General features: G+C 72.0%; 50 protein-coding genes and 2 tRNA genes (1 of these 52 only partly in view). 30 read left to right on the top strand and 22 right to left on the bottom strand.

From position 1 onward, the window contains the following. Positions 1-242 carry the 3' portion of a DUF5994 family protein gene (locus tag ACWC91_RS21165; RefSeq protein WP_225074717.1) on the top strand. The gene continues 175 nt to the left of window position 1, outside the view, so 242 of the gene's 417 nt are visible here — the last part of the coding sequence; the start codon falls outside the window, past its left edge; it ends in the stop codon at positions 240-242. Positions 243-670: 428 nt separating this feature from the next. On the opposite strand, the gene ACWC91_RS21160 is transcribed toward ACWC91_RS21165, so the two are convergent. From ACWC91_RS21160 to ACWC91_RS21150, 3 genes are all read right to left on the bottom strand, one after another. Beyond that, positions 671-743 (bottom strand) — tRNA-Arg (locus ACWC91_RS21160). 55 nt (positions 744-798) lie between these two features. After that, positions 799-2,448: an IclR family transcriptional regulator domain-containing protein gene (locus ACWC91_RS21155; protein WP_450643706.1), complete on the bottom strand. Its 1,650-nt coding sequence runs from the start codon at positions 2,446-2,448 to the stop codon at positions 799-801. A 159-nt stretch (positions 2,449-2,607) separates the two neighbouring features. Beyond that, on the bottom strand, positions 2,608-3,897 hold the full coding sequence (locus tag ACWC91_RS21150) for a M6 family metalloprotease domain-containing protein (protein WP_376500283.1): 1,290 nt from the start codon (positions 3,895-3,897) through the stop codon (positions 2,608-2,610). A 382-nt stretch (positions 3,898-4,279) separates the two neighbouring features. Between ACWC91_RS21150 and ACWC91_RS21145 the strand changes: the two genes are divergently transcribed. Together ACWC91_RS21145 and ACWC91_RS21140 are read left to right on the top strand one after the other, a co-directional pair. Next, positions 4,280-4,933, top strand: coding sequence for a TetR/AcrR family transcriptional regulator (locus ACWC91_RS21145; protein ID WP_225074719.1), 654 nt, complete (start codon positions 4,280-4,282; stop codon positions 4,931-4,933). A 266-nt stretch (positions 4,934-5,199) separates the two neighbouring features. After that, positions 5,200-6,747: an MFS transporter gene (locus tag ACWC91_RS21140; protein ID WP_225074720.1), complete on the top strand. Its 1,548-nt coding sequence runs from the start codon at positions 5,200-5,202 to the stop codon at positions 6,745-6,747. Positions 6,748-6,886: 139 nt separating this feature from the next. Here ACWC91_RS21140 and ACWC91_RS21135 read toward each other — a convergent pair whose 3' ends face one another. After that, a complete protein-coding gene (locus ACWC91_RS21135) occupies positions 6,887-7,414 on the bottom strand; it encodes a MarR family winged helix-turn-helix transcriptional regulator (protein WP_225074721.1) in 528 nt (175 codons plus the stop codon). Between the two features lie 100 nt (positions 7,415-7,514). On the opposite strand from ACWC91_RS21135, the gene ACWC91_RS21130 reads away from it, so the two are divergent. Together ACWC91_RS21130 and ACWC91_RS21125 are read left to right on the top strand one after the other, a co-directional pair. Next, a complete protein-coding gene (locus ACWC91_RS21130) occupies positions 7,515-8,306 on the top strand; it encodes a dioxygenase family protein (protein WP_225074722.1) in 792 nt (263 codons plus the stop codon). A gap of 436 nt (positions 8,307-8,742) precedes the next feature. After that, positions 8,743-9,741: a sigma-70 family RNA polymerase sigma factor gene (locus ACWC91_RS21125; protein WP_225074723.1), complete on the top strand. Its 999-nt coding sequence runs from the start codon at positions 8,743-8,745 to the stop codon at positions 9,739-9,741. 396 nt (positions 9,742-10,137) lie between these two features. Here ACWC91_RS21125 and ACWC91_RS21120 read toward each other — a convergent pair whose 3' ends face one another. Then, complete coding sequence (locus tag ACWC91_RS21120; RefSeq protein ID WP_225074724.1) at positions 10,138-11,127, bottom strand: helix-turn-helix transcriptional regulator; 990 nt, start codon at positions 11,125-11,127, stop codon at positions 10,138-10,140. A 63-nt stretch (positions 11,128-11,190) separates the two neighbouring features. On the opposite strand from ACWC91_RS21120, the gene ACWC91_RS21115 reads away from it, so the two are divergent. From ACWC91_RS21115 to ACWC91_RS21095, 5 genes are all read left to right on the top strand, one after another. After that, positions 11,191-12,747, top strand: coding sequence for an MFS transporter (locus ACWC91_RS21115; protein ID WP_281156805.1), 1,557 nt, complete (start codon positions 11,191-11,193; stop codon positions 12,745-12,747). Positions 12,748-12,933: 186 nt separating this feature from the next. Then, complete coding sequence (locus tag ACWC91_RS21110; protein ID WP_225074726.1) at positions 12,934-13,695, top strand: DeoR/GlpR family DNA-binding transcription regulator; 762 nt, start codon at positions 12,934-12,936, stop codon at positions 13,693-13,695. Next, the gene (gene pfkB, locus ACWC91_RS21105; RefSeq protein ID WP_281156804.1) at positions 13,692-14,639 is read left to right on the top strand and encodes a 1-phosphofructokinase; all 948 of its coding nucleotides are present in this window, start codon (positions 13,692-13,694) and stop codon (positions 14,637-14,639) included. The genes ACWC91_RS21110 and pfkB overlap by 4 nt, the downstream gene beginning before the upstream one ends. A 148-nt stretch (positions 14,640-14,787) precedes the next feature. Continuing rightward, positions 14,788-16,977 (top strand): fructose-specific PTS transporter subunit EIIC, encoded by a 2,190-nt coding sequence (locus ACWC91_RS21100; protein ID WP_225074728.1) that lies wholly within the window; start codon positions 14,788-14,790, stop codon positions 16,975-16,977. A gap of 113 nt (positions 16,978-17,090) precedes the next feature. Next, positions 17,091-17,345: a hypothetical protein gene (locus ACWC91_RS21095; protein WP_225074729.1), complete on the top strand. Its 255-nt coding sequence runs from the start codon at positions 17,091-17,093 to the stop codon at positions 17,343-17,345. A gap of 67 nt (positions 17,346-17,412) precedes the next feature. On the opposite strand, the gene ACWC91_RS21090 is transcribed toward ACWC91_RS21095, so the two are convergent. Beyond that, positions 17,413-18,159: a DUF6227 family protein gene (locus ACWC91_RS21090; RefSeq protein ID WP_141360324.1), complete on the bottom strand. Its 747-nt coding sequence runs from the start codon at positions 18,157-18,159 to the stop codon at positions 17,413-17,415. Positions 18,160-18,365: 206 nt separating this feature from the next. Next, positions 18,366-19,394, bottom strand: a complete 1,029-nt coding sequence (locus ACWC91_RS21085; protein WP_281156803.1) for a P1 family peptidase — start codon at positions 19,392-19,394, stop codon at positions 18,366-18,368. Positions 19,395-19,489: 95 nt separating this feature from the next. On the opposite strand from ACWC91_RS21085, the gene ACWC91_RS21080 reads away from it, so the two are divergent. Then, positions 19,490-19,672 carry a hypothetical protein gene (locus ACWC91_RS21080; protein ID WP_281156802.1) on the top strand — a complete coding sequence of 61 codons (183 nt, stop codon included), beginning with the start codon at positions 19,490-19,492 and terminating at the stop codon, positions 19,670-19,672. A 29-nt stretch (positions 19,673-19,701) separates the two neighbouring features. Here the strand turns inward: ACWC91_RS21080 and mscL are convergent, their stop codons facing one another. From mscL to ACWC91_RS21050, 6 genes are all read right to left on the bottom strand, one after another. After that, positions 19,702-20,160, bottom strand: coding sequence for a large conductance mechanosensitive channel protein MscL (mscL, locus tag ACWC91_RS21075; RefSeq protein ID WP_225074732.1), 459 nt, complete (start codon positions 20,158-20,160; stop codon positions 19,702-19,704). 63 nt (positions 20,161-20,223) lie between these two features. Further along, positions 20,224-20,811, bottom strand: coding sequence for a hypothetical protein (locus ACWC91_RS21070; RefSeq protein WP_450643765.1), 588 nt, complete (start codon positions 20,809-20,811; stop codon positions 20,224-20,226). Between the two features lie 296 nt (positions 20,812-21,107). Further along, positions 21,108-21,941: an S-methyl-5'-thioadenosine phosphorylase gene (locus tag ACWC91_RS21065; RefSeq protein WP_141360328.1), complete on the bottom strand. Its 834-nt coding sequence runs from the start codon at positions 21,939-21,941 to the stop codon at positions 21,108-21,110. A gap of 75 nt (positions 21,942-22,016) precedes the next feature. Next, positions 22,017-22,355, bottom strand: a complete 339-nt coding sequence (locus ACWC91_RS21060; protein ID WP_281157324.1) for an FmdB family zinc ribbon protein — start codon at positions 22,353-22,355, stop codon at positions 22,017-22,019. A gap of 67 nt (positions 22,356-22,422) precedes the next feature. Continuing rightward, on the bottom strand, positions 22,423-23,718 hold the full coding sequence (locus tag ACWC91_RS21055; protein WP_450643764.1) for an MFS transporter: 1,296 nt from the start codon (positions 23,716-23,718) through the stop codon (positions 22,423-22,425). A gap of 203 nt (positions 23,719-23,921) precedes the next feature. Next, positions 23,922-25,433, bottom strand: coding sequence for a potassium/proton antiporter (locus ACWC91_RS21050; protein WP_141360331.1), 1,512 nt, complete (start codon positions 25,431-25,433; stop codon positions 23,922-23,924). 214 nt (positions 25,434-25,647) lie between these two features. Here ACWC91_RS21050 and ACWC91_RS21045 point away from each other — a divergent pair, with 214 nt between their 5' ends. Beyond that, positions 25,648-28,494, top strand: a complete 2,847-nt coding sequence (locus ACWC91_RS21045; RefSeq protein ID WP_281157325.1) for a penicillin acylase family protein — start codon at positions 25,648-25,650, stop codon at positions 28,492-28,494. Between the two features lie 154 nt (positions 28,495-28,648). Here ACWC91_RS21045 and ACWC91_RS21040 read toward each other — a convergent pair whose 3' ends face one another. Then, positions 28,649-29,263, bottom strand: a complete 615-nt coding sequence (locus tag ACWC91_RS21040) for a 5-formyltetrahydrofolate cyclo-ligase (RefSeq protein ID WP_225074736.1) — start codon at positions 29,261-29,263, stop codon at positions 28,649-28,651. 103 nt (positions 29,264-29,366) lie between these two features. Between ACWC91_RS21040 and galU the strand changes: the two genes are divergently transcribed. The 7 genes from galU (at position 29,367) to ACWC91_RS21005 (ending at position 34,956) form a co-directional block, all read left to right on the top strand. Next, on the top strand, positions 29,367-30,293 hold the full coding sequence (galU, locus tag ACWC91_RS21035; protein WP_450644826.1) for a UTP--glucose-1-phosphate uridylyltransferase GalU: 927 nt from the start codon (positions 29,367-29,369) through the stop codon (positions 30,291-30,293). A gap of 5 nt (positions 30,294-30,298) precedes the next feature. Then, positions 30,299-31,621, top strand: a complete 1,323-nt coding sequence (gene glp, locus ACWC91_RS21030; RefSeq protein WP_376500258.1) for a molybdotransferase-like divisome protein Glp — start codon at positions 30,299-30,301, stop codon at positions 31,619-31,621. 86 nt (positions 31,622-31,707) lie between these two features. Further along, entirely contained in the window at positions 31,708-32,220 is a 513-nt protein-coding gene (gene moaC, locus ACWC91_RS21025) for a cyclic pyranopterin monophosphate synthase MoaC (protein ID WP_141360336.1), read from the top strand. Continuing rightward, positions 32,217-32,759, top strand: coding sequence for a MogA/MoaB family molybdenum cofactor biosynthesis protein (locus ACWC91_RS21020; protein ID WP_225074739.1), 543 nt, complete (start codon positions 32,217-32,219; stop codon positions 32,757-32,759). Before moaC ends, ACWC91_RS21020 begins: the two co-directional genes overlap by 4 nt. 20 nt (positions 32,760-32,779) lie before the next feature. Then, the gene (locus ACWC91_RS21015; protein ID WP_281157328.1) at positions 32,780-33,406 is read left to right on the top strand and encodes a GNAT family N-acetyltransferase; all 627 of its coding nucleotides are present in this window, start codon (positions 32,780-32,782) and stop codon (positions 33,404-33,406) included. Between the two features lie 195 nt (positions 33,407-33,601). Next, positions 33,602-34,807: a divisome protein SepX/GlpR gene (gene sepX, locus ACWC91_RS21010; protein ID WP_225074741.1), complete on the top strand. Its 1,206-nt coding sequence runs from the start codon at positions 33,602-33,604 to the stop codon at positions 34,805-34,807. 75 nt (positions 34,808-34,882) lie between these two features. Beyond that, positions 34,883-34,956 (top strand) — tRNA-Ala (locus tag ACWC91_RS21005). 184 nt (positions 34,957-35,140) lie between these two features. On the opposite strand, the gene ACWC91_RS21000 is transcribed toward ACWC91_RS21005, so the two are convergent. Continuing rightward, positions 35,141-35,623: a GNAT family N-acetyltransferase gene (locus ACWC91_RS21000; RefSeq protein ID WP_225074742.1), complete on the bottom strand. Its 483-nt coding sequence runs from the start codon at positions 35,621-35,623 to the stop codon at positions 35,141-35,143. A 145-nt stretch (positions 35,624-35,768) separates the two neighbouring features. On the opposite strand from ACWC91_RS21000, the gene ACWC91_RS20995 reads away from it, so the two are divergent. Further along, complete coding sequence (locus tag ACWC91_RS20995) at positions 35,769-36,572, top strand: exodeoxyribonuclease III (RefSeq protein WP_450643451.1); 804 nt, start codon at positions 35,769-35,771, stop codon at positions 36,570-36,572. Between the two features lie 17 nt (positions 36,573-36,589). Here ACWC91_RS20995 and ACWC91_RS20990 read toward each other — a convergent pair whose 3' ends face one another. Beyond that, positions 36,590-37,210: a MerR family transcriptional regulator gene (locus tag ACWC91_RS20990; RefSeq protein WP_450643454.1), complete on the bottom strand. Its 621-nt coding sequence runs from the start codon at positions 37,208-37,210 to the stop codon at positions 36,590-36,592. Positions 37,211-37,414: 204 nt separating this feature from the next. Between ACWC91_RS20990 and ACWC91_RS20985 the strand changes: the two genes are divergently transcribed. The 4 genes from ACWC91_RS20985 to ACWC91_RS20970 all read left to right on the top strand — a co-directional run bounded on the left by ACWC91_RS20985 (position 37,415) and on the right by ACWC91_RS20970 (position 41,250). Then, complete coding sequence (locus ACWC91_RS20985; protein WP_450643450.1) at positions 37,415-38,968, top strand: flavin-containing monooxygenase; 1,554 nt, start codon at positions 37,415-37,417, stop codon at positions 38,966-38,968. Positions 38,969-38,991: 23 nt separating this feature from the next. Then, the gene (locus tag ACWC91_RS20980) at positions 38,992-40,044 is read left to right on the top strand and encodes an alpha/beta fold hydrolase (RefSeq protein ID WP_450643453.1); all 1,053 of its coding nucleotides are present in this window, start codon (positions 38,992-38,994) and stop codon (positions 40,042-40,044) included. Beyond that, positions 40,041-40,934, top strand: coding sequence for an SDR family oxidoreductase (locus tag ACWC91_RS20975; protein ID WP_225074745.1), 894 nt, complete (start codon positions 40,041-40,043; stop codon positions 40,932-40,934). Before ACWC91_RS20980 ends, ACWC91_RS20975 begins: the two co-directional genes overlap by 4 nt. 91 nt (positions 40,935-41,025) lie before the next feature. After that, on the top strand, positions 41,026-41,250 hold the full coding sequence (locus ACWC91_RS20970; RefSeq protein WP_225074746.1) for a hypothetical protein: 225 nt from the start codon (positions 41,026-41,028) through the stop codon (positions 41,248-41,250). A 202-nt stretch (positions 41,251-41,452) separates the two neighbouring features. Here the strand turns inward: ACWC91_RS20970 and ACWC91_RS20965 are convergent, their stop codons facing one another. After that, entirely contained in the window at positions 41,453-44,872 is a 3,420-nt protein-coding gene (locus ACWC91_RS20965) for a S41 family peptidase (protein ID WP_450643449.1), read from the bottom strand. A 155-nt stretch (positions 44,873-45,027) separates the two neighbouring features. Here ACWC91_RS20965 and ACWC91_RS20960 point away from each other — a divergent pair, with 155 nt between their 5' ends. The 5 genes from ACWC91_RS20960 (at position 45,028) to ACWC91_RS20940 (ending at position 49,781) form a co-directional block, all read left to right on the top strand. Then, the gene (locus ACWC91_RS20960) at positions 45,028-45,627 is read left to right on the top strand and encodes a TetR/AcrR family transcriptional regulator (protein ID WP_225074748.1); all 600 of its coding nucleotides are present in this window, start codon (positions 45,028-45,030) and stop codon (positions 45,625-45,627) included. Positions 45,628-45,731: 104 nt separating this feature from the next. Continuing rightward, positions 45,732-47,948, top strand: coding sequence for an MMPL family transporter (locus ACWC91_RS20955; protein WP_281157227.1), 2,217 nt, complete (start codon positions 45,732-45,734; stop codon positions 47,946-47,948). Between the two features lie 142 nt (positions 47,949-48,090). After that, positions 48,091-48,591 carry a YbaK/EbsC family protein gene (locus ACWC91_RS20950; RefSeq protein ID WP_225074750.1) on the top strand — a complete coding sequence of 167 codons (501 nt, stop codon included), beginning with the start codon at positions 48,091-48,093 and terminating at the stop codon, positions 48,589-48,591. Further along, a complete protein-coding gene (locus ACWC91_RS20945; protein ID WP_450643448.1) occupies positions 48,588-49,433 on the top strand; it encodes a DMT family transporter in 846 nt (281 codons plus the stop codon). The genes ACWC91_RS20950 and ACWC91_RS20945 overlap by 4 nt, the downstream gene beginning before the upstream one ends. A 72-nt stretch (positions 49,434-49,505) precedes the next feature. Beyond that, positions 49,506-49,781: a DUF1876 domain-containing protein gene (locus ACWC91_RS20940; RefSeq protein WP_225074761.1), complete on the top strand. Its 276-nt coding sequence runs from the start codon at positions 49,506-49,508 to the stop codon at positions 49,779-49,781. Between the two features lie 16 nt (positions 49,782-49,797). Here the strand turns inward: ACWC91_RS20940 and ACWC91_RS20935 are convergent, their stop codons facing one another. The 4 genes from ACWC91_RS20935 to ACWC91_RS20920 form a co-directional block, all read right to left on the bottom strand. Then, positions 49,798-50,967, bottom strand: coding sequence for a serine hydrolase domain-containing protein (locus tag ACWC91_RS20935; protein WP_281157504.1), 1,170 nt, complete (start codon positions 50,965-50,967; stop codon positions 49,798-49,800). A 133-nt stretch (positions 50,968-51,100) separates the two neighbouring features. Then, positions 51,101-51,859: an energy-coupling factor ABC transporter ATP-binding protein gene (locus ACWC91_RS20930; RefSeq protein WP_281157505.1), complete on the bottom strand. Its 759-nt coding sequence runs from the start codon at positions 51,857-51,859 to the stop codon at positions 51,101-51,103. After that, positions 51,847-52,608 (bottom strand): cobalt ECF transporter T component CbiQ, encoded by a 762-nt coding sequence (gene cbiQ, locus ACWC91_RS20925; protein ID WP_225074764.1) that lies wholly within the window; start codon positions 52,606-52,608, stop codon positions 51,847-51,849. Before cbiQ ends, ACWC91_RS20930 begins: the two co-directional genes overlap by 13 nt. A gap of 1 nt (position 52,609) precedes the next feature. Then, entirely contained in the window at positions 52,610-53,665 is a 1,056-nt protein-coding gene (locus ACWC91_RS20920; RefSeq protein WP_225074765.1) for an energy-coupling factor ABC transporter permease, read from the bottom strand. Between the two features lie 166 nt (positions 53,666-53,831). Between ACWC91_RS20920 and ACWC91_RS20915 the strand changes: the two genes are divergently transcribed. Beyond that, positions 53,832-54,191, top strand: a complete 360-nt coding sequence (locus ACWC91_RS20915) for an SsgA family sporulation/cell division regulator (protein WP_225074766.1) — start codon at positions 53,832-53,834, stop codon at positions 54,189-54,191. Between the two features lie 134 nt (positions 54,192-54,325). On the opposite strand, the gene ACWC91_RS20910 is transcribed toward ACWC91_RS20915, so the two are convergent. Beyond that, positions 54,326-55,996, bottom strand: coding sequence for a penicillin-binding transpeptidase domain-containing protein (locus ACWC91_RS20910; RefSeq protein ID WP_281157506.1), 1,671 nt, complete (start codon positions 55,994-55,996; stop codon positions 54,326-54,328). Positions 55,997-56,599 lie beyond the last annotated feature (603 nt).

The following is a 56,599-nucleotide window of genomic DNA, read 5'->3' as shown; positions in this document are numbered from 1 at the left end:
GCAGCGTTCTCGTGAACGGGACGATGTGGTCGCTGTCCGGGGACGGGATGCTCATCGAGGACCAGAAGGTGCACCTGCGCCGGACGGACTTGCCGCGAGCCGAACACACCATCTGCCTGCTCGCTCCCGGGTACGGCCGCTGGGACCTGCTCGTCGTGCCACCCGCCGCCACGGAGGAGGAGGCCGAGCGGCTCATGGAGACGGCCACGGCACCCGCCCCGCTTGCGGGGCGCACTGCCTGACCTGGACGGGCCGGCCTGTGCAGGTGCGCTGCCGTGCCTCACAGGCCACCGCAAGGGCCTGCAGTGTGCTCAGATTTCCCCGACGACAGGGCGTTTGAAGCATCAAGTCTTGAGGCAGCCGACTGTGACGCGTTGGCCCTTCAGCCGGGGCAGGTTGCGCACGCAGAAATGATGGACTTCGGCAGGCGCGACGCCTCCGGCGACCAACTTGGCGACATCGTCGTACGGTTATCAGCACATGACCAGCGACCGTGACCGGGCCATCGCGGACCGGCTTGAGGCCATGATCCGGGGCAGTGGGGGAGCGGCTACGGGCTCCACCGGAGAGGGCGCCGAGTGGACGTAGTGGCACGCGTGTGGCACGGCACCCGGAACGACGAAGGGCCAGCCTGACAGGAAAAACCTTCCTGAGCTGGCCCTTCTGTCTGTGCCCCCGGCAGGATTCGAACCTGCGACACCCGCTTTAGGAGAGCGGTGCTCTATCCCCTGAGCTACGAAGGCGGATCGTGGCGTGTGGGCCACAGGCGTCAGCGTACCGGATTGGGGCGGTGGGGAGTCAGGTCAGGGCGACACGGGTGAAGCGGGAGGCCATGTGGAGGTCTTCCTCCAGGTGGTGGGCGGTTCGGAGCAGGGCGGGGAGGAGGTCCTCGACGCACTCCTCGCGGGTGTGGCGGGCCGCGTGCAGGGCGATGTTCGTCGCGGCGACCGCTCTGCCCGCGCGGTCGCGGACGGGGACGGCGATCGAGCGCACGCCCTGTTCCAGTTCCTCGTCGACCAGGGCGTAGCCGTGGCCTGCCAGGAGGGCTTGGCCCAGGGACGTCGCGCGGGCCGGGAGGCGGGCGCCGACCGTGATGTCGACGCTCATGATGCGGCTCGTGGTGGCACGCGCCGTGTACTGGATCTCCTCGCCGGACGGCGTCAGCACGGCGAGTGACGTCGTCTCGTGCACGTGGGCCGCCAGGCCCTCCAGGTGGGGCTGGGCGATCCCGGACAGGGAGGCGCGGGAGAGGGGCGGGAAGCCCAGGGACAGGACCCGGGGGGTGAGCGTGAACGTCCGGGTGTCCCGGGACTGGCTCACCAGGCCCAGGTGCTCGTAGGTGATCAGTGCCCTGCGCGCCGTCGCCCTGGCCAGGCCCGTGGCCTTGGCCACCTCCGTCAGGGCCAGGGCGGTCCGGCCCTCGTCGAAGGCCGTCAGGACCGTCAGTCCGCGGGCCAGGGATTCGATGAAGTCGCGGCCCAGCTCCTGTTTCGAGGCGGCCGTCCAGGTGGCCAGGCCCGACGGCGGAGGGGCGGGCGCCGGGGGCGGGGCCTCGCGCAGGTCCCGTTCCATGGCAGCGACCGTCTCCCGCAGCTGCGGCAGCAGCGTCGTGCGCAGGTCATGTGCCGAGTGGCGGCTGGTGTGGCTCACCACGCTCGCCACGCAGGCGATCCGGCCGTCGGCGGGGTTCCGTACCGGCACGGAGACCGCGACCAGGCCCGGTTCGATCAGCTGGTCGTCCAACGACCAGTCCTCCCGGCCGGCTTGAGCGGATCGTTCCTCGAAGTCGTCCGGCCCCGGGGAACGTGGCGGTACCGCCGGGAAGTTCCGGTCCTCCGGGTCGGCCGAGCGGCGCTCGTGCCAGCGGCGCCAGTCCTCGTCCGTCCACTCCGTGGCGAACAGCGCGCCCGGCGCGGTGCGTTCGGCCGGGAGCAGGTCGCCGATGCGGAAGCTCAGGGACATCGCGCGGCGGCGGGTCGCCTGGTGGATGAAGCGGATGCCGTCGCGGTCGCCGACCGCCAGGGACACCGACTCGTCCAGTTCTTCGGCGAGCGCGTCGGCGCGCGCGCCGAGCAGGGCCGGCAGGCGCAGGGCGGCCAGGTAGGCGTTGCCCAGCTCCATCAGGCGAGGAGTGAGGACGACGTCCCGGCCGTCGAGGCGGACGTATCCCATCCGGGAGAGCGTCGCCGTGATGCGGTCCACCGTCGAGCGGGCGAGGCCCGTCGCGCGCTCCAGGGCGCTGGGGCTCAACGCGCCCCCGGCCAGCGTCAGCTGCCGCAGCACCGCTACGCCCCGCATCAGCGGGGTGACCGCCTCGGCGGGTGCCGCAGGTACGGCGGTGGGCACGGCGGGTGCGGCCGGGTGCGCGCTTGCCGTGGAGGCGGAGGGCCCGGTGCGGGCGTCGGCGGCCCCGTGGGCCTCCGGATCCGTCGTGGTGTTCGCGGGCATCGGTTCGGCTTTCCGGTACGGCGGCGGTCGCAGCAGGCCTACGGTAGTCCGTTCGCGAGTTCGTCCGCGTCACTCACCCCTCTCGTCCCCCATCTCACTTCGGCTCCTCCCATCTCGCCCACCGCCTCGGCGCCCGTGCGCTCCCGCAGGGTCCACGCGTCACTGCCGAGTGACCCGCACCCGGTAGTCCCCCGCGTGGTCGGCCGAGATCACGTCGACGCGGACGTGTGCCTTGGGGTCCTTGAAGGACTCGCCCGGTGCGAAGGGCGCGTCGGAGAGTTCCGCCTCGACGTTGGGGCTGCGGGTGCAGCCGCCGGAGTTGGGGTGGGAGTCGCGGACCTTGATCGGGCCCTGTCCGGTGTCGACTTCGGCGTCGACCTTGTAGACCAGGATGCCCGGCCGGCACACCTCCTCGTCGTTGCCCGCTCGGGTGCGCAGTTCGAGGGCGTAGCCGGTCCGTCCGTCGAGGGGGACGACGACCAGTTTGTGGCCGCCCGCCCGGCCCAGCGGGGTGAGGGTGTACTCGGCGGACCCCTTCTTGGACGCGCAGCTCACCTGGGAGGCGTCCAGCCAGCCCAGCTTCCACTTGTGCCAGCCGAGCAGGTCGTTGTTGGCGCCCCAGTCCTCGCTCATGATGTCCCAGTGGCCGACCGCCGCCCCGCCTTCCTGGGTGTAGAGGTCGGGCAGCCCGAAGACGTGGCCGTTCTCGTGGGGCAGGACGCGGAAGCCGGTGTTCTCGTACGAGCCGGAGCCGTCGTCCTGACGGGAGTAGATGAAGGAGACGTTGGCCATGGCGACGCCGTTGGCGACGGGCGCGTCCGAGTTGCCGGCGAAGGTCACCGAGAGGACCGTGTCCAGTGCGGAGGGGCCCGCGTTCGGGGTCATGAGGATGTTGATCAGGTCGTAGTCCCGGAAGTCCACCGTCGGCCCGGCGGCCTGGACTATGTCCTTGATCAGTTGGCGGTAGCCCGGGTCGAACGGGGCGCCGCGCTCCAGGCCGTAGTCCTTGAACGGTTTCGGCATGCGCAGCCACCGGGTGATCGGGGTCTCCGCGCGGTAGTCGAGGCGGCCGTAGGACGCGGTGCGGAACCACTGCTGGGTCTGCGGGAAGAACTCGTGGAAGCGGTTGAGCGCATCGTCCTCGCCGGGCGCGTCGGAGAAGTCGATCATCAGGGTCAGGGCGTGGACGGTGCCGAGGGAGCGGGCGTAGCCGCCGGTGGTGGGGACGCCCTCCGACATCTGGACGGAAGAGGCTCCGCTGATCATGCAGGGGACCAGGGCGGGGGAGAGCGCAGCCGTTCCGGTTCCGGTCGCCGTGCCGCCCTCCGTGAGGTGCCCGCTACCCGCAGAGGTGCCGACCGCGAGGATCAGCGCCGTGACGGAGCCCAGGGCGACCGCACGGCGCTTGGGTATCGGGCCTTCACGGCGGCGGGGCGGCTGCACCTGCATGCGTTCACCTTTCGCGCCGGGCAGCCACCGGTTCCCGGCTGCACCCTTGGGATCACCCTGTGTCGCTGGGGCGTTCGGCGCGCGCTGGAGCGGTCCGGTCGTGGGACGGGCCACCCCGTCGTGGGAATGCACGCCTCCGGGGGGATGTGACTCAGGTCACGAAAAATCTCGCGGCGGTCGGGAAATAACCGGGGACCTCTTCCCCGTTTGGTCATGTGTCCGAGCGAAACGGGGACTCGCTCCCCGGATCGCCCCGCCGCCCGACTCACCACCCGCCGGGCCGACCGTCCGACCGGCGAGCCGGCTGACCGATCGACCGCCCGACGGGCCGCCGACGGGCCAGCCCACCGCCCGACTGACCGACCGACTTGAGGAGTACGCCGTGAAGACCGCGACGACCGCGAACCCCGAGCTGCGCAAGGCGACCCGGCCTCGCGCCGACGCCCTGCGCAACCGGGAGCGGATCGTCACGGCCGCCCGCGAGATGTTCGTCGAGCACGGCCCCGAGGTGCCGCTCGACGAGATCGCCCGCCGGGCCGGCGTCGGCAACGCCACGCTGTACCGCAACTTCCCCGACCGCGACGCCCTCGTACGCGAGGTCGTCTGCTCCGTCATGGACCGTACGGCGCAGGCGGCCGAGCGGGCGCTCGCCGAGACGGGCGACGCCTTCGACGCCCTGGAGCACTTCGTGCACGCCTCCGCCGACGAGCGGATCAGCGCTCTGTGCCCGATGATCTCCAGCACCTTCGACCAGCACCACCCCGACATGGAGGCCGCCCGCACAAGGGTCGAGCACCTCATCGAGGAGGTCATGGACCGCGCCAAGGAGGCCGGACAGCTGCGCCCCGACGTGGGCGTCGGCGATGTGATGGTCGCCGTGGCCCAGCTCTCCCGGCCGCCGGCCGGCACCGGCTGCGGCAGCATCGACCGCTTCGTGCACCGTCATCTGCAACTGTTCCTGGACGGGCTGCGGGCCCCGGCCCGATCCGCCCTGCCAGGTGCGACCGCGACCCTGGAGGATCTCCGCCGGGCCTGACCAGCCGGGAGCGATCGGCCCGGAACCGTACGCCGGCCGTCGGCGCGTTGCGGCCGGCCGTCGCCCCGCCAACCGAACTCATCATCCGAAACCGAGCCCCGGGCCGGCCGTGACGGTCGGCTGCGATCTCCCGCCACCACCTTTTCCGTCTTTCCTCGCCTTCTTCCGTCCTTTCTCGCCTCTTCCCGTCTTTTCCTCGTCCTTCCTCGTCCCTCCTCGTCCTTCCTCATCCTTTTCCGTCACGAAGCTCCGAAGTGGGTACCCCCATGTCTGAAACAGCCGCAAAGGCTCCCGGCGCCCCGGACACGTCCGGCGACCCGGGCCGCTGGAAAGCGCTCGTCTTCATCGCGCTCGCCCAGCTGATGGTCGTGCTGGACGCGACCATCGTGAACATCGCCCTGCCCTCCGCCCAGCAGGACCTGGGCATCTCCGACGGCAACCGGCAGTGGGTCGTCACGGCCTACGCCCTCGCCTTCGGCGGACTGCTGCTCTTCGGCGGCCGGATCGCCGACCTGTGGGGCCGCAAGCGCGCCTTCGTGACCGGTCTGACCGGCTTCGCGGTGGCCTCCGCACTCGGCGGCGCGGCGACGACCGGCACGATGATGTTCGGCGCCCGCGCACTGCAGGGTGTCTTCGGCGCGCTGCTCGCGCCCGCCGCGCTCTCCCTGCTCGCGGTGACGTTCACCGACGCCAAGGAGCGCGCCAAGGCGTTCGGCATCTACGGGGCGATCGCCGGTGGCGGTGGCGCCGTCGGCCTGATCCTGGGCGGATTCCTCACCGAGTACCTGGACTGGCGCTGGACGTTCTTCGTGAACATCCCGTTCGCCGTCGTCGCCGCGGCCGGCGCCTACTTCGTCATCCGTGAGCCGGCCGGCGGGCGCAACCGCTCCCCGCTCGACGTCCCGGGCGTGGTGCTGTCCACCCTCGGCCTGGTCGCCCTGGTGTACGGCTTCACCCGCGCCGAGTCCCAGGGCTGGAGCGACACCCTGACCGTCTCGATGTTCGTCGCGTCCGCCGTTCTGCTGGTGACCTTCGTGCTGGTCGAGTCGCGGGTGAAGGCCCCGCTGCTGCCGCTGCGCGTGGTCACCGACCGCAACCGCGGCGGGATCTACCTGTCGCTGGGCCTCGCGGTCATCGGGATGTTCGGCCTGTTCCTCTTCCTCACGTACTACCTCCAGGTCGTGCGGGGGTACACGCCGGTGCGGACCGGCTTCGCCTTCCTCCCGATGGTCGCGGGCATGATCACCGGCTCCACCCAGATCGGCACCCGCCTGATGACCCGCGTGGCACCGCGGCTGCTGATGGGCCCCGGCTTCCTGGTCGCCGCCACCGGCATGCTGCTGCTGACCCAGCTGGAGATCGGCTCCTCCTACGCCGCCCTGCTGCTGCCCGCGATGCTGCTGCTCGGCCTCGGCATGGGTACGGCGTTCATGCCGGCGATGTCCCTGGCCACGCAGGGTGTCCAGCCGCGGGACGCGGGCGTCGCCTCCGCGATGGTCAACACCTCGCAGCAGGTGGGTGGCGCCATCGGTACGGCCCTGCTGAACACGATCGCGGCCTCGGCCACGACCTCGTACATCCAGGACCACATCGCGGGTGCCGCCACCAGGCCCCAGCAGCAGCTGGTGCAGCTGCAGGCCATGGTGAACGGCTACACCAGCGCCATCTGGTTCGCCGTCGGCATCCTGGTCGTGGCCGCCGTGATCGCCCTGACCCTCGTCGACGCGGGGCGTCCGGGCGCTACCAAGGTGACCGGCTCCGGTTCCGGCGCGGGCGCCGAGGACGAGGTGGCGGTGCCGGTCATCGCCCACTGACCGCCCACCGACCGCCCATTGAGGCGCCCGCTCGAACCCCGTTGGGACGTCCACCGGGCGGTACGTACTGCAGCCCACCGGGTGCTACGTAACTCAGCCCCCGGGCCGTACGTGCCTCAGCCCCCGGGCGGTGCATACCTCAGCGGAGCCAGGGCAGGTCCGCACCCGCTTCGTTCGGCTGGAGTCCCTCGGCGACGATCTGCATGATCTCGCCGAGGGACTTCTGCTGTTCCGGGCTGAGACGGTCGAACAGCGCCTGGCGCACGGCGGTCACATGGCCCGGCGCGGTGCGGCGCAGCACCTCAAGGCCCTGTTCGGTCAGGACGGCGAACTGGCCCCGCTTGTCGGAGGGGCAGTCCTCGCGGCGCACCCAGCCGTTCTTCTCCAGGCGGGCGATCGCGTGGGAGAGGCGGGAGCGGGTGATCTTGGCGTCCATGGCCAGCTCGGTCATCCGCAGCCGGCGCTGCGGGGCCTCGCCGAGCTTGACGAGGAGGCCGTAGTAGATGTGCGGCATGCCCGCGTCGCGCTGGAGCTGGCGGTCGAGGTGGTCCTCGAGCAGGGTGGTGGCGTGCAGGTAGGAACGCCAGACGCGCTGCTCCTCGGCGGTGAGCCAGCGGTGGGCATCGGCCTCGGCGGGCTCGGGGGCGGAAGCGGGTGCCGTATTCATACGTCCACTGTACGAGCTACTCCTTGAAGGTTAAACAAACCGGGCGTAATGTGGGGCAGAGCTTTAGCTTTCAAGCATCCAGCCGCAGGGAGTCGCCACCATGTCCGCCGCCGCCCGGGAGCGCATGCCCGCCCTCTACCTCAGCCACGGTGCCCCGCCGCTCGCGGACGACCCGGTCTGGCCCGGCCAGCTCGCCGCCTGGTCCGCCGAGCTGCCCCGCCCCAAGGCGATCCTCGTCGTCTCCGCGCACTGGGAGGAGGCCCCGCTCGCCCTCGGCGCCATCGAGACGGTCCCGTTGGTCTACGACTTCTGGGGCTTCCCCGAGCACTACTACCGGGTGCGGTACGACGCCCCCGGCGCGCCCGAACTCGCCGAGAACGTCCGGAAGTTGCTGCGCGCGCCCGGAACGCCCGTGCAGGACGTCCCGGACCGCGGCCTCGACCACGGCGCCTACGTCCCGCTCGTCGAGATGTTCCCCGACGCCGACATCCCCGTGCTCCAGGTCTCCATGCCGACCCTCGACCCGGTCAGGCTCATGGACATCGGCCGCAAGCTGGCGCCGCTGCGCGACGAGGGTGTGCTGATCGTCGGCTCCGGCTTCTTCACCCACAACCTGGCCGCCCTGCGGCACACCGGGGGAGGGGTGCCGAGCTGGTCCGCGGAGTTCGACGACTGGGGCAGGCGTGCCCTGGAGACCCGCGACTGGGACGCCCTGCTGGACTTCCTCGACAAGGCCCCGGCCGGCCGGTACGCCCACCCACGCACCGAGCACTTCGCCCCGCTGTTCGTGACCATGGGCGCGGCGGAGGCGGGCGGTGAGCTGGGCACGCAGAGGTCCGTGATCGACGGCTTCTGGATGGGCCTGGCCAAGCGGTCGGTGCAGTTCGGCTGAGACATGTGCGCCCCCGCTGCGTAAGACGAGGGTGTGGAGAGTCTTGGATTTTCCCGAGAGTCCGGGTTTGCGGCAACCTTCCGCCGGAGCGATTCGTCAATCAGGGTGGAAGGCGGTCGAAGGGGACGCTCTTCCCGAGGTGGCGCCATTGGTGTGAGCGGAGTCTCACGCGTGGGGTGACCGGCGGGGTCCGTGAAGGGCCCGGGAGGCCCTCGGTGCCGCTCTGACCTGCGGTTCCGTAACCGTCGGCGGCGACGTTCGGCGGCTGCGGCGAAACAGGGTACTGCATGATCAGAAAATTGGTGGGCGGGTTGGGAATTCTGTCCGGATTCCAGTCGTTGTTTCCATCGGATGCCGGGCACCCGAGGAGAGTTCCGAGGCAGGTGCCGAGCATCTGAAGGACCGCCCGCTGACCCACCATCGCAAGGGAGCACGCATGGCAACCCGTGCCGTCGCCCGTCGTAAGTCCGCCACCGGCGAGACGGCCGACGCGGCAAGCAGTGTTCGCGCCCATGGCGGCGAGATCGCCGATCGCGACCTGGTCGGCATGTATCTCGACGAGATCGCGCGTACGCCGCTGCTCGACGCCGCCAAGGAGGTCGAGCTGTCCCAGATCATCGAAGCGGGTGTGTTCGCGCGGCAGATCCTCGACCGGCACGAGGAGACGAAGACGGACGCCACCGAGGAGGAGCTCCAGGCCCTGGTCGCCCAGGGGGAGCGGGCGAAGGACGTCTTCATCCGCTCCAACCTGCGGCTGGTCGTGGCAGTGGCCCGGCGCTACCCGCGCAGTGGCCTGCCCCTGCTGGACCTGATCCAGGAGGGCAACGCCGGCCTGGTGCGCGCGGTGGAGAAGTTCGACTACCGCAAGGGCTTCAAGTTCTCGACGTACGCCACCTGGTGGATCCGCCAGGCGATCACGCGCTCGATAGCGGACCAGTCGCGCACCATCCGGCTGCCCGTCCACCTCGTGGAGGAACTGGGCCGCATCCGCCGCGTCCAGCGCGAGTTCAACCGGGAGCACGGCCGCGACCCGGAGCCCGCGGAGATCGCCGAGGAGCTCGGCTCGACGCCCGAGCGCGTCTCGGACGTGCTCGACTGGGCCCGTGACCCGGTCTCGCTGAACATGTCGGTGGACGACGAGGGCGAGACCCAGTTCGGTGACCTCCTGGAGGACACCTCCGCGGTGTCGCCCGAGCAGTCGGTCATGACGCTGCTGCGCAGCGAGGGGCTCGACGACCTCATCGGCCGCCTCGACCAGCGCACGGCCTCGATCATCAAGATGCGGTACGGCATAGAGGACGGCCGCGAGCGTACGCTCACCGAGGTCGGCAAGGAGCACGGCCTGACGCGTGAACGCATCCGCCAGATCGAGAAGCACGCGCTGCTGGAGCTGAAGAAGCTGGCCCGCGACACCGGGTTCGACGCGGCGGCGTGAGGCCGTTCCGAACGGGATCCGGCCAGGGGAACGTCCAGGGGCGAGCACGGATGCCCGCCCCGGAGGACGTTCGCCCCGGCCGGGGCGTGGCGAGACCGGGCAGACCGGGCGCGTGAGGCCGCCGGTGCGCCGGGCGACCGCGTACGCCCGGTGGCGAAAGGCCGCGCAAACATGGCCGTGTACCGCCGCTTCAAGCGGCGGGGGCACGGGAACAACCCTTCAGAGCCCAGGAGTTCGACCGCCGGACAGGTTCCGGACCGGACCGGCTCCAGGCCGCTTCGGCGGAACGCACTGAAGTCCAGAGCCAAGTCCCGACGCACTCCCCCCGGCGCCGGGACTTTCCCAGAGCCGGGCTCCGGCGCCTCTCCCCCCGGGGCGCCGGAGCCCGGCTCCACTTCAGTCGCCCGGGGCGCGAGCCGGAGAAAGACCGCCGGCCTGCGTCAGCCGTGCCCCCAACTGCCTTACGCACTGCATGAGTTCGTCGGGCTCCTCCACCGTGAACTCGCAACCCAGCATCGCCAGCCGCACCGCGAGCCACTCCACCCGGTCGCCGACTGTGGCCCGCAGCCGGCAGCCGCCCGTGTCGAGCGGCTCCGGTGCGCCGAGCCACGCGGGCAGCCGCGCCGCGACCACCTCGGCCGGGTCGGCGAAGGTCACCGTGAACGCGTAGGTCTCCTGCCTGCGGTACATCGACTGCCGGAGGTACTCGGCCGCGCTCCCGGTCGGCAGTTCCCGCGGAGCGAACCGCGCACCGGTGGCGAAGGGCTCGCTCACCCGGTCGACGCGGAACGTCCGCCAGTCCGCGCGGTCCAGGTCGTACGCCACGAGGTACCAGCGCCGACCGGTCGACACCAGCCGGTACGGCTCCGTCAGCCGCCGCGTCACGGCCCCGTCGCCGGCCCGGTAGGCGAACCGCAGCCGCTCGTACCCCGCCACCGCGGAGGCCATGACCGTGAGCGTCTCCGTCGCGACGCTCGCCCCGTCGCCGCTGGTCAGCGGAGTCGTCGCGGCCTGAAGCGTGGAGACGCGATGCCGCAGCCGGGTCGGCAGCACCTGTTCCAGCTTCGCCAGCGCCCGTACCGACGCCTCGTCGACGCCCTCGATCGCGTGCCCGGCCCCCGCGCGCAGCCCGACCGCGATCGCCACCGCCTCCTCGTCGTCGAGCACGAGGGGCGGCATGGCCTTCCCCGCGACCAGCCGGTAGCCGCCGTCCGCCCCCTTGGTCGCCTGGACCGGATAGCCCAGCTCACGCAGCCGGTCGATGTCCCGCCGGACCGTGCGCCGGGACACCCGGAGCCGGTCGGCGAGTTCACCGCCGGGCCACTCCCGGGGCGTCTGGAGGAGGGAGAGCAACTGGAGGAGCCGGGCCGGAGTGTCCGTCGTCATGAATCCGAGAATGCCGCAGAAGTAGGACACGATCTGACCTAATGCCTGCCTAAGTTTGACGTCATGTCCTCCACCGAAACCCTTGCCGACAGCCCGGCCCCGGTCCCGGCCCCGGTCTCGACCGCCGACCGCCGTCGCTGGTTCGCGCTGGCGATCGTGATGACCGCGGCCTTCATGGACCTCGTGGACGTCACGATCGTCAACATCGCGATTCCGTCCATCCAGCAGGACGCCGGCGCGTCCTTCAGCCAGATCCAGTGGATCACCGCCGGGTACGCCCTCGCCTTCGCGGCCGGTCTGATCACCGGCGGCCGGCTCGGCGACATCCACGGCCGCAAGCGGCTGTTCCTCCTCGGCATCGGCGGCTTCACCCTCGCCTCCGCGCTGTGCGGCTTCGCCGCGAATCCCGAGATGCTGGTCGCCGCCCGTCTCCTGCAAGGCGCCATGGCCGCGATGATGGTCCCGCAAGTGCTCTCGATCGTGCACGCCACCTTCCCGGCGCACGAACGCGGCAAGGTCTTCGGCCTGTTCGGCGCGATCGTCGGCCTGGGCGCGGTCTCCGGCCCGCTGCTCGGCGCGCTGCTCACCGAGTGGAACCTGTTCGGGCTGGAATGGCGGCCGATCTTCCTGATCAACCTGCCCGTCGGCGTCCTGGCCCTCGTTCTCGGCAACCGCTTCATCAGCGAGTCCAAGGCCCCTCGGGCCCTGAAGCTGGACCTCGTCGGGGTCGCCCTGGTCACCCTGGGCCTGCTGATGCTGCTCTACCCGCTGACCCGGGGCCGCGAGCTGGGCTGGCCGCTGTGGGGGTACGTCTCGATGGCGGGCGCGCTGGTGGTCTTCGCGGCGCTGGTGGCGTACGAGCGGAGCAAGGCGGCGCGGGACGGCTCGCCACTCATCGAACTGTCGCTGTTCCGGGTGAAGAGCTTCGCCGCGGGCATCGCGGTGCAGACCGTCTTCGGTGTCGCGCTGGGCGTGTTCTTCCTGGTCTGGACGCTGTACATGCAGGTCGGCCTGGGCTGGAGTCCGCTGCGGGCGGGCCTGACGGGCGTACCCTTCTCGATCGCCGTGTCCACTGCGGCCGGGATGTCGGTGCAGAAGCTGGTACCGCGCTTCGGCCGCAAGGTGCTCCAGGCCGGCGCGCTGGTGATGGCGGCCGGTGTCCTGCTCTACATCTGGGAGTCCGAGCGGTACGGCCTGCGCATCGCCCCCTGGCAGATGGCGCTCCCGCTGGTCGTGATGGGCCTGGGCATGGGTCTGATCGTGGCGCCGCTGACCGACGCGGTGCTCTCGGAGGTCCCGCGTGAGCACGCGGGTTCGGCGTCCGGGCTGATCAACACCGTGCAGCAGATGGGCAACGCGCTGGGACTCGGACTGGTGTCGGTGGTGTTCTTCGGGGTCATCGGCGACCGCCTGGCCCCGGCCGAGGTGGGCCCGGCCTTCGTCAACGCCTTCCAGCACGCGCTGGTGTGGGTGGCGGCGGTGCTGGGCGTCATCTTCGTCCTGATGTCGGCCCTGCCCAAGCGGCCGGGCCGGCAGGCGGAGGACGCCGAGGAGGCCGGAGCGGAGGGGGCCGGGGAGCCGGCCGTGGTGGCGCAGCGGTCGGGCGAGCTGGTGGGCTGACCTGCGTGAAAGAGGGCCGATGGGGCCCGGCACCCGAGCGGTGCCGGGCCCCATCGGCGTGCCCGGACACAACCGGAAGTCCGTTCATGCCCGGTCTGATGCCCGAACTTGTTTACTTCCTGGACATTCAGGCGTAGCCTCCGGGGAGAAACCACAAGTTCGGGCATCAGTCGGAGGCGAGCGGACATGTACGCACCGGAGCGGCAGCAGGAGATCCTCCGGCTCGCCCGGGACAGCGGCCGCGTGGACGTCGTGTCGCTCGCCGAGGAGTTCCAGGTGACGGCGGAGACGATCCGCCGCGACCTGAAGGCCCTCGACCGCGCGGGCCTGCTGCGCAGGGTGCACGGCGGCGCCATCCCGGCCGGCCGTCTCGACTTCGAGCCCGACCTCACCGAGCGTGAGTCCACCGCCGCCGACGAGAAGGACCGCATCGCCAAGGCGGCCCTGGCCGAACTGCCGGCCGAGGGCACGCTGATCCTCGACGCCGGTACGACGGTGGCCCGTGTGGCCGCCGCCCTGCCCCTGGAGGCCTCTCTCACCGTCGTCACGCACTCCCTGCCGATCGCCGCCCGCCTCGCGGACCACCCCGGTCTCCAGCTCCACCTCGTGGGAGGACGGGTGCGCAACCGCACCCGCGCCGCCGTGGACGCCTGGGCGCTGCGGGCCTACGGCGAGATCCGCGCCGACGTGCTGTTCGTCGCCGCCAACGGCTTCTCCGCCGAACACGGTCTGACCACCCCCGACCTCGCCGAGGCCGCGGTGAAGCGCGCGGCGATCGCCGCCGCCCGCCGTGTGGTGCTGCTCGCCGACTCCGCCAAGCACGGCCAGGAGCACTTCGCCCGCTTCGGCGGCCTGAACGACGTGGACCTGCTGATCACCGACAGCGGATTGAGTCCCGAGGACGCGGCCGCCATCGAGCGCGGCGGCACGGAAGTAGTACGCGCATGATCGTCACCGTCACCCCCAACCCCTCCCTGGACCGCACCTACGAGGTCCCCTCGCTCGAACGCGGCCAGGTCGTCCGGGCCACCGGCGAGCGCATGGACCCGGGTGGCAAGGGCGTGAACGTCTCGCGCGCCGTCGCGGCCGCCGGCCGGCGCTCGGTCGCCGTCCTGCCGCTGGGCGGCGCCCCGGGCGCCCTCGTCGCGGACCTGCTCGACGCGCAGGGCATCGACGTCGCGCCGGTGCCGGTCGCCGGGGCCACCCGCTCGAACATCGCGCTCGCGGAGGCCGACGGCGTCCTGACGAAGATCAACGCGCCGGGTCCGGAACTCTCCGCCGGGGAGCAGGAGTCGCTGCTGGAGACCGTGCGGCGGCAGTCGCGCGGCGCGGACTGGATCGCGTGCTGCGGCAGCCTGCCGCGTGGACTCGCGCCGTCCTGGTACGCTGACCTGGTCGCGCGGGCGCACGCGGCCGGTGTGCGTATCGCGCTGGACACCTCCGGGCCCGCGTTGCTGGCGGCGCTGCGCGAGGGCCCCGACGTGGTCAAGCCCAACGCCGCGGAGCTCGCCGAGGCCGTCGGGCGCTCCCTGACGACGGTCGGCGACGCCGTGAAGGCGGCCGAGGAACTGCGCGGGCTCGGCGCGCGCACCGTGCTCGCGAGCCTGGGCGCCGACGGGCAGCTGCTCGTGGACGGGGCGGGCGCCTGGTTCGGCAGCGCGCGCGTGGACGCCGTCCGCAGCAACGTCGGCGCCGGCGACTCCTCCCTCGCCGGGTTCCTGATCGCCGGCGGTACCGGCCCGGAGGCCCTGGCCCTCGCCGTCGCGCACGGCGCGGCCGCCGTCCAGCTGCCGGGCAGCCTGATGCCGACACCCGCCGACCTCGATCCGGCGGCGGTGACGGTCACGGCGGACGTGCCGGTGGACCGCGCGCTGAAGGAGCCGGTGGCATGACCCCCCGCACCCGGTGCCGTACGACGCCTCCGCCGGCCCGCACCGCTTCCGACCTTCCCCGCACCGCTTCCGACTCTCCCCGTACTGCCCCCGTCCCCGCCCCCGCCCACCCCACTGACCGGGCGATACGCGCGCTAAGGAGCCCGCGATGAGCGACATGATCACCGCGGACCTGGTCGACCTCGACCTGTCCGCCGACACCAAGCAAGCGGCGGCGCGCTCCCTCGCCGAACGGATGGTCTCCCTGGGCCGGGTGACCGATCTGGAGGGCTTCCTCGCCGATGTGGCCGCCCGCGAGGCGCAGATGCCGACCGGCCTCGACGGCGGAATCGGCATCCCGCACTGCCGCAGCGAGCACGCCGTCGAGCCGACGCTCGCCTTCGGGCGCAGCGCGGCCGGGATCGACTTCGGCGCGGCGGACGGCCCCGCCGACCTGATCTTCCTGATCGCGGCCCCGTCCGGCGCCGACGACGCCCACCTGAAGATTCTGTCGTCGCTGGCCCGGCAGCTGATGAACAACGAGTTCACCTCCGCGCTCCGTTCGGTGGACAACGCGGCGGCCGCTGCCGCGCTCATCCGCGGGGACGAGACTCCGGGCGAGGCCACGGCAGGAACCGAGGGCACCGCCGCGACCACCGAAGGCGCCTCCGCCGAGGCGCAGGACGCTCCCGAAGGCACCGCCGCGACGCCGGGGGCGGCCTCCTCCGGCGCCGTGGCGGGCAGCACGGCCCCGGCACCGGGCGCGAGCGCCACGGACGCGAGCGTCACCGACGTGAGCGCCACGGATGTGAGCGCCGAGGACGTGAGCGCCGCCGACGCGAGCGGCGAGGGCGAGCGTCCGTTCCGGATCGTCGCCGTCACCTCCTGCCCCACCGGTATCGCGCACACCTACATGGCGGCCGAGTCGCTGGAGAACGCCGGTCGTGAGGCGGGCGTCGAGGTCGTCGTCGAGACCCAGGGTTCGGCGGGCTTCACCCGGCTCGACCCGGCGGTGATCGCGGCGGCGGACGGCGTGATCTTCGCCCACGACGTCCCCGTACGCGACAAGGACCGCTTCGCCGGGAAGCCGGTCGTCGACGTCGGCGTGAAGGCGGGCATCAACCGGCCCGGCGAACTGATCACCGAGGTCCGCGGCAAGGCCGCGCGCGGTGAGGTGAGCGCGGCGCCCGCGCCGGGCGGCACGCCGGTCGAGCGGGCCGGCGAAGCGGGTGAGGGCTACGGCACGAAGCTGCGCAAGTGGCTCATGTCCGGCGTCAGTTACATGGTTCCCTTCGTCGCCGCGGGTGGTCTGCTGATCGCCCTCGGGTTCGCGATCGGCGGCTACAAGATCAACAAGGCGCCGTCGGTGATGGACCACTTCGTCTGGACCCAGGCCGACAGCTGGGCAGCCCTGCTGTTCCAGATCGGCGGTGTGGCCTTCGCCTTCCTCGTCCCGGTGCTGGCCGGCTACATCGCCTACGGCATGGCGGACCGCCCCGGACTCGTCCCCGGCTTCGTCGGCGGCTCGATCGCGCTCACCATCAACGCCGGATTCCTCGGCGGTCTGGCGGCCGGTCTGATCGCCGGTGGTGTGGTGATGGCGATCCAGAAGGTGCGCATTCCGGCGGCCCTGCGCGGCATCATGCCGGTGGTGGTGATTCCGCTGATCTCCTCGGCGGTCGTCGGGTTCCTGATGTTCGTGGTCATCGGCAAGCCCATCGCCACCGCGCAGAAGGGCATGACCGACTGGCTGAACGGACTGACCGGCACCAACGCCGTCCTGCTCGGCGCGCTGCTCGGCCTGATGATGTGCTTCGACCTCGGCGGTCCGGTCAACAAGGTCGCCTACACCTTCGCCACCGCCGGTATCGCGGTCTCCGACCCCAGCGACTCCGCGATGAAGATCATGGCCGCGGTGATGGCGGCCGGCATGGTCCCGCCGCTGGCGATGGCGCTGGCCACGACCGTGCGCGGCAAGCTGTTCACCCACACCGAGCGGGAGAACGGCAAGGCCGCCTGGGTCCTGGGCGCCTCCTTCATCTCCGAGGGCGCCATCCCGTTCGCGGCGGCCGACCCGCTGCGCGTCATCCCGTCGTCGATGGTCGGCGGCGCGCTCACCGGCGCCCTGTCGATGGTCTTCGGCGCCACGCTCCGTGCTCCGCACGGCGGCATCTTCGTGGTCCCGCTGATCGGCAACCCGTTCCTCTACCTGATCGCCATCGCGGCGGGCGTGTGCGTGACCACCGCCCTGGTGGTCGCCCTGAAGACCCTGCGCAAGCCGGTGGGCGCGACGGCCGCCGAGGCGGGCGAGGGCGCGCCGGCCGAGCCTGCCGACCGGAAGCAGCCGGTGGCGGCCTGAGCAGCTCCCTCCTGCGCCCTTGTCCCTTTGGCGCACTGTGAGTTGTTCACGGCACCTGCGAGATACATCACGGTCCGGGGCCAAAGTCCCGGACCGTGGTGTCTACTGAGCACATGCCTCAGCATGTCTCGACCCTGATGTGGATAGGTGTGGCCGTCCCCGCCGCGCTGACCGTCGCCTGCCTGATCGGCCTGGCCCGCATCCGGCGCGACATCCGCCTCGAGACCGCTCGACAGCAGTCCGCCCCGAGGCTGTCGGGCCTCCCGCTCCAGCGAGGGGCAGGACCCGGCCGGGAGTTCGTGGAACTGACCCCGGAGGAGAAGGACGCCTTCGCGGGCCTGGTGCGTCGGCTCGGCAACGGCCGTTGAGGCTCACCGCGGCGGAGCGGGCGGCGGTGGCTTCCACGCCGTACCCGTCGGCACCGGCCGACGAGGTCTAGGACATCTGCGCCGCGCGCCGTTCCATCGCGCCGCGGGCCGCGTCCTCCGTCACGTACACCTCGCACATGTGGCGACCGTCCGGGGTCGCCGTGTGCTCGACCTCCCAGAGCGAGATCTCCACGCCGTCGTCCAGCAGGAACGCATGCTCGTAGAGCGAGAAGCACAGCCCGGCGCGGCCCGCGCGGCAGGGGCGGCCGAAGGCCTGGGTGATCCGGTGACCGGACGCCGCCGCCAGCAGCGACGCGACATCCGCGCCCGGCCGGTCGGCGTTCTCCGCGCGCCGCAGCAGACGGCGTGCGTGGTCGGCGGAGTCGTCGGACGCGTACGCGTGCCGTGCCTGGGGCGGCGGCGAGAGCTGGACCAGTACCGGCAGCTCGAACTCCGGCGCGTCCGGCGGGAGCGGCAGCCGTGCCGTGGCGGTGCTCAACTCCTCCTCGTCGTCGTACACCTCGTGCTGCACCTCGCTGCCCGGTGCGGTGTTGTGCACCAGCTCCCAGAGGGTGAGCGCCGAGCCGTCGGCGAGCAGCCAGGTGTGCCGGTAGGTCTCCCGGTGCAGTCCGGCGCTGTGATGCGCCGAGTGCAGCGAACCGTCGTAGGCCAGGGCGCAGTCGAGCCGCCGTATGGTCTCGTCGGGTAACTCGAAGGAGTTCAGGGCGCGGCCCAGCAGTCGCGCGAGGTGCTCCTCCGGAGACCCGGGCGACTCGCGTGGCTCGTACGCAGTCGTCTCGTACGGAACGCTCAAGGTTTCTCCCGGCGTTGCTGCATGTCACCTTGTGGGTGCATACCGTAGCCCCTCGGTCGAGCATCATGTCCGCGAACCGAGAAAACGTCCACGGGGAAAACGGCCGGCCCGCGCGAGAAGTTCCCGTGTGAGCCGTTGTTCCGTCAAAATCCGCTGGTCAACAGGGCGTTGTGGGGCAGGGGTCGACCAGAGGACGGTGCCGGAGGTCAACGGGCGCCGTACAGCTCCTCGTAGGCCGGCCAGTCCCCGCCAGGTCCGGTCACCGCCTCGGCCGCCCGTACCGCGCGGACGATCGCGCGGGTCACCTGGTCCGCGCCCGCCGCGAGGATCTCGTTCAGGGCGAGCGGGGAGCCGGGGTCGAGCGGACGCGCCCCGGTGGCCAGCGCGAACACCGTGTCGCCGTCGTTGAGCAGGTGCACCGGACGTACGGCGCGCGCGATGCCGTCGTGCGCCGTGCCGGCCAGCTTCTGCGCCTGCGCCTTGGTCAGGTCCGCGTCGGTGGCGACCACCGCCAGGGTGGTGTTCAGCGGGGGTGGCGCGTTCCTCGCGGCGGCCTCGGCGAGGCGCCGCCGCGCGGCCTCGTGCACCCGCGCTTCGGGATAGTCCACCGGTCCCTGGAACAACTCCCCGTACAGCACCCCCGTTTCCGGATCGACCGGCGACCCCACCGCGTTGGCCACCGCCAGCGCGGCCACGGTGATGCCCGAGTCGAGCACCGTGCTCGCCGTGCCGACTCCTCCCTTGAGCGGTCCCACGACCGCTCCGGTCCCGGCGCCCACGCATCCCTCCGGCACGCGTCCACCGGCCTCGCTCGCCGCCGCGGCCTCGACCGCGGCGCGCCCGGTGGCCGCGTCCGGCCGGGCCCGGAAGTCACCGCCGCGGCCCAGGTCGAACACGCAGGCGGCGGGTACGACCGGTACGACGTGCGAAGGTTCCGGGCCGACCCTGACCCCGCGCCCCCGCTCCTCCAGCCAGGCCATCACCCCCGAGGCGGCGTCCAGCCCGTAGGCGCTGCCGCCGGTCAGGACGACCGCCTCCACCGTCCGCACCAGGTTGCGCGGATCGAGGGCGTCGGTCTCCTTGGTTCCGGGGCCGCCGCCGCGCACCTCCACGGCGGCGACGGCGCCGCCCTCCGGCGCGAGCACGACCGTCGTGCCGGTGAGCCAACCGCCACCCGAGCGCGTCGCATGTCCCACCCGCAGGCCTTCGACGTCCGTCAGAGCGTCCACTGTCATGGGAGCCAGTCTCCCGGGCGAGACGCGGTGACGGGCCTCTTCGGAGGAACGGCGTGCGACGTCACGCCGCCTGCCGCGGACCGTACCCTTGAGGCATGAGTACCGCCCCCGAGCCCGCCCCCGAACCGCGTGACCCGAAGACCGCGCTGATCTTCGACGACCCGCTGAACCAGCAGTCCACGGACGACACCGACCGCGGGTGGGGCGAGCGCACGGAAGGCGACTCCGCCGCCGACCTCAAGCGCTTCCTGGACGAGAAGCCTCCCCACCACCTCTGAGGCGTGCGGGCCCCGCCGGACCGCGGACGCTACCGCTCGCCGTATCCGGAGCGGCGCCGGGCGACCAGCTCGTCGCGTATCTCCTTGAGCACCTCCAGCTCGGTCACCTCCACGACCTCCTCCGTGCCCTCCCTGGCCTTCTTCCGCGCCTCCTGGCGGGCCAGGAACTTCGCCATGGGCAGGAGCATCAGGAAGTAGACCACCGCGGCGGTGATCAGGAACTGGAGAGCGGCCCCGAGGACCGCACCCCACATGATCTGGATGCCCTGATCGCCCTTGCAGGTGGCGCTCAGGCACGAGTCGTAATGGTCGAGGTTCTTGGTGCCGATCGCTCCGATGACCGGACTGATCACACCCTTCACCACCGCGTTGACGATGTTGGTGAAGGCGGCGCCGACGACCACCGCTACTGCCAGATCGACGACGTTCCCGCGCATCAGGAAGGCTTTGAAGCCCTGCCAGACACTCGGGTCCTTCTTGTCGCTCACCTGGGGCCCCTCCTTGGACATGCAACTTCGACGTGCGGAACGAACAGCTCCGCAACCTACGGCTCACCACAGGGTCACCGCCAGCCTGGCCGTCGCGCTCGCCCCGGCCAGCCCCGCCGCGGTGGAGCGCGGTACCGACAGCGCGACCAGCGCCCCGCCCCCGGCCCCGTCGTCCACGGGCTCCGGAACCTTGGCCACCCGGGCCCCGTGTGCGACCACCCGGGCCTGCCCGCCCGTCGCCGGATCCTCCGCGGCGATCACGTCGACCCGGTCGCCCGGGCGCAGCAGCCGGACCGTGGCCGCGTCCGCGATGCGCACGGGCGCGATCACCGTGCGCACCTCGTCCGCGCCGCGGCGACCGTCGGTCTGACCGGCTCCGTCGGCCGGAGCCGGGTGTCCACGCGCCGGTCCGCCGCGAGGCGGGTCCGGAGCATCCCGCGGGCCCGCCGCCACGAGCGCGGCCGCGGTCACGGCCAGCCCGGCCGCCACCGCGCGCCCCCGGTGCCGTACGAGCCGCCGCAGCCCGTACCGCCCGCCGCGCACGCGCACCGGCGCGAAGTGCGGTACCTCACACGTGGCCGGGACTTCCGTGCCGGTCGCGTACAGAGAGGACCGCGTGAGCGGCGCCGAGGAAGCAGAGGGGCCCGGCAAAGGGGAGGGCAGCGGGGAGGACGGCAGGGACGGGGAGGGCAAGGGAGAGGGCGGCACTGGTGAAGACGGCACCGGAGAAGACGACGCCTGCCAGGACGAAGACGGAGAGGGCGAAGACGCAGAGGACGGAGAGGACGGAGAGGACGGAGAGGGCAGGGACATGCGGACCACCACCAGCGACGGGGATTTCGGCTTGCCACGCCCACGATGAGGCATCGCGCCGCCGCCCGCCGGAGCCCGTGTGCTACCCGCAGGTTGTGGACAACTCCCACACCCGAAGGAGCAATTCCGCCCCGTTACGGCAGCGCGAACCCCGGGTCCATCCCACCCAGCGCGCCGGCGCACAGGCAGTCCCGCTGCTCGGTCGTGGGCAGCGCGGCCACCGCGTCGAAGAGAACGCCCCGCAGTCGTTCCACGTTGGCCGCGAACACCCGCAGCACCTCCTCGTGCGAGACGCCCTCGCCGGTCTCCGCGCCCGCGTCCAGGTCGGTGACCAGCGTCATCGAGGTGTAGCAGAGCTCCAGTTCACGGGCGAGCGCCGCCTCGGGATGGCCGGTCATGCCCACCACCGACCAGCCCTGCGCCTGGTGCCACAACGACTCGGCCCGGGTCGAGAAGCGGGGCCCCTCCACCACGACGAGAGTGCCGCCGTCCACCGCGTCCCAGTCCCGCCCGCGCGCCGCCTTCAGCGTGGCCGTCCGGCCCACCGGGCAGTACGGGTCGGCCACCGAGACGTGCACGACGTTCGGCACCGTGCCGTCGGGCCGCGGCAGCCCGTCGAAGTAGGTCTGCGCCCGGGACTTCGTACGGTCGACGAACTGGTCGGGCACGAGCAGCGTGCCCGGCCCGTACTCGGGGCGCAGCCCGCCCACCGCGCAGGGCCCGAGCACCTGGCGCACGCCCACGGAGCGCAGCGCCCACAGGTTGGCCCGGTAGTTGATGCGGTGCGGCGGGAGGTGGTGGCCCCGGCCGTGCCGGGGCAGGAAGGCGACCCGCCGGCCGGCGACCTCACCGAGGAAGAGGGAGTCGCTGGGTGCCCCGTACGGCGTGTCCACCCGGACCTCGGTCACGTCGTCGAGGAACGAGTAGAAGCCGGAACCGCCGATGACACCGATCTCTGCGTTCGCCATGACCAGCACACTAGCGTCCGCGCACAAGCCGAGGACCCCACCGTCCCACGACGGCGGGGTCCCGGAAGGAAGACGTCAGGCGGCGGAGCTGCCGGCCGAGCTCGTGGACGACGAGGACGACCCCGACGACGAGGACGAGGACGAGCCGGAGGACGACCCCGACGAGGAGGACGAGGAACCCGAGGAAGACGGGCTCGACGACTTCGACGACGACGCCGGGCTGCTGCTCGACGAGGAGCCGCGGCTGTCGTTGCGGTAGAAGCCGGATCCCTTGAAGACAATGCCGACGGCGGAGAACACCTTCTTCAGGCGGCCACCGCAACCGGGGCACTCGGTGAGCGCGTCGTCGGTGAACTTCTGCACCGCCTCGAGGCCCTCGCCGCACTCGGTGCACTGGTACTGATAGGTGGGCACTGTCTTCCTCCTGGCACTCTCACTCGATGAGTGCTAACGACGGTCCATAGTGACGTATTCCCGAGGATCAGTCCACTGTGACGTGAGCGCGGTGACCGATGCCACGTGCGACCGTGCGGCTCTGCGACCGGGCCGCGAGCCGCGACCTGAGGGCGACCAGGGCGAGAAGGGCGAGCACCGTGCCGGTCATCGGCACCAGGAATCCGGCGCCGCCCCACAGGCGGTCCTCCAGCTGCCCGGCGACGGTGACCGCCGCCGCCTGGCCGAGCGCGATCGCGCCCGTGAGCCAGGTGAACGCCTCGGTGCGGGCGCCGGCCGGGACCAGGCTCTCCACCAGGGTGTAGCCGGTGATCAGGGCGGGTGCGATGCACATGCCGACCAGGAGGCCGAGCGCCGCCAGGAGCGGCACCGAGTGCGCGGTCCACAGTGCGGACGCGGCCAGCGCCAGGGCGGTGTAGCCGACGAGGAGGCGGTGCTGCGGGGCGGCCTTCCAGGCGATCGCGCCGCAGACGACGCCGGAGATCATGTTGCCCGCGGCGAAGGTTCCGTACAGCACGCCGTTGAGGCCGGGCTCGCCGATCGACTCGGTGAACGCGGCCAGCGAGACCTGCATGCCGCCGAAGACCGAGCCGATGCCGAGGAAGGTCGCGATCAGCACCCGCACCCCGGGGAGGCGCAGGGCGGAGGTGTGCTCCACGCGCGCGTGCCCCCCGCCGGTGACGGGCGGCTGGGTGCGCTTCTGCGCGGCGAACAGCAGACCGCCGACCAGGGTCAGCGCGGCCTCCGTCACCAGTCCGGCGGCCGGGGTGACGGCCGTGCACAGGGCGGTCGCCAGGAGAGGGCCGACGACGAACGTCAGCTCGTCGGTGACGGACTCGAAGGCGGCCGCGGTGGTCATCAGCGGCGAGTCCTTGAGCGTGACGCCCCAGCGGGCGCGCACCATCGGGCCGACCTGCGGCACGGAGGCGCCGGTCGGCACGGCCGCCGCGAACAGCGCCCACAGGGGGGCGTGCGCCAGGGCGAGCGCGGTCAGCGTCAGCCCCGCGAGGGTGTGCGCCAGAACGCCGGGGACCAGTACCGCGCGCTGTCCGTAGCGGTCGGCGAGGCGTCCGCTGTAGGGCGCGAACAGCGCCATGGAGACGCCGGTGACGGCCGCGGTGGCGCCGGCCGCGCCGTAGGAGCCGGTGGTGTGCTGCACCAGCAGCACGATGGAGATGGTGAGCATCGCGAACGGCTGGCGCGCGGCGAAACCGGGGAGCAGGAACGTCCAGGCGCCGCGGGTGCGCAGCAGCTGCCCGTATCCAGGGCGGGAGGATGCCGTCGCGGCCGGCGCCGGTTCGGAGCTGGTGACCGTGGATCCCACGGCCCGTGCCTTTCTGCCGCCTGGTAGCACGGGCCCGGGCGTACGGGCGCGGCCGAGAGCTGTCCTCTTGCGCGGACTGCGGTAGATGCCGGCGCCCACTGAGGGGGATGCCCGGCCGCCATACGGTCGCGCCAGCTCTGCGTCAGGCAGAGTTGGTTCGATCAGGGTGCCCCCTCATCGTACAGGGGCGCGGGGACCCCCCTTCAGCCTCGACTGCCCGCCCCCGCTCCGTCGGCGCCCAGCCATCCGGCCAGCTTGCCGCCCCGGCCGACCGCGCGCAGGCGTTGTTCGGCCGCCTCCCGGACCGGGTCGGTGGCGACGACGAGGAGTTCGTCGCCGCGCCGCAGGGTGGTGGTCGGCAGCGGTACGAACGACTTGCCCTCGCGGACCACCAGGGTGACCGCGGACCCGGACGGCAGCCGCAGCTCGTTGATCTCGACGCCGTGCATCCGGGACCCGGCGGGGATGGCGACGGACAGCAGGTGGCCGCGCAGCCGTTCCAGGGGCGCCGACTCGATTCCGAGGTCGGCGGCCTCCTCTCCGGACCCCAGCCGCAGCTTGCGGGCGAGCCAGGGCAGGGTCGGCCCCTGCACGAGGGTGTAGACGACGACCAGGACGAAGACGATGTTGAAGATGCGGTGGGTGGCGTCGACCCCGTTCACCATGGGGATCGTCGCCAGGATGACGGGCACGGCGCCGCGCAGTCCGGCCCAGGACATCAGGGCCTGCTCCTGCCACGGCACCCGGAAGGGCAGCAGGCTGGCCACCACGCCCAGCGGTCGCGCGACCATGGTCAGCACCAGGCCGATGACGAGGGCGGGCCAGACGTCGTCGAGCAGCTCGTGCGGGGTGACCAGCAGACCGAGCATGACGAACATGCCGATCTGGGCGATCCAGCCGAGCCCTTCGGCGAAGCCGCGGGTGGCGGGCCAGTGCGGCAGCTTGGCGTTGCCGAGCACCATCGACGCGAGGTAGACGGCGAGGAAGCCACTGCCGTGGGCCAGGGCGCCGGCGGCGTACGCCGTGACGGCGATCGCCATGACGGCGATCGGGTAGAGGCCGGAGGCGGGCAGCGCGACGTGCCGCAGGCCCCAGGAACCGAGCCAGCCCACCGCCAGGCCGATGGCCGCGCCGATGGCCAGCTCCAGGGCTATCTCGCCCACCAGGACGTACCAGTGCTCGATCGGTCCCGCGGTGGAGAAGGCGACGACCAGGATGACCACGGGGGCGTCGTTGAAGCCGGACTCGGCCTCCAGCGTGCCCGTCACGCGCGCGGGGAGGGGGATCTTGCGCAGCACCGAGAAGACGGCCGCCGCGTCCGTGGAGGACACCACCGCGCCGATGATGAGCGCCTGACTCCACCCCAGGCCGGCGAGGTAGTGGGCGGCGGCCGCTGTGACGCCGACACTCACGGCGACGCCGACCACCGCCAGGGTGGCGGCGGCCGGAAGGACCGGCTTGATCTCTTTCCACTTCGTGCCGAGACCGCCCTCGGCGAGGATCACGACGAGGGCCGCGTAGCCGATGACCTGGGTCAGTTCGGCGTTGGTGAAGTGGATGTGGCCAAGGCCGTCCGAGCCCATGACGACGCCGATCCCCAGGTAGACGAGCAGGCTGGGGAGCCCGCTGCGCGAGGAGATCCGGACCGCTGCGACCGCGACGAGCAGGACGACCGAGCAGGCGAGCAGGAGCTGGTTGAGGTGGTGAACAGTCAGCAGCGGTTCCTTCCGCGAGTTCCCGGTTTACTTCGTTACCTTACCTAACTCTTGACGCTTTCTTGACGCGTCCCGTGACGAGATGGAGACGTCTCGCCGCCGCTGGACCCGACTCCGCGTCAAGTGCTACCGGGCCCTGCGCCTATGGTTGCTCCAGCGCTCATTCGAAGTCACAGCCCGACCTGCCGCTCGCGTTAGGACAGCAAGGACAGCGATGCCCCCGAACACCACCGCCTCAACGGGTGACAAGGCCGGCAAGTCCGGCAGGAAGAAGGGGCGAAAAGCCCGCTTGGTCGCGCTTGTCCTGGTCCTGGCTCTCATCGGAGGCACCGCCTACGGCGCCTACTGGTCCGTCAGTACCGTGCGCGCCTCCTTCCCGCAGACCAAGGGCACCATCACGCTGCAGGGCCTGTCGGGACCCGTCGACGTCAAACGGGACGGAAACGGCATTCCGCAGATCTACGCCTCCAGTTCGGAGGACCTGTTCATGGCGCAGGGCTTCGTCCAGGCGCAGGACCGGTTCTACGAGATGGACGTGCGCCGGCACATGACGTCCGGGCGCCTGTCGGAGATGTTCGGCAAGGGCCAGATCAAGAACGACGAGTTCCTGCGCACTCTGGGCTGGGACCGGGTCGCCCGGCAGGAGTACGACAAGACGCTGTCGGCCTCCACCAAGAAGTACCTCCAGGCGTACTCCCAGGGAGTCAACGCCTACCTCAAGGGGCGTGAAGCCAAGGACATCTCCCTGGAGTACGCGGCCCTGGGCTTCGCGAACGACTACAAGCCCGGGCAGTGGACTCCGGTCGACTCGGTCGCCTGGCTGAAGGCGATGGCCTGGGACCTGCGCGGCAACATGCAGGACGAGATCGACCGGGCGCTGATGACCAGCCGCCTCGGCCCGAAGCAGATCAAGGATCTCTACCCGGACTACCCGTACAGCCGGAACAAGCCGATTGTCAGCGAGGGCCAGTACAACGCGCTTACTCAGGCGTTCGAAGCGAGCGGCGGCACGGACTCGAGCGGCGGCACCTCGACCGGCACCGGCACCGGCACCGGCACTTCGACCGGAATCGGCACCGGCACCGGCACGTCCGGTTCCGCCGACTCGTCGGGCACGGGCGGCGGCACCGGCACCGCGACGGACGCGAGCGGCACCTCCGACGTGCAGAGCCAGCTGATGGGCCTCCACGACGTCCTGGACGGCCTTCCGACGGCCGTCGGCGTCAACGGCAACGGCATCGGCTCCAACTCCTGGGTCGTCTCCGGGCGGTACACGATCACCGGCAAGCCGCTGCTCGCCAACGACCCGCACCTGTCGGCCTCGCTTCCCTCGGTCTGGTACCAGATGGGCCTGCACTGCCGTGAACTCTCCAAGGCGTGCCCGTACGACGTCACCGGCTACACCTTCGCGGGCATGCCCGGTGTGATCATCGGCCACAACCAGGACATCGCCTGGGGCATGACCAACTCCGGTGTCGACGTCACCGACCTCTACCTGGAGAAGCTCAGCGGCGACGGCTACCTGCGCGACAACAAGACGGTGCCGTTCCGGACCCGCCAGGAGACCATCAAGGTCGCCGGCGGCAAGTCCAAGACGATCGTCGTGCGCGAGACCAGCGACGGAATGCCCCTGCTGTCCGACCGCTCCGACGAGCTGATGGCGGTCGGCAAGAAGGCGACGGTCACCACCGCGGCGCCCGACCGCGGCGACGGTTACGCGATCGCCCTGAAGTGGACCGCGCTGGAGCCGGGCACCAGCATGGACGCCGTCTTCGCCATGAACAGCGCGAAGGACTGGAACTCCTTCCGGTCGGCCGCGGAGCTGTTCGACGTGCCCTCGCAGAACCTGATCTACGCCGACACCAAGGGCAACATCGGCTACACGCTGCCCGGCCGCATCCCCACGCGCGCGAAGAACGACGACGGCTCCCTCCCGTCGCCGGGCTGGGACTCCGGCTACGACTGGACCGGCTACATCAAGCCTCAGGAACTTCCCTACGAGTACAACCCCAAGCGCGGCTACATCGTCACCGCCAACCAGGCCGTCGTCGACCCGAAGTCCTACCCGTACACGCTCACCACGGACTGGGGCTACGGCACCCGCAGCCGGCGGATCACCGACATGATCCAGCAGAAGATCGACGGCGGCGGCAAGATCTCCACCGACGACATGCGCCAGATGCAGATGGACAACAGCAGCGCGATCGCCAAACTGCTGGTGCCCAAGCTGCTGAACATCGACATCGGCGACAAGGACGTCCGCGAGGCGCAGAAGCTGCTGGAGGGCTGGGACCGCACGCAGGACGCCGACTCGGCCGCCGCCGCGTACTTCAACGCCGTCTGGCGCAACATCCTCAAGCTGGCCTTCGGCAACAAGCTGCCCAAGGAGCTGCGGGTCAAGGGCCAGTGCCTGTGGGTGGAGCCGGCCGGCAACACGGGCCCGGCCGACCAGAACCAGAAGGTCCGCGAGTGCGGTCAGCGCGACGCCGACCAGGCGCAGCCGGACGGAGGCGACCGCTGGTTCGAGGTGGTCCGGGCGCTCGTCGAGAAGCCGGACAGCGACTGGTGGAAGACCCCGGCGTCGGGCACCCGGCCCAAGGCGGACAACCGCGACGAGCTGTTCAAGCGCGCCATGATCGACGCCCGCTGGGAACTGACCGCCAAGCTCGGCAAGGACATCGACACCTGGAGCTGGGGCCGGCTGCACCGCCTGTTCCTGAAGAACCAGACCCTGGGCACCGAGGGACCCGGCGTCCTGAAGTACGTCCTCAACCGCGGTCCCTGGAAGCTGAGCGGCGGCGAGGCCGCGGTCAACGCCTCCGGCTGGAACGCCGCCGGCGGCTACGGCGTGGTGTGGGTGCCGTCCATGCGGATGGTGGTCAACCTCGACGACCTCGACAAGTCCAAGTGGATCAACCTCACCGGCGCCTCCGGGCACGCCTTCAGCGCCCACTACACCGACCAGACGGACAAGTGGGCCAAGGGCGAGCTGCTCTCGTGGTCCTTCTCGCCGAACGCGGTCGACAGGAGCACGAGCGACACGCTGGTGCTCAAGCCGTGAGCCGCTGAGGCCACAACGGCGGCGAAGGCCCTCCACGCGCGCGTGGAGGGCCTTCGCCGTACCCGCGTGCCGTACCCGCGTGCCGTACCCGCGTGCCGTACCCGAGCCGGGCCTGCGGCCGAAGCCGCGTCGGCCGTGCCGGAAGCCGTGCGCGTCAGGTGAAGCGGCGTACCCCCGAAGGTGTCACCACGGCCTGCACCGGCCGGTCGTGGGGCTCCGCGGGGACGTGCCCGACGACCTCCGTGTCGTACAGCAGGACCACGAGGGCGGGGTGCGCCCGCGCCGCCTCCAGGCGGGCCAGGACACGGTCGTAGGACCCTCCGCCGCGCCCCAGGCGCATCCCTCGCGCGTCGACGGCGAGGCCGGGCAGCAGGACCACGTCGGCGGTCGCCACGGCGTCCGGGCCGAGACGCTCCCCGGCCGGCTCGAACAGCGCCATCCTCCCGCTGTGCTGCACGCGCGCGAGGGAGCCCTCCCCGGTGTACGCGCCCCAGTCCAGGTCGTTGTCGGGCAGCAGCGCGGGCAGCAGCACGCGCGTGCCCCGCGCGCGCAGCGCGTCGAGGAGCGGCGGGGTTCCCGGTTCGGTGCCCACGGAAACGTACGCGGCGATGGTGCGCGCCCGCGTCAGCTCTGGCAGCTCCAGGGCGCGCTCCGCCAGCGCGTGCGCCGCCTCCCGCACTTCATCCACGGTCAATGTCTTCCTCACCGTGAGGATTTCCCGCCGCAAGGTGCGCTTGGCAGGCTCGGCGTCGCGTCCGGTGTGGCTCACTGGTCCTTCCGTACCCTTCCTTATACCGGTATGTCTGCTCATATGAGAGTCAATTAACCGGAGAGGCAGATTCCGCGCAAAGGCAGCGGATAGGGTTGCGGCCATGACACAGGCGCACCCCAGGATCAGCAAGGCTGTCATTCCCGCGGCAGGTCTTGGTACCCGGTTCCTGCCGGCCACCAAGGCCACTCCCAAGGAGATGCTGCCGGTGGTCGACAAGCCGGCGATCCAGTACGTGGTCGAGGAGGCCGTCTCCGCGGGCCTCGACGACGTCCTCATGGTGACCGGCCGGAACAAGCGGCCGCTGGAGGACCACTTCGACCGCAACTACGAGCTGGAGTCGGCCCTGGAGAAGAAGGGCGACGGCGAGCGGCTCGCCAAGGTGCAGGAGTCCAGCGACCTCGCGTCGATCCACTACGTCCGCCAGGGCGACCCCAGGGGCCTGGGCCACGCGGTGCTGTGCGCGGCCCCGCACGTGGGCAGCGAGCCCTTCGCCGTCCTGCTCGGCGACGACCTGATCGACCCGCGCGACCCGCTGCTCCAGCGGATGATCGAGGTCCAGGAGACCTACGGCGGCAGTGTGATCGCCCTCATGGAGGTCGCGCCCGAGCAGATCCACCTCTACGGCTGCGCGGCCGTGGAGGCCACCGAGGACGGCGACGTCGTCCAGGTGACCGGTCTGGTCGAGAAGCCGGACGTGGCGCAGGCCCCCTCCAACTACGCGATCATCGGCCGTTACGTCCTCGACCCGCACATCTTCGGCATACTCCGGAAGACCGAGCCCGGCCGCGGCGGTGAGATCCAGCTCACCGACGCCCTTCAGCACCTGGCCGAGGCGCACGCGTCGGCGACCACCGACGAGCAGCGGGCCGGCGGCCCGGTGCACGGCGTTGTTTTCAAGGGCCGCCGCTACGACACCGGGGACCGTGGCGACTATCTGCGTGCCATTGTCAGACTCGCGTGCGAACGTGAGGACCTGGGCCCGGACTTCAGGGCCTGGCTTCAGCGGTACGTAGCCGAGGAGATGTAACGACGTTGAGCAGCGCCGAGCCCCGCACCGCCGGCCCGGACCACCTGTGGTCGGTGGACGAGCACCTGGAGGACATCCTCACCACCGTCCGCCCCCTGGAACCCATCGAGCTGCAACTGCTCGACGCCCAGGGCTGTGTCCTGGTCGACGACGTCACGGTGCCGCTCTCGCTGCCGCCGTTCGACAACAGCTCGATGGACGGCTACGCGGTACGGGTCACGGACGTCTCGGGCGCGAGCGAGGAGTTCCCGGCCGTCCTTGAGGTCGTCGGGGACGTCGCTGCGGGCGCGGCCGGCCTGCTCAGGGTGGGACCGGGACAGGCGGCGCGGATCATGACCGGTGCCCCGCTGCCGCCAGGCGCCGAGGCGGTCGTCCCCGTCGAGTGGACCGACGGCGGGCTCGGCGAGGGCCCGGTGAGCGCGATGCGCGCCCGCAGCCTCGCCCCCGAGGGCGCCGACGGGCACGTACGCGTGTACCGGCCGGCCGGGGCGCGCGCGCACGTGCGCGCGAAGGGCAGCGACGTGGAGGCGGGCGAGCGCGCCCTGCGGGCCGGCACGGTCCTCGGGCCGCCGCAGATCGCGCTGCTCGCCGCGATCGGCCGCGGCACGGTCCTGGTGCGCCCGCGCCCGCGCGTGGTGGTGATGTCCACCGGCAGCGAACTCGTCCAGCCCGACGAGCAGCTCGGCGACGGCCAGATCTACGACTCCAACAGCTTCGCCCTGACCGCGGCCGCCCGGGACGCGGGCGCCATCGCCTACCGGGTGGGTGCCGTCGCCGACGACGCCGAGATCCTGCGGTCCACCATCGAGGACCAGCTCGTCCGCGCCGACCTGCTGGTCACCACCGGCGGGGTGAGCGTGGGGGCGTACGACGTGGTCAAGGAGGCGCTGTCCGACGTCGGCGACGAGGACGAGCCGGGCGGCGGCGTGGAGTTCCGCAAGCTCGCCATGCAGCCCGGAAAGCCGCAGGGCTTCGGGACCGTCGGCGCCGACCACGTCCCGCTGCTGGCCCTGCCCGGCAACCCGGTGTCGTCGTACGTCTCCTTCGAGCTGTTCGTCCGCCCCGCCATCCGTACCCTGATGGGCCTTCAGGACGTCCACCGGCCGACCGTGCGCGCGACGCTGGCCGCGGACCGGGCGCTGAGCTCGCCGAAGGGGCGCAGGCAGTTCCTGCGCGGGGTGTACGCCGACGGCGAGGTCAGGCCCGTGGGGGGCGCCGGATCCCATCTGATCGCAGCCCTGGCGCTGGCCGACGCGCTCATCGTCGTCCCCGAGGACGCCGAGTCCGTCGAGCCCGGCGCCGAGGTCGAGGTGGTCCTGCTCGGCTGAGCGGTCCGGGGTGGCGGTACCGTGTCGCGCACAACAGGCCCGTGCGCCGCACGGCGGCGGGCCCGGACCGGGAGCTCCACACGATCATGACTGTGCCTTCCCGGGGGGAGACCCCCGGACCTCCAGCGCCGGACCGGCTGACGCACATCGACGACGCGGGCGCCGCCCGCATGGTCGACGTCTCCGGCAAGGACGTGACCGCGCGCACCGCCCGCGCCAGCGGTCGCGTCCTCGTCTCGCCCCGCGTGGTCGAGCTGCTGCGCGGCGAGGGGGTGCCCAAGGGCGACGCCCTCGCCACCGCGCGGATCGCCGGGATCATGGGCGCCAAGCGCACCCCGGACCTCATCCCGCTGTGCCACCCGCTGTCGGTGTCGGGTGTGAGACTGGAGCTGTCGGTCGCGGACGACGCCGTGGAGATCGAGGCCACGGTGCGGACCACGGACCGCACAGGCGTCGAGATGGAGGCGCTCACCGCGGTGTCCGTCGCCGCGCTCACCGTGATCGACATGGTCAAGGCGGTCGACAAGGGAGCGGTCATCACGGACGTGCGCGTGGAGGAGAAGACGGGCGGCAAGTCGGGCGACTGGAGCCGGGCATGACATCGGACGCATCGGCCGGAGGCGCACTGCTCGCGCCGTACAGCGCTCTGGTGGTCACGGCCTCCAACCGGGCCGCCGCAGGGGTCTACGAGGACACCGGCGGTCCGCTGGTCGCCGACGGCCTCCGGCGCCTCGGCTTCGCCGTCGACGGACCGCGGGTCGTACCGGACGGAGACCCGGTGGAGGCCGCGCTGCGCGCCGCCGTCGAGGCCGGTTACGACGCCGTCGTCACCACCGGCGGCACGGGCGTCTCGCCCACCGACCGCACGCCCGAGGCGACCCGCCGGGTGATCGAGACCGAGGTGCCGGGAATCGCGGAGGCCATCCGGGCGTTCGGCATGCGGAAGGTGCCGACCGCGGCGCTGTCCCGGGGGCTGGCCGGAGTGGCGGGAGCGACGCTGATCGTCAATCTGCCGGGCTCCACGGGCGGGGTGAAGGACGGACTGGCCGTCCTGGAACCCCTGTTGACGCACGCCGTCGACCAGCTGCGCGGCGGCGACCACGTCAGACCCGGTGCCGGTAGTGGGGGTGCGAGCTGAACAGCCCATCCTGGCCCGTCGTGCTCGCGGAGGGCGATGTCGTCCTCCGGCCGATAAAGCTGCGCGACCAGCGGGCCTGGCGCGAGGTGAACCGGCGCAACCGGGACTGGCTCAGGCCCTGGGAGGCGACGATTCCGCCGCCCACGCCCGGCGGGCCCATCACGCACCGGCCGACCTACCGGCAGATGGTGCGCCACCTCAGGTCCGAGGCGCACGCGGGCCGGATGCTGCCGTTCGTCATCGAGTACCAGGGGCGGCTGGTCGGGCAGTTGACCGTCGCCGGGATCACCTGGGGCTCGATGTGCTCGGGCCACGTCGGCTACTGGGTCGACGAGTCGGTGGCCGGCCGCGGGGTGATGCCGACGGCCGTGGCCATGGTCGTGGACCACTGTTTCCGCACCGTCGGACTGCACCGCATCGAGGTCTGCATTCGGCCCGAGAACGGGCCGAGCCGGCGGGTGGTGGAGAAACTCGGATTCCGCGAGGAGGGTCTGCGGCCCCGTTATCTCCACATCGACGGCGCGTGGCGCGACCACATGGTGTTCGCGCTCACCGCGGAAGAGGTGCCCGAGGGGGTGCTGAACCGCTGGCGCCGCACTCGGGCCCCGCGGGTGCCGAGGGAGAATCCCGCCCCACCCGGAAATTGAATGAATGTTCGAAATTGATCGGCCTGCGATCCGAACCGGACCTGCTCGCGATCGTCCGGGTGGCAATGAATTCGCGTCCTTGACGTCCTGCCGATCACATCGATCGCAAAAAAAGTTCGAAATATCAGCCAGATCGTGCGACACACCGGCGCAATTGGCAGATGGCCTCATGCAAACCCCTCTACCGTGTGAGGCGTGAGCAGCAGCGGCCTCATCTACGCAGTCATCGTCGGGGCCTGGGCCGCCTACTTGGTGCCGATGTGGCTCCGTAGGCAGGACGAGCTGAACGAGGCCCGTCCGACGGAACGCTTCAGCACCGCCATCCGGTTCCTGTCCGGACGGGCGGGGATGGAGCGCCGGTACGCCAAGGACCTCAGGGCGCGCTCCGCCGAGGAGGGGGAGCCCGCCGACGGGAAGCCGGACGCCGTCACCGACTCGGTGGACGTCCGGGCCTTCGCCATGCCCCCGGACCGGTCGCCGGAGCGGCAGCAGCCGCCGGCGCGGGAGGAACGGGAGCCGGTCCGCGGCCACGACGAGCGCGACCGGACCGGCAAACCGGCCGCCCGGGCCGCGTCCCCGGCGGCGGCCCCGCCCGCCGACGCGTCCGCGCGTCCGCGGGTCCCCGCGGCCCGGCGCACGCCCCGCGCGGAGGTGTCCGCGGCGCGTGCCCGGCGCTCGAAGGTACTCGCGCGCCGCAGACGCACCACCGTCCTCCTCTTCCTCGCCTTCACCCTCGGCGCGATCGTCGCCGCCGTCGGCGGGCTCACCTTCCTGTGGGCGCCCGGAGTGCCCGCCGTGATGCTCAGCGCGTACATCGCCTACCTGCGCTCCCAGGAGCGGCGCCGCTTCGCCTACCAGATGGACCGCCGCCGCGCCGAGGTCGCCGCGCAGCGGCTGCGTGAGAGCCGCCGCCAGCCGCGTCGGCGCACGCCCCTCGACCCCGCCGCGGACGAACCGGAAGCGGGGCCGGAACCGGAGACGGACCCGGGCCTCTCCTCCCTTGCCGCCGACCGGCGCGCCCTGGTCGAGCAGACCGACCACGCCGAGTGGCTCGACCAGCAGCGCGAGCGCCAGCGCCGCCCCGGCCAGGGCGACAGCTGGGACCCGGTGCCGGTGCCGCTGCCCACCTACGTCACCGCCCCGGTCGCCCCGCGGGCCACTTCCGACGTGGACCTCGGCGCTCCGGACGCCTGGAGTTCGGCGCGGTCGTCCGCCGCGGTGCCGGAGCAGGAGGCGGCGGCCCCGGCCGCGCCCCCGCCGCACGCCGAGGACAAGTCCGCCGACGACGGCCGCACCGACGCCCGCCGTGCCGCCTCGGCCCGCCGCTCCCGCGAGCGCGGCCGCACCCCGCTCTTCGACCAGTACGAGGACGGCGACCGCCCCCGCGCGGCCAACGAGTGATCCCCGGCCCCTGACCAGCCAGGGAACGGATTACCAACCACCCGGGCGAGGATGCTAGAGTTTCACTCGTTGCAAGGGCCTGTGGCGCAGTCCGGTAGCGCACCTCGTTCGCATCGAGGGGGCCAGGGGTTCAAATCCCCTCAGGTCCACGCAGCTCAAAGCCCCGGTCGGGAAACCGACCGGGGCTTTGACGTGTCTCGTGGGTTTCACGGGACCAACGGTATGAGCGACCGGGGGCGTGATGGCCGGTCAGCGGATCAGGCTCACGGCCGGTCCCGCCCGGGTGAGGCGCGAGAGCCCCTCCCGCGAAGCTGTGGCGGGAGGGGCCTCGCGTCAGGACCGGAGCTGCTTCGCCAGGCAGATGCTCGACTCGTACTCGCGGTAGTAGCCGAACTTCGTGCACGGCTCGTAGCCGCTGGAGGCGTACAGGGCCACGGCCTCCGGCTGCTGGTCGCCGGTCTCCAGGACCATGCGCACGCGCCCGGCGGCACGGGCGTCGTCCTCCAGGGCGGCGAGCATGCGGCGGGCCAGACCGCGGCCGCGCATCGACTTGATCACGTACATCCGCTTGAGTTCGGCGTCGCCGTCCTCGTTGCCCTCGGCGTTCTTGTCCCGGCTGCGCCAGCCGCCCGTGGCGACGGGGGTGCCGTCCTCGTCGTAGGCGATCAGGTACACGCCGTTCGGCGGCCGGAAGTCGGCCGCGTCGAGGGGCGTGGCGTCGCCGCCGTCGCCGTAGCGGACGTGGTACTCGGCCTGTACCTCGTCGCTCAGCTTGACGGCGTCGGGGTGGTCGAAGGGCACGGGGCGGATGTTCATGTGGGAACCGTCTGTCGATGCGGGTGTCGGGGCGGGCGGCCTCCGGGAAGACCTCGTCCAGTGTGCCGGTAGGGTGCCCGGGTGCTGACCGTGACCTCCGTCAATGCGTCCGGACGGGGTCGTCAGTGAAGGCAAGGAGAGCGTTTTGCTGACTGTGACCTCCGTCAATGTGAATGGACTGCGTGCCGCCGCCAAGAAGGGCTTCGTGGAGTGGCTCGCGGGGACCGGGGCCGACGTGCTGTGCCTCCAGGAGGTGCGTGCCGAGCCGCACCAGTTGCCGGAGGGCGTCCGCACGCCGGACGGCTGGCACGTCGTGCACGCGCCGGCCGCCGCCAAGGGCCGCGCCGGAGTCTCCCTCTACACCCGCCGCGAACCCGACCGGGTCCGGGTCGGGTTCGGATCCGCCGAGTTCGACGGCAGCGGGCGCTACGTCGAGGCCGACCTGCCCGGCGTCACGGTCGCCAGCCTCTACCTGCCCTCCGGTGAGGTCGGCACCGAGCGGCAGGACGAGAAGGTCCGGTTCATGGACGAGTTCCTCGCCCATCTCAAGGAGTTGCGCGAACGGGCCGCCGCCGACGGCCGCGAGGTGCTCGTCTGCGGCGACTGGAACATCGCCCACCGGCAGGCCGACCTCAAGAACTGGCGCGGCAACACCAAGAACTCCGGCTTCCTCCCCGAGGAGCGGGAGTGGCTGAGCACGGTCTTCGCCCCCGAGGCCGGCGGGTACGCCGACGTCGTGCGCGAACTGCACCCGGACGGCGAAGGGCCGTACACCTGGTGGTCCTACCGGGGGCGGGCCTTCGACAACGACACGGGATGGCGGATCGACCTCCACGTGGCCACACCCGGGCTCGCGGCCAAGGCCGTCAAGGGGTATGTGGAGCGGGCGGACACGCACGCCGAACGCTGGTCGGACCACGCCCCGGTGACGGTCGTGTACGACCTCTAGTGCAGCACTGGCCACCGCTACGGCTGTTTGCGCAGCCGTCGGTCCAGGGCCATCGACACTTCCGCCTCCACCACGCTCTTGGCCAGCGGCCGCAGTCGCCTCAGGTCGTCCTCGGGGCCGTGACGCAGGATCAGGGCGGTGAAGAGTTCGGCTAGGGCGTCGGCGTGTTCGCGGACGCGGCGGCCGGCTTCGAGGACTTCGGCGAGCGGGATGCCCTCGCGGACCAGGGCGGCGGAGACGTCCAGCAGACGGCGGCTGATGTGGACGATCTCGTCGCCGTCGGTGCCCAGGTAGCCGAGTTCCATGGCGGCGGCCAGGTTCTCGGCGGTGACCTCGCCCGCGAAGTGGTCGGCGAGTTCCTCGGGGGTCAGGCGGACCGGGGTCTCCTCGGTGGGGGCGCCGAGGCCCAGCAGATCGCTGACGTCGCGGCCGTGTTCGAAGGCCTCCGCCAGTTCGGCGATGCCGCTCAGCGTGTGACCGCGTTCCAGCAGCGCCGAGATCGTGCGCAGGCGGGCCAGGTGATGGTCGTCGTACCAGGCGATACGGCCCTCGCGGCGCGGTGGCGGGAGCAGTTTGCGCTCGCGGTAGAAGCGCAGGGTGCGCACGGTGATGCCGGCCAGCCGGGCCAGCTCCTCCATGCGGTACTCGCGTCGGCCGCCGCGTGCTCCACCTTCTCCTGCCACGGGAGCAGCCTATGTTGTACCGGCGGTAACTTTTCCTCTGCCGCCCCCTACCGATCGGTACGGACCTCCTCTACCCTCCCCATTGCGCCAGTGTTCACTGGCAGAGTCGCTGAAGGCTGCACGCGGGTCGCTGTACGCGAGTCATGGGAGGGGCGCTCAATGGCCGAGCACGAGCAAGAGCATGGGCACGAGGACCGGCATGTGCGGGTGGCGGTGATCGGGTCCGGCTTCGGCGGACTGGGCGCCGCCGTGCGGCTGCGCCGGGAGGGGATCACCGACTTCGTCGTGCTGGAGCGGGCCGGCAGCGTCGGCGGCACCTGGCGCGACAACAGCTATCCGGGATGCGCCTGCGACGTGCCCTCGCACCTGTACTCGTTCTCGTTCGCGCCCAACCCCGACTGGCCGCGCACCTTCTCCGGGCAGGAGCACATCCGCGCCTACCTGGAACACGTCACGGACGTCTTCGGCCTCCGCCCGCACCTGCGCTTCCACTCCGAGGTCACGAGGACGGCCTGGGACGCCGAGAAGCTGCGCTGGGACATCGAGACCACGAGCGGGAACCTGTCGGCCGACGTCGTGGTCGGCGCGACCGGGCCGCTGTCCGAACCCAAGGTCCCGGACATACCCGGGCTCGACTCCTTCCCCGGCAAGGTCTTCCACTCCGCCCGCTGGGACCACGACCACGACCTCGCGGGCAAGCGGGTCGCCGTGGTCGGCACCGGAGCCTCCGCGATCCAGATCGTGCCGTCCATCCAGCCCGAGGTCGCCCGGCTCACCCTCTTCCAGCGCACCCCGCCGTGGGTGATGCCCCGCGTCGACCGCGAGATCAGTAGTGTCGAACGGCGGATGCACCGCGCGCTGCCGCTGACCGCGCAACTGCGCCGCGGACTGCTCTGGGGCATCCGGGAGTTGCAGGTCCAGGCGTTCACCAGGCATCCGGGCCAACTCGGTTTCGTGGAGCGGCTGGCCGAGCTCAACATGTCCCGCGCCATCAAGGACCCGGAGCTGCGGGCCAAGCTCACCCCCGACTACCGCATCGGCTGCAAGCGGATACTGCTGTCCAGCACATACTATCCGGCACTCGCGCAGGACAACGTGGACGTCGTCGCCAGTGGACTGAGCGAGGTTCGCGGATCGACCGTCGTCGCCGCCGACGGCACCGAGGCCGAGGTGGACGCGATCGTCTTCGGGACCGGCTTCCACGTCACCGACATGCCGATCGCCGAGCGGGTCGTCGGCGTGGACGGCCGTACGCTCGCCGAGAGCTGGACGGACGGCATGGCCGCGCTCCGTGGGGCGTCCGCGGCCGGCTTCCCGAACTGGATGACGATCATCGGCCCCAACACCGGCCTCGGGAACTCCTCGATGATCCTGATGATCGAGTCCCAGCTGAACTACCTGGCCGACTACCTGCGCCAACTGAGCGTCCTCGGTGGCCGGGCCGCCCTCGACGCCCGGCCCAGCGCCGTGAACGCCTGGAACCGCAAGGTGCAGGACCGCATGAAGCGCACGGTGTGGAACACCGGCGGCTGCACCAGCTGGTACCTGGACGCCAACGGCCGCAACACCACCGTCTGGCCCGGTACGACCACCGAGTTCCGGCAGGCCACCCGGCGGGTGGATCTCGCGGAGTACCAGGTCCTCCGGGCGCCCGGGTCCCAGGGCGCGGCCCGCCGGGCCCCAGCGCGGCGGACCGTGGAGGTGGACGCGTGAGCCGTCCCGCCCGCCGGTCGGCCGTGGGCCGCCCGGAAGACCACGCTGCCCCGGATCCGTACGCCCCTCCCGTCCCGGCCCGTGAACTCACCGCCGTCTCCGCCGACGGGGCCCGGCTGCACGTCGAGGTGCACGGGCCGGTGGACGACCCCGCCGCCCCGGCCGTCGTCCTCGCCCACGGCTGGACCTGTTCCACCGCCTTCTGGGCCGCGCAGATCCGGGATCTGGCCGCCGACCACCGCGTCATCGCCTACGACCAGCGCGGCCACGGACGCAGCCCGGCGGGCCGGAGATACGGCACCGACGAGCTCGCCGACGACCTCGAAGCCGTACTCGCGGCGACGCTCGCGCCCGGCGAGAAGGCGGTGATCGCGGGCCACTCGATGGGCGGGATGACGGTGATGGCCGCGGCCGGCCGGCCCGGCTTCCAGGAGCACGCGGCGGCCGTTCTGCTGTGCAGCACGGGCAGTTCACGGCTGGTCGCCCGGTCGACCGTCGTACCGATCCCGGCCGGCCGGCCGCGCACCTGGCTGACCCGGCGCGTCCTCGGCTCCCGGGCACCGCTCGGGCCGGTCACCCCGCTCGCCCGGCGGTTCCTCAAGTACGCCACGATGGGCCCCGGTTCGGCGCCGCACATGGTCGAGGCGTGCGCACGGATCGTGCACGCCTGCCCGCGCCGGGTGCGCCACGCCTGGTCGCAGGTGCTGGACCGGCTCGATCTCGACGACCAGGTACGGCAGTTGACGGTTCCGGTGGCGGTCGTCGCGGGCACGGCCGACCGGCTGACCCCGCCGGGGCACGCGCGGGCGCTGGCCGCCGCGCTGGCCAACTGCCTTGGTCTGACCGAGCTTCCGGGGCTCGGTCACATGACGCCGGTGGAGGCACCCGGACTGGTGACCGGGAAGATCCGGGAACTCGTCGCCGGTCACGTACCCGGTCGGCTGACCGGCCATGTACCCGGTCAGGCCACCGGTCACGTACCCGGCCAGGCCGCCTATCACGTCCCCGGCCAAGTCACCGGCCGTGGACGCGCACACGAGCAGCACGACGACGCAGGGATCAGGGAGGGCGCATGAGCAGGGTGAGCCTGGAGGGGCAGGTCGCGGTCGTCACGGGGGCGGCGCGGGGCGTCGGCGAACTGCTCGCCCGCAAACTGTCCGCGCGGGGCGCGAAGGTCGCGCTGGTCGGCCTGGAGCCGGACCTGCTCGAACAAGTCGGCAAGCGGCTGCACGGCGAGAGCGCCCACTGGCATGCCGACGTCACCGACCACGAGGCGATGGCCCGGGTCGCGGCGGAGGTCGAGGAGCGGTTCGGCAGGGTCGACATCGTGGTCGCCAACGCGGGTGTGGCGAGCGGTGGTCCGTTCGCCGACTCCGACCCCGACTCCTGGCGGCGGGTGATCGAGGTCAATCTCATCGGATCGGCGGTCACCGGGCGGGCGTTCCTGCCGGCGCTCACCGCGAGCCGCGGCTACCTGCTCCAGATCGCCTCGCTCGCCGCCATCACACCCGCGCCGATGATGACGGCGTACTGCGCCTCCAAGTCCGGTGTGGAGGCGTACGCGCACAGCCTGCGGGCCGAAGTCGGCCACCGGGGCGTGCGGGTGGGCGTCGCCTACCTGTCGTGGACCGACACCGACATGGTGCGCGGGGCCGATCAGGACGACGTCATGCGGGAGTTGAGGCAGCGGCTGCCGTGGCCGGCCGGCCGGACCTATCCGCTGGGGCCGGCGGTGGACCGGATCGTGGCCGGGATCGAGCGGCGCGCCGCCCACGTGTACGGGCAGTGGTGGCTGCGCGGTATGCAGGGCGTGCGCGGGTGGCTGCCGGGTGTCGTGGGCACCGTGGGGCAGCGGGAGGTACGGCGCTTCGCGGACCGGCTGTCTGGGGTGCGGACCGGGCTGGTCGGAGCGGGTGGCGCGGCCGACGAACGGCACCGATCCGCACCGGCTACGCAACGTCACTGATCGACATGCGCAGGGTCACCGTCCGTGTGAATCTGGTCGAGGCCGATCCCCTAGCCCACTTGGGGATCTCACCCACACGGGAGTGAACAGCATGGGTATGAAGGACAAGTACCAGGACCCGTCCGAGCAGCAGCGGCAGCAGCAGGGCCGGCAGCGTCCGGGCGAGCGTCCCGGCGAGCGCCCCGGCGAGCGCCCCGGCGAGGGCCGTGAGAAGGCCGGGCAGCGCCCGTCCCAGCCGCGCGAGCGTGGGCGTCACGACACCCACGACACGCCGGACGAGATGGAAGACCGCCTCAACCAGGACTACGACCGCTAACCACGGCCCGTAGTCAGCGTTGTTGCTGCGCTCGGCCTCGGCCGTGACGGTGTGGGGTGTCCCGGATGCCGGGGCACCCCATGTCCGTGCCGTGGTGGCGGGAACGGGCCGCTCGGCGGTGCGAAGGTCCGGCCGCTCGGCAGTGTGCAAGTCCGGCCGCGTGAGACGGACACCAGGGGTCCGGTCGCTCAAGTCCCGCCGCTCAGCGGCGCGGAGGCAGCTTCGGCCGCGAACGGTCGGGTACGTCGCGGTAGTCCGGCGGGATCGCCGCCGGGTTGGCGGCCAGGAGTTCCAGGGCCAGTTCGATCGCGTCGTCCATCTCGACATGGCGGCCCTCGGCCCAGTCCAGGGGGGTGCGCAGGCTCTCCACGTCGGGGGTGACGCCGTGGTTCTCGACGGACCAGCCGTAGGCGTCGAACCAGGCCGCGTTCATCGGCACCGTGATCACCGTGCCGTCGCCGAGGCGGTGCCGGCCGGTCATGCCGACCACCCCGCCCCAGGTGCGCTGGCCGACCACGGGCCCCAGCTTGAGCAGTTTGAAGGCGGCCGTGATCATGTCGCCGTCGGACGAGGTCGCCTCGTCGGCGAGGGCCACGACGGGCCCGCGGGGCGCGTCGGAGGTGTACGACACCGGCTGGGCGTTGCGGGTCAGGTCCCAGCCGAGGATGGTGCGGGTCAGCTTCTCGATGACCAACTCGCTGATGTGACCACCCGCGTTGCCGCGGACGTCGACGATCAGCGCGGGCCGGGACACCTCCATGCGCAGGTCCCGGTTGAACTGCGCCCAGCCGGAGCCGCCCATGTCGGGGATGTGCAGGTAGCCGCATCGGCCGCCGCTCAACTCCCGTACCACGGCCCGGCGTTTGGCCACCCAGTCCTGGTAGCGCAGCGGGCGCTCGTCGACCAGCGGCACGACGGCGACCCGGCGCGGCGGTCCTTGCCCCTCCGCCGGGGAGAACGTCAGCTCCACCGTCGTACCGCCCGTCCCCGCGAGCAGCGGATAGGGGCCCGTCACCGGATCCACCGGGCGCCCGTCGACGTGGGTGAGCACCGCGCCCTCGCGGATGCCCGCGCCGGCCAGCGGGGAGCGGGCCTTGGAGTCGGAGGAGTCGCCGGGCAGGATCCGCCGGATGACCCAACGGCCGTCACGGCACGTCAGGTTGGCGCCGAGCAGCCCCTGAAGACGCTGGTAGTGCGCGGGGCCCTCGTTGCGGCGGGCGGGGGAGACGTAGGCGTGGGAGGTGCCCAGTTCGCCGAGGACCTCGCGCAGCAGGTCGGCGAACTCGTCCGGGGACGCGACGCGTTCGACCAGCGGGCGGTACTGCGCGAGCACCGCGTCCCAGTCGATGCCGCACATGTCCGGCTCCCAGAAGTAGGCGCGGATCAGCCGGCCCGCCTCCTCGTACGACTGGCGCCACTCCGCGGCCGGGTCGACCACGTGCAGGATCCGGCGCAGATCGATCCAGGTCGTCGTGTCGCTGTCGCCGATCTCCGTGGACGGCACCGCGCGCAGATCGCCCTCGTCGACGACGACCAGCCGGGTGCCGTCGCCGCTCACCGCGAACCAGTCCAGGTGGCCGACGAGTTCGTACTTCTTGGCCTTGCTGATGTTGAAGTGCTCCAGCGTCGGCCGGCCGGTGGTGTCGTCCGGGTTGACGAACGTCTCGCCCAGGGCGCCGGAGATCGGCCAGCGCAGCCAGACCAGGCCGCCGCCGGCGACCGGGTGCAGCGCCGAGTACTTGGAGGCGATGACCGGGAACGGGGTGACCCGGTTCGCCAGGCCCTCGACCTCCACGGTCACCGCGCCGGACTCGCCGGTCTCCTCGTCCTCGACGGGATCCAGGCCGCCGGCCGCCGGCCGTCCCTCGGGGTTCAGCGCGAAGGGGGACGGGGTCGCGGAGGACAGCGGAACGAGGTAGGGCTTGCAGCCGAGCGGGAAGGACAGGTCGCCGGTGTGCACGTCGTACACCGGGTCGAAGCCGCGCCAGGACAAGAAGGCCAGGTACCGGCCGTCGCGGGTGAACACCGGGTTCTCGTCCTCGAAGCGGCCGTTGGTGACGTCGACGATCAACCGGTCCTGGATCCGCGCCATCCTGATCTGCCGCAGCGAACGTCCGACTCCCGGGTGCGACCAGGTCAGCCATGCCCCGTCGGGCGAGAACGCCAGGTCCCGCACGGGCCCGTTCACGGACCGCACCAGTTCGGTGAGACGGTCGGGCGGTCCGTCCGCCGCGTCGGTGTCCGCGGCGGTGGCGGCGGGACCCTCCGGCGCACCGGTCGCGGCGGGCGCGCGGGCGTCTTCGGGGCCTTCGGCGGTATCCGGGCCGGCGGAGGTCTCCCCGTTCGGCGAGGCGCCCGCGACCGCCTCCGTCCCCTCCGCCGCCTCCCCCTCGTTCACGTCGCTCACGTCGAGCAGCAGCAGCCGGCCGTCGTGGGAGGCGAGGGCCAGGCGTTCGCCGGCGGGGTCGGAGGCCGTCTCCAGGACGCGGCCGAGGCGGCCGGGGGCGAGCCGGCGCAGCGGGCGGGTGCCGCTGGCCCGGGGGAGGTGGGTGATCTCGACGGCGTCCTCGCCGTCCGCGTCGGTGACGTAGGCGACCTGGCCGGTCTCGCCGAGCATCTCCGGCAGCCGGATGCGCACGCCGGGCGTGTCGATGAGGGTGCGGGCGGGGCCGTCGCGGTGGGTCAGCCAGTGCAGGGAGCCGCGTACGACGACCGCGCTGGCCCGGCCGGTCTCGTCGACGGAGATGCCGTCGACATGCTGGGCGGCCGGCACCTGGTAGCGGCGGCGGCCCGCCTGCGGCCCGCTCGGCCGCACCTCCAGCCGGCGCGGGACCGAGTCCGCGGACAGGTCGTCCACGATCCACAGGTCGCCCGCGCACTGGTACACCACCCGCGTGCCGTCGCTGGAGGCGTGCCGGGCGTAGAAGGCGTCGTGGTCCGTGTGCCGGCGCAGGTCGGAGCCGTCGGGGGCGCAGGAGTAGAGGTTGCCGACGCCCTCGTGGTCGGAGAGGAAGGCGATCCGGCCGCCGACGAACATCGGGCAGGCCAGATGCCCGCCGACATCGGCGAGCAGCCGCTGCCCGTGCAGCCACAGCCGGCCCGTCGCACCGCCCCGGTACCGCTTCCAGGAGGCCGGTTCGTGCGGCGGCGTCCCGGTCAGCAGCAGGGTCTTGTGGCCGCCTTCCACGTCGGCTACCTGGAGGTCGGAGACCGGCCCCCAGGGCAGCTTGCGGCCGGGGGAGCCGTCGGTGCCGACCTTGTAGGCCCAGGTGAAGTAGGAGAACGGCTCGCCGTGGGAGGCGACGGCGAGGATGTCGGTGCGGCCGTGTTCGTCGGGCGGTGCCCATCCGCACACGCGGGTGTCGGTGCTGCCCCAGTAGGTCAGCTGGCGGGCGGGCCCGCCGTCCACCGCGACCAGGTGGATCTCGGGCACCAGACTGCGCCAGCTCGTGTACGCGATGTGCCGCCCGTCGGGCGAGAAGCGGGGTGGGCCGACCTTCGTGCGGTCCACCGTGAGGCGCCAGGCACGGCCCGCTCCGTCGAGCGGCGCCAGCCAGAGGTCGTCCTCGGCCACGAAGCACAACAGGTCGCCGCTGAGGTGCGGCAGGCGCAAATAACTCACGTTCTCATGCTTTGCCCGGGTATGGACCGCAGCAACTTATGCGGAACCGACAGTCGTGACCCAGGACACGTACGAAACGGTATCGTTTCGTTCGAGGGGTGCGCTACATTCTTCGTGTACGAAACGGTGTCGTTCCAAGCGGGAAGGCGGCAGACATGGCCGAGGTCGCGACCGGGCGCCGCAGCCGCCTCACGCCCGAACGTGAGGCGGAGCTGTACGCCGCGGTGCTCGACCTGCTCCGCGAGGTCGGCTACGACTCCCTCACCATGGACGCCGTCGCCGCCCGCACCCGGTCCAGCAAGGCCACCCTCTACCGCCAGTGGGGCGGGAAGGCCGAGCTCGTCGTGGGGGCCATGCGGCACGGCAAGCCGGTACGGCTCGACGCGATCGACACCGGAGCGCTCCGCACCGACCTGCACGCCCTCGTCACCCGCGAGGACGACTGCGTCATGGAGCAGAACTCCGCCCTGATGCGGGCCCTGGCCATGGCGATGCACACCAACCCGGACCTCAGACAGGCCTTCCGGGAGCAGCTCATCGAACCGGAGATGGCCGAGTTCCGCGCACTGCTGCAACGCGCAGTCGACCGGGGCGAGATCCGGGCGGACTGCCCGGCGCTGGACTTCGTGGTGCACATGCTGGCCGGCGGCTTCGTCGTCCGGACGCTCATCGAGGCCCAGCCGCCGACCCAGGCTTTCCTGCATTCGTACATCGACGCCGTGGTCCTCCCCGCCCTCGGCGTACCGACCTCCTGACACCTCTCCCCAGCAAGCCCACCCTCTGACGTCACCGCTCACGTCGTCGGGCTGATCACCCCTGCCCACAATCACCCCCACGACATGACCGGGAGTACGTCAACGTGGCCACGTTCCTCTACAGACTCGGCCGCCTCGCCTTCCGGCGACGGCACTTCGTCGCCCTGATCTGGCTGGCACTGCTGACCCTGGCGGGCGTCGGCGCCGTCTCCGCGCCGACGGCCGGAAACACCTCCTTCTCCATCCCGGGCACCGAGGCGCAGAAGGCCTTCGACCTGCTGGAACAGCGCTTCCCGGGGGCGAGCGCCGACGGGGCCACCGCCCGCGTGGTGTTCAAGGCGCCGAGCGGCGAGAAGATGACGGACGCCGGGAACAAGGCGACCGTCGAGAAGACGGTCGAGGACCTGTCCCGCGGCTCCGAGGTCGCCTCCGTCGCCGACCCCTACACCGGAAGGGCCGTCAGCCAGGACGGCACGATCGCCTACGCGTCGGTGCGGTACAAGGTCTCCGGCATGGAGCTGGAGGACTCCTCCCGCACCGCCCTGAACGAGGCCGCGCAGCACGCGCGGGACGCCGGGCTGACCGTGGAGATCGGCGGCGACGCCCTCCAGAGCGCGCCGCAGACCGGCGCGAGCGAGGTCATCGGCATCGCGGTCGCGGCCGTCGTCCTCGTCATCACCTTCGGCTCGCTCCTCGCGGCCGGACTGCCGCTCCTGACCGCGCTCGTCGGCGTCGGCATCGGCGTCTCGACGATCACCGCCCTCGCCCACACCCTGGACCTGGGCTCCACCACCTCCATCCTGGCCACGATGATCGGCCTCGCGGTCGGCATCGACTACGCCCTGTTCATCGTCTCCCGCTACCGGGCCGAACTCGCCGAGGGCCGCGAGCGCGAGGAGGCGGCCGGACGGGCCGTCGGCACCGCGGGCTCCGCGGTGGTCTTCGCCGGGCTGACGGTCGTGATCGCCCTGGTGGGACTGTCCGTGGTCAACATCCCGATGCTGACGAAGATGGGCCTGGCGGCGGCCGGCACGGTCGTCATCGCCGTCCTCATCGCGCTGACGATGATCCCGGCCCTGCTGGGCTACGCGGGCCGCAAGGTCAAGCCGGCCGGCGCGACGAGCGGGCTGCTCCGCCGCGGGCGCCCCGCGCGGCAGCCGGACCGGCCCAACATGGGCACCCGCTGGGCGAGCTTCGTCGTCCGCCGCCCCGTCGCCGTGCTGCTGCTCGGCGTGCTCGGCCTGGGCGCCGCCGCGATCCCGGCCGCCTCCCTCGAACTGGGCCTGCCGGACGACGGCTCCCAGCCCGTCTCCACCACCCAGCGCCGCGCCTACGACCTGCTCTCGGAGGGCTTCGGACCCGGCTTCAACGGCCCGCTGATGGTCGTGGTCGACGCCAAGGACAGCGCCGACCCCAAGGCGTCCTTCACCAAGGTCACGGACGAGATCAGGGGCCTCAAGAACGTCGTGACGGTGACGGAGGCGCAGCCCAACGCGGCCGGCGACACCGCGACCGTGACCGTCGTCCCCGACTCCAAGCCGTCCTCCACCGCCACCGAGGACCTGGTGCACGCCATCCGCGGCGCGGGCGGCGACATCGAGGCCAAGACCGACGCGAAAGTCCTGGTCACCGGGTCCACAGCGATGAACATCGACGTCTCGCAGAAGCTCAACGACGCGCTGCTGCCGTATCTGGCGCTGGTGGTCGGCCTGGCCTTCCTGCTGCTGATCGTGGTCTTCCGCTCGGTCCTGGTCCCGCTCAAGGCGGCGCTCGGCTTCCTGCTGTCGGTGCTGGCGGCGCTCGGCGCGGTGGTCGCGGTCTTCCAGTGGGGCTGGCTGTCGGGCCTGATGAACGTGGAGGAGACCGGCCCGGTGATGTCGATGATGCCGATCTTCATGGTGGGCGTCGTCTTCGGCCTCGCGATGGACTACGAGGTCTTCCTCGTCACCCGGATGCGCGAGGCGTACGTCCACGGGGAGAAGCCGGGCCAGGCCGTGGTGACCGGGTTCCGGCACGGCGCACGGGTGGTGACGGCCGCCGCGGTCATCATGATCGCCGTCTTCTCCGGCTTCATCGGCTCCAGCGAGTCGATGGTCAAGATGATCGGCTTCGGGCTGGCGATCGCGGTGTTCTTCGACGCGTTCATCGTGCGCATGGCGATCGTGCCGGCCGTACTGGCCCTGCTGGGCCGGCGGGCCTGGTGGCTGCCCGGCTGGCTGGAGCGCGCCCTGCCCGACGTGGACGTGGAGGGCACGGCCCTGCGCACCGAGCAGCCGCGGCACGCCGACCCGGACGAGCGGCGGGAACTCGTACAGGTGTGAGCTCGTAGCTCGCCGGAGGGACCGGCCGGTGAGGGTGCCGTGGGGACGGCGCACCCTCACCGGCCTCGGCCGTTTCTGCAGCCTCGTCCGTCACGTGGGAAATCTTTCGTGATGTCTGTAACCGGCAGCTAGCCTGCCGTTCATGACGACGACATCCGAGTCAGGAGCCCACCCCCGTTTCGCCGACGCCCTGCGCGAGCTCGGGCTCGACGCGCTGATCCCCGAGGTCCGCAGGTTTCCCGAGGCGACCAGGACCGCCGCCGAGGCCGCGGCGGCCGTCGGCTGCGAGCTGAGCCAGATCTGCAAGTCGCTGATCTTCGCGGCCGACGGTGAACCGGTGCTGGTGCTCATGGACGGTGCCTCGCGGGTGGACGTCGAGCGTGTCCGGGAGGAACTCGGCGCCGAGAAGGTCACGCGGGCCAAGGCGGACGTCGTGCGCGAGGCGACCGGCTACGCCATCGGCGGCGTACCGCCCTTCGGGCACCGGACCCGGACCCGCGTGCTCGCCGACCGGTCGCTGCTGGACCACGACGTCATCTGGGCGGCCGCCGGAACCCCGTACACCGTCTTCCCCATGGCACCCGGGGCGCTGGTCGCCCAGGCCGGGGGCGTCCTCGTGGACGTGCGCGAGCGCACCTCGTGACGCCGGCGGTCACCGCGGCCGTCCTGCTCGCCGCGGTCACGCACGCCAGCTGGAACGCGATCGCCCACAAGATCACCGACAAACTGACCGGGTTCACCCTCATCGCGGGCGGCGGCCTGCTGATCGGGCTGGCCATGGCGCCGTTCGCCGCGCTCCCGGCCCGCGGCGCGTGGCCGTACCTGCTCATCTCGGCCGCGATCCACGTCGTGTACTACGCCCTGCTGATGAAGTCCTTCCGGCTGGGCGACTTCGGGCAGGCCTATCCGATCGCGCGCGGCACCGCCCCGCTCGTCGTCACCGTGCTCGCCGCCGTCTTCGCGCACGAGGTGCCCGACGGCTGGGCGGCCGCGGGCGTCGCCGTGTCCTGTGCCGGCCTGACCGGTGTCGCCCTGTGGGGCCTGCGCGGCCGCCGGCCCGACTGGGCGGCGATCGGCGCCGCCCTGGCGACCGGACTGGCCATCGCGGCGTACACGGTCCTCGACGGGCTCGGGGTGCGGGCCTCCGGGTCGTCCCTCGGGTACATCGCCTGGCTGATGGCGATCCAGGGCGTGGTGATCCCGGCGTACGCGGTGTGGCACTGGCGCGGGCGCACGGACGCCCAGCTGCGGCCGTACGCCGCGGTGGGGCTGCTCGGGGCGGCGCTGTCCGTGGCGGCGTACGCGCTGGTGCTGTGGGCGCAGACGAAGGCGGAACTCGCACCGATCGCCGCGCTGCGGGAGTCGTCGATCATCGTGGGCGCCGCGATCGGCGCCGTGTTCTTCAAGGAGCGCTTCGGGGCGCCGCGCATCGCGGCCGCCGGGCTGCTGGTCGTCGGCATCGGGCTGATGCTGCACACCGGCTAGCGCGGGCTCCCTTGGGTGCGCGGGCGGCGGCCGAGGAGCACCCTGGAAGGAGGTGTTCCGGAGGTGACCGTCATGATGAAGACCGTTGTGGGATGGCACATCGAGCTGGAGTTCCAGGAGGACGGGCAGCACACCCGGGCGGCGGCGCTGGTCCGCTTGCCCGACGGCAGCGAGGTCCGGGCCCACGGCAGGGCCAGCCGCCACCACACCGACTCCGATCAGCCTCGGGTCGGTGAGGAGATCGCCGGCGCGAGGGCCCTGAACGAACTCGCCATGCAGCTCCTGACCAAGGCGCACGGCGAGATCGACCAGGCGTCGGGCCGCACGTCGCAGCCCATCCACGTCTGAACTTCCACGGGGAGCGCTACGTCAGGGACGTGCGCAGCGCGTGGACCAGGGCCTGGGCCCTGGGGTCCGCCGTCACATCGAGGTGGAAGCCGTTGGTGACGTAGGCGAAGGCGATGGCCGAGTCCGGGTCGGCGAAAGCCAGGGCGCCACCGCGGCCGGGGTGGCCGAAGGAGCCGGGGCCGAGCAGCGGGGACGCCGGGCTGTGCAGCATGTGGCCGAGGCCGAAGTGTGTGGGGGCCACCAGCACGCGGTCGGGCCCGGCGGAGTGCTCCGTGCGCGCCAGCTCCATGGTCTGCGGGGTGAACAGGCGGGTCCCGCCGTCCACCTCGCCGATCAGCGCCGCGTAGAAGCGGGCCAGACCGTCTGCCGTGGCGATGCCGTTGGACGCGGGCAGGACCGCCGCGCGGTAGGCGGGGTCGTTCTCGTCCGGCAGCGGGGTGATCGCCGCGAACGCCCGCCGGGTCAGCGACTCCGGGTCGGCGTACGCCTCGGCCACGGACCGCTTGGGGCGGGTGCGCAGACCCGACGCGGAACGCGGCGGCTCCACCTGGCCCACCAGGCCCACGCGCCCGGCCTCGCCCGGCGGCAGCCCCACCCACAGGTCGGCCCCCACCGGGCCGGCCACCTCGCGCGCGATCCACTCGCCGATCGCCCGGCCCGTGACCCGCCGCGCCAGCTCGCCGGTCAGCCAGCTGTACGTCTGCGCGTGGTAGCCGTGGTCCGTGCCCGGCTCCCAGACCGGCGCCTGCGCGGCGACCGCCTCGGCGCCCAGCACCGGATCGGCGGCCTGCTCCGGTGTCAGCGGCCGGTCGAGGACGGGGACGCCCGCACGGTGGGCGAGCAGGTCGCGGACCCGGGTCCGCTCCTTGCCCGCCGCCTTGAACTCGGGCCAGTACGCTCCCACCGGCGCGTCCAGGTCCAGCTCCCCGCGCTGGTGCAGCAGCAGGAGCACGGCGGCGGCGACGCCCTTGGTCGCCGAGCGCACGATCTGCGCGGTGCCCCGCTCCCAGGGCGCCGAGTCCGCCGTACCGTCGACGTCCCGCGTCCCCGCCCACAGGTCCACGACCTTGTGCCCGTCCCGGTACACGGCCACCGCCGCGCCCCGTTCGCCCCGGAGCGCGAAGTTCGCCGCGAACGCCTCCCCGACCTGCTCGAAGCCCTCGGCCACTGCGCCGTGCACGTCCACGTCCGCCACTCCTTCCGCTCTTCGCCTGCGACAGTGGGTGCAACCAGTGGCCCCGGCCTGCGATTCCTGCGGCCGGTCGGCTTGGCACGATCGTTACGTCGACGCTGCCCGCTCGTCCGCCCGTCCCGACGCGTCAGGCACCCGTCGTCACGGACCGCGGGTCGAAGCCGAAGGGCAGCTCCAGGCGGTGGGCGCGCATCAGGGCGTCGTCGGAGAGCAGTTCGCCGGTCGGTCCGTCCGCCACGATCACGCCGTCGCTCAGGACGAGCGAGCGCGGGCACAACTCCAGCGCGTACGGCAGGTCGTGGGTGACCATGAGCACCGTCACGTCCAACGCGCGCAGGATGTCGGCCAGTTCACGGCGCGAGGCGGGGTCCAGGTTGGACGAGGGCTCGTCCAGGACCAGGATCTCCGGCTCCATGGCGAGGACGGTCGCCACCGCGACCCGGCGGCGCTGGCCGAAGGAGAGGTGGTGCGGCGGGCGGTCGGCGAAGTCCCGCATGCCGACCCGCTCCAGGGCCGTGGTGACCCGCGTCTCCAGCTCCGGACCCTTGAGCCCGGCCGCCGCGGGCCCGAAGGCCACGTCCTCCCGCACGGTCGGCATGAACAACTGGTCGTCCGGGTCCTGGAAGACGATGCCGACCTTCTGCCGGATCTCGGCCATGTGCTTCCTGCCGACCGGCAGCCCGGCGACCGTCACCGTCCCGGTGCCCCCGCTCAGGATGCCGTTCAGATGCAGCACGAGGGTCGTCTTCCCGGCGCCGTTGGGGCCGAGCAGGGCGACCCGCTCGCCGCGCCCGATGCCGAAGTCGACACCGAACAGGGCCTGGTGGCCGTCGGGGTAGGCGAAGGCGAGGCCGGAGACCTCCAGAGAAGCTGTCACAGGACCCATCCCAGCAGACAGACGGCGAGCGCGGCACAGGGGAGGGCCAGGGCGTACGACCACTGCGCCCGGGACGCGGTCACCTCGTCGATGACCGGCATCGAACCGGCGTAGCCCCGGCTCACCATGGCCAGGTGCACCCGCTCCCCGCGCTCGTAGGAGCGGATGAACAGCGCGCCCGCGGACTTGGCGAGCACGCCCCAGTGCCGGATCCCGCGCGCCTCGAACCCGCGTGACTCGCGGGCGATCCGCATCCGCCGCATCTCGTCGGTGATGACGTCGCCGTAACGGATCATGAAGGACGCGATCTGCACCAGCAGCGGCGGCAGCTTCAGGCGTTGCAGACCCAGCAGCAGTTCGCGCAGCTCCGTCGTGCTCGCCAGCAGCACGGACGCGGCGACGCCGAGGGTGCCCTTGGCGAGCACGTTCCAGGCGCCCCACAGCCCGTTCACGCTCAGCGACATCCCGAGTACGTCCACCCGCTCGCCCTGGGCCACGAACGGCATGAGCACCGCGAACGCGACGAACGGGACCTCGATCAGCAGCCGCTTGAGCAGGAAGCCGGCGGGCACGCGGGCCACGGAGGCGACGACGGCGAGCAGGACGGCGTACACGGCGAACGCCCACATCGCCTCCCGCGGGGTCGACACCACGACCACGACGAAGGCGAAGGCCGCGGCCAGTTTGGTGTGCGGCGGCATCGCGTGCACGGGGGAGTGCCCGTGCCGGTACAGCCGGTGCGCGTGGCCCGCCCCCATGTCAGGCGGCCTGGGAGGAGGGGGCGGACGGCTCGGCGGCCGTACGCCGCCTGCGGACCACCCAGAAGACCGTGCTGCCCGCGACGACGGTCGCCCCGACGCCGATCACGCCCGCGAGCCCGCCGGACAGCCGGGCGTCGGAGACGTCCTTGACGCCGTAGTCGGCAAGCGGGGAGCCGGACGAGGCGTGCCGCTCCTCCTTCTTGTCGATGCCCTGGTCGTGCGCGACCTTCTCCAGACCGTCCGGGTTGGCCGAGGCGTAGAAGCTGACGAACCCGGCGAGGACGAGGGAGGTTACCAGACCGGTGGCCCACAGCTTGCGGTGGGACCGGGCGGCGGCGGGCACGGGCGCCGGCTCGGCCGCGGGGGCGTCGACGAGCTCGCCGTTCACCCGCAGCTTCAGCCGCTGCTCCAGGCCGCGCGCGCCGTACACCAGGTCAGGGCGCACGGCGATGACGGCGCCCACGGTCAGCGCGGTGATCGCGGCCTCGCCGATGCCGATGAGGACGTGCACGCCGATCATGGCGGTGGCGACCTTGCCGATCGCCACGTCGGTGGTGCCGCCGACCGCGTAGATCAGCGTGAAGGCGACGGCGGCGGCCGGCACGGAGACGAGCGCGGCGGCGAAGGAGGCCACGGTGACCGAGCGGCGGCGCCGCGGGAGCACCTTCACCAGTCCGCGGAAGACGGCGTAGGCCACCACCGTCGTGACGATCGCCATGTCGGTGATGTTGACGCCGAGCGCGGTCAGGCCGCCGTCGGCGAAGAGGATGCCCTGCATGAGCAGGACGACACTGACGCACAGGACCCCGGTGAACGGGCCCACGAGTATCGCGGCCAGCGCCCCGCCGAGGAGGTGGCCGCTGGTGCCGGCCGCGACGGGGAAGTTCAGCATCTGCACGGCGAAGATGAACGCCGCGACGAGACCGGCCAGCGGCGCGGTCCGTTCGTCGAGTTCCCGGCGCGCACCGCGCAGGCTCACGGCGACGGCGCCGGCGGCGACGACTCCGGTGGCTACGGAGATGGGGGCGTTGATGAATCCGTCAGGCACATGCACCGTTCGATGATAGAGGCTTGTTGCGAACCCCTTGCAAGAGCGAGGCCCTCGTCGATGTGTGCCGTTTCCCGGATGTTCGAGAAGCGGAATCCAGGAAATATGCGACATTGGAGGGGAAGCGGATGTTCAGCCCTCGCACAGGTCACACAGCGTTAGGGGTCGTCCGATGTCGGTAGTCGAACAGCACGCACGAGCCCACATCCTCACGGACGACGTCCCCGAGGACGTCGGGGCCGTCCCGGTCGTCCTGCGCTACGACCCCCTTCAGGACCCGCGCGCCGTGCGGGTGGACCTGCCCGGATCGCACGAGTGGACCTTCCCCCGGTCACTGCTCGAACAGGGGCTGCGCGCCCCGGTCGGCAGCGGTGACGTGCGGGTGTGGCCCTGCGGCCGGGTGCAGGCCGTGATCGAGTTCCACTCCGCGCGCGGTGTCTCGGTGGTACAGCTCGAGACGAAGACACTGCTCAGGTTCCTGCGGCGGACCTACCTGGCGGCGGCGTCACCGGCGGTGGTCGCCCACGGGTGACGCCCGCGGGTGACACCGGCCGCCGGAGACGTGGGCTCGCCGGAGATGTGGGCTCGCCGGAGACGTGGGCCGGTCGGTGACGACGGCCGCCAGTGATGTGCGCGGCCGTCGTCAGCTCCTGTGCCCGGCCGTCGTCAGCTCCCCGCCTTCAGCAGGGACGCCACTATCGGACCGGCCGTGTCGCCGCCGTGGCCGCCCGCCTGGACGACACCCGCGGCCGCGAGGTCGCCGCGGTAGGCGGTGAACCAGCCGTTGGCCTTCTTCTGGTTGTCGACCTCGGCGGAGCCCGTCTTCGCGCCGTAGTCCGGGCCGAGTCCGGCCATGGCCTCGGCGGCCGTGCCGTACGCGGCGGTGTACTGCATCACCTCGCGCAGCTGGGACAGGGTGGAGGCGGACATCGTCCGGGAGGCCGTGGCCAGCTTGCGGTTGTCGACGGACGGGGAGACCAGGTACGGCTGGTGGAAGACGCCCGCCTTGACCGTCGAGGCCACCGACGCCATGTTCAGCGGGTTCATACGGACCCCGCCCTGCCCGATGAGCGAGGCGCCCATCGGGGCCGCCGACTGCACCGGGACCGCGCCGTCGAAGGACGGCACTCCGATCGCCCAGTTGTCCAGCGCCAGGCCGAAGACCTGCTGGGCCTGCTGGGTCAGGTCGGAGTTCTTGAGCTTCGGCGCCTGGCTGATGAAGGCCGTGTTGCAGGACCGGGCGAAGCTCGCCTTGAAGGTGCCGTCCTTGATCTCGAACTTCTTGTCGTTCTGGAACTTCCAGCCGCCGTAGGTGAAGAACTTCGGGCAGGGGTGCGGCTTGTTCACCGAGGCCAGCTTCTTCTCGAAGAGCAGCGACGAGGTGATGATCTTCATCGTGGAGCCGGGGGCGAGGGAGCCCTGGAAGGCGGTGTTGAAGCCGTGGTTGGAGTTCGCCACCGCGAGGATCTCACCGGTCGACGGACGCATCAGGACCACCGAGGCCCGCTCGGTCCTGGCCACCTCCTTCTCGGCCGCCGCCTGGAGGGACGGGCTCAGCGTCGTCTTCACCGTGCCCGGCGTGCCCTTGCTCAGCTCGGCGAGCGTCTTGTCGGACAGCTCCGCCTTCTTCGACGCCTTCCCGCGGATCACGCGCAGTTCCACGCCCGCGCTGCCGCCGGCCGTCTCGCCGTACTTCTCGCGCAGCCCGTCCAGGACCGGACCCAGCGACGGGTACTTGGCGGTGGTCATCTCGCCGCCGTCCCGGTCCAGGGCCTTGACCGGCGGGGTACCGGCTTCACCCGTGACGAGGGTGTCGCCGTCCTTCAGCTCGGGGTGGACGACGGAGGAGTGCCAGTCCACGACCGGCTTGCCGTCCGCGGCGCCCCGGACGACGGTCAGCGCGCTGTCGTACGCCAGGGGCTTGGTCAGGCCCTTGTACGACACCGTGGCCTTCACGGAGAACGGCACCTTGCCGCCCGCGGCGGTGCCCGCGGTCAGGGTGACGTCCTTCAGATGCGCGTCCTTGGCGTAGCCGGTCAGCAGGGCGGTGGCCGCCGCGGTGTCGCTGGTCGCGGCGGCCGCCTCGGCGGGCTTGCCCTGCTGCCAGGCCGCCAGGAACCCCTCTGCCGTGGTCCGCACCTCGGTCGCCGACAGCGGGCCGGTGTTCTTCTTCGCCTCGCCGTGGCCGGCCGCCGACTGTGTCCGGTCGGCCTCCCCGCCGCCCCCGTACAGCGAGTAGACGCCTATGCCCGCCCCGACGACGACCACGGCGATCACCCCGCCGACCACGGCCGGAGTCGTATTCCGTCGCTCGGCGACGCGCCTTCTCTTGCCCACTGCCTTCCGTCCTCCGCCAGTCCCCCGGGGCCCTCGCTGCCCCATCGCCCCCACGATCCTCAATGACGGCCCCACCCTAGGGCCTCTCTCACGGATGCGTCCGGGGGCGGGGGCCGGGCCGACGCGGGGCGGGGGTGCCGGTGCTGTCCGGGAGCGGAGGCCGGGTTTCGCGCGGGATGGTGGCGCTGGTCCTGCCGGAGCCGGAGGCCGGGTCCCGTCTGGGGTGAGGGAGCCGGTCCTGTCCGGGGGCGGAGGTCGCGTCTCGCGCGGGATGATGGTGCAGGTCCTGCCGGAGCCGGAGCCGGAGCCGGAGCCGGAGCGGTCGGCGGGACGGACACCGCTTGGTCGCCCGGTCTGCCCGGGTCTCTCCGGCCACCCGGCCTGCCCGGCACCTCGGGTCTGCCCGGGGCTCTCCGGCCACCCGGCCTGCCCGGCACCTCGGGTCTGCCCGGGGCTCTCCGGTCACCCGGCCTGCTCGGCGCTCGGGTCCGTCCGGGGCTCTCCGGTCACCCGGCCTGCTCGGCGCTCGGGTCTGCCCGGGTCTCTCCGGTCACCCGGCCTGCTCGGCGCTCGGGTCCGTCCGGGTCTCTCCGGTCACCCGGC

The organism is Streptomyces sp. NPDC001204 (assembly GCF_053598035.1).
The sequence above is the reverse complement of the archived record's forward strand: the minus strand, read 5'-3'. Positions and strand labels throughout refer to the sequence as shown.

Excerpts from the sequence above, each read along its gene's own strand:
- ACWC91_RS21100 (WP_225074728.1), top strand. The coding sequence starts at position 14,788 with ATGAGCGACATGATCACCGCGGACCTGGTCGACCTCGACCTGTCCGCC.
- ACWC91_RS20975 (WP_225074745.1), top strand. The coding sequence starts at position 40,041 with ATGAGCAGGGTGAGCCTGGAGGGGCAGGTCGCGGTCGTCACGGGGGCG.
- ACWC91_RS21140 (WP_225074720.1), top strand. The coding sequence starts at position 5,200 with ATGTCTGAAACAGCCGCAAAGGCTCCCGGCGCCCCGGACACGTCCGGC.
- ACWC91_RS20950 (WP_225074750.1), top strand. The coding sequence starts at position 48,091 with ATGACGACGACATCCGAGTCAGGAGCCCACCCCCGTTTCGCCGACGCC.
- ACWC91_RS20915 (WP_225074766.1), top strand. The coding sequence starts at position 53,832 with ATGTCGGTAGTCGAACAGCACGCACGAGCCCACATCCTCACGGACGAC.
- ACWC91_RS21125 (WP_225074723.1), top strand. The coding sequence starts at position 8,743 with ATGGCAACCCGTGCCGTCGCCCGTCGTAAGTCCGCCACCGGCGAGACG.
- ACWC91_RS20990 (WP_450643454.1), bottom strand. The coding sequence starts at position 37,210 with ATGGAGGAGCTGGCCCGGCTGGCCGGCATCACCGTGCGCACCCTGCGC.
- ACWC91_RS21020 (WP_225074739.1), top strand. The coding sequence starts at position 32,217 with ATGACATCGGACGCATCGGCCGGAGGCGCACTGCTCGCGCCGTACAGC.
- ACWC91_RS21135 (WP_225074721.1), bottom strand. The coding sequence starts at position 7,414 with ATGAATACGGCACCCGCTTCCGCCCCCGAGCCCGCCGAGGCCGATGCC.
- ACWC91_RS21150 (WP_376500283.1), bottom strand. The coding sequence starts at position 3,897 with ATGCAGGTGCAGCCGCCCCGCCGCCGTGAAGGCCCGATACCCAAGCGC.
- ACWC91_RS20970 (WP_225074746.1), top strand. The coding sequence starts at position 41,026 with ATGGGTATGAAGGACAAGTACCAGGACCCGTCCGAGCAGCAGCGGCAG.
- ACWC91_RS21000 (WP_225074742.1), bottom strand. The coding sequence starts at position 35,623 with ATGAACATCCGCCCCGTGCCCTTCGACCACCCCGACGCCGTCAAGCTG.
- galU (WP_450644826.1), top strand. The coding sequence starts at position 29,367 with ATGACACAGGCGCACCCCAGGATCAGCAAGGCTGTCATTCCCGCGGCA.
- ACWC91_RS20960 (WP_225074748.1), top strand. The coding sequence starts at position 45,028 with ATGGCCGAGGTCGCGACCGGGCGCCGCAGCCGCCTCACGCCCGAACGT.
- ACWC91_RS21080 (WP_281156802.1), top strand. The coding sequence starts at position 19,490 with ATGAGTACCGCCCCCGAGCCCGCCCCCGAACCGCGTGACCCGAAGACC.
- ACWC91_RS21115 (WP_281156805.1), top strand. The coding sequence starts at position 11,191 with ATGTCCTCCACCGAAACCCTTGCCGACAGCCCGGCCCCGGTCCCGGCC.
- ACWC91_RS20940 (WP_225074761.1), top strand. The coding sequence starts at position 49,506 with ATGATGAAGACCGTTGTGGGATGGCACATCGAGCTGGAGTTCCAGGAG.
- ACWC91_RS21065 (WP_141360328.1), bottom strand. The coding sequence starts at position 21,941 with ATGGCGAACGCAGAGATCGGTGTCATCGGCGGTTCCGGCTTCTACTCG.
- moaC (WP_141360336.1), top strand. The coding sequence starts at position 31,708 with ATGACTGTGCCTTCCCGGGGGGAGACCCCCGGACCTCCAGCGCCGGAC.
- ACWC91_RS21045 (WP_281157325.1), top strand. The coding sequence starts at position 25,648 with ATGCCCCCGAACACCACCGCCTCAACGGGTGACAAGGCCGGCAAGTCC.
- ACWC91_RS20985 (WP_450643450.1), top strand. The coding sequence starts at position 37,415 with ATGGCCGAGCACGAGCAAGAGCATGGGCACGAGGACCGGCATGTGCGG.
- ACWC91_RS21095 (WP_225074729.1), top strand. The coding sequence starts at position 17,091 with ATGCCTCAGCATGTCTCGACCCTGATGTGGATAGGTGTGGCCGTCCCC.
- ACWC91_RS21155 (WP_450643706.1), bottom strand. The coding sequence starts at position 2,448 with ATGCCCGCGAACACCACGACGGATCCGGAGGCCCACGGGGCCGCCGAC.
- ACWC91_RS21085 (WP_281156803.1), bottom strand. The coding sequence starts at position 19,394 with ATGACAGTGGACGCTCTGACGGACGTCGAAGGCCTGCGGGTGGGACAT.
- ACWC91_RS21130 (WP_225074722.1), top strand. The coding sequence starts at position 7,515 with ATGTCCGCCGCCGCCCGGGAGCGCATGCCCGCCCTCTACCTCAGCCAC.
- pfkB (WP_281156804.1), top strand. The coding sequence starts at position 13,692 with ATGATCGTCACCGTCACCCCCAACCCCTCCCTGGACCGCACCTACGAG.
- ACWC91_RS21120 (WP_225074724.1), bottom strand. The coding sequence starts at position 11,127 with ATGACGACGGACACTCCGGCCCGGCTCCTCCAGTTGCTCTCCCTCCTC.
- cbiQ (WP_225074764.1), bottom strand. The coding sequence starts at position 52,608 with ATGGGGGCGGGCCACGCGCACCGGCTGTACCGGCACGGGCACTCCCCC.
- ACWC91_RS20930 (WP_281157505.1), bottom strand. The coding sequence starts at position 51,859 with ATGGGTCCTGTGACAGCTTCTCTGGAGGTCTCCGGCCTCGCCTTCGCC.
- ACWC91_RS21110 (WP_225074726.1), top strand. The coding sequence starts at position 12,934 with ATGTACGCACCGGAGCGGCAGCAGGAGATCCTCCGGCTCGCCCGGGAC.